A 57,671-nucleotide genomic window follows, 5' to 3' on the forward strand; every position below is an offset into this window, starting at 1 on the left:
ATCTGTCCGGTTTATTATTTTTTACGAATAGTATTGAATACCCAGTTTTTTTTGCGGGCAATACTTTTGTCACTGGCTTCGAAGCCCGGGTTGTGAGATGCCCAAAGATATACAGACGATTCATTTTTAGGAAGCAAAGTGTATATTTTATTTAGGGCTTCTTCTCCAAGCTGGTTATCCTCCAAAAAAACAGTAATTAAATTATTGGAATCGCTGATATTGACTGATGATACCTGTGTTTTCATACAGTAAAGCGAACTCAGACGATTGTTATTATTCAGGTCGAGGGATTTGAGCGGATTTTCATTGCATGACAAACTAATCAATGCTGTGTTTTTACTTATATCTAACATTGAAAGAGAATTTTTGGAAATATAAAGAGTGCTAAGAATGAGATTGTTACTCAAATCAATTGCCGTGAGTTTATTATTGTTACAATTCAAATATCGCAGGTTTGGGCTTTTGCTTACATTTAATGATGTAAGCCTGTTATAGCTTACATCTAAATACTCAATCATCTGATTTTCAGATAAATCCAAAGATGTGATATTATTGCTTGCGAGATATAGGTTTACCAGTTCAGAACAGCCGGAGAAATCAAGGTAATTAATGCCTAACCCACTAGCCTTAAATACTTTTAATTGGGTACATTTTCCTATTTCCAGTTTTTGTAAGCGCATACTGTCTAAATCTATAGCAATAAGATCTGAAGTTCTAACCTTAATTGTATAAGATTTACCGGGATCAGAATAATTATGGCTCACTTTCTCAAAAATGAACATCCCCTTATGATCTTTTTTCATAGGCAATGTATATTCAATCTCTGTCCCATCGCCCCAATCAATCATAACAGAAGGTGCAAGAAGACTAAATGCTACTGTAGACGATGCTTTTTTTTGCATAGATGGAGTGATGGTTAACTCAATATTATGCCCGATATTATTTCCTTTATTGCCACACGATAGAAATAAAAAAAGAGAGATGATAAAGATTATTGATTTCATAGTAATTATTTTATTAAAGATATAAATTCCTTTCCATTCTGTTATCAAAATAAAAATAATTTATCTATACTCTAAAAACACCAATGAAAAAAAAGGAAAATATGAAACAACATTCGACAGGAGCCGATTATGCAGTAATTAAATTATCCCAATCGGTAAAATCATACCCGACGTTCACCCGCAACACAAAAGGCTGGGTAAGCTATGACCGCGACAATTTATTGCCGCAGCGAATCATTGAACTGAACAACGAATCGGCAATCAACAAAGCTGTGATAGAAAATAAAGTGACTTATATTTGCGGAACAGGAGTGAGGGACGGGGAGTATTACGGTCAACCTAATCCTGCCGACGACTGGGATGCATTGATAGAAAAAATAGCTAAAGATTATGTGACTTTCGGCGGATACTGCTTTCAGGTGATATTGAACGAAAACGGTAAGACGGTAAGCCTCTACCATACCGATTTCAGTAAAGTGAGGGTAGGGGAAGTCAACGAGTTCGGAACTTATCTTAGCTTCTTCCTGTCTAACGATTGGCGCAAGACATACGGAAAATTCGCTCCGGTAGAGATAAAGGCATATGGGGCCGAAGAAATGCAGAAAGGTGTTCCGTATCTTTTCTATTACAAGGATTATGAGCCGAGTCTCGATTATTACCCTGTGCCCCAGTATTATTCAGCATTGAATTATATAGAAGCAGATGGCTTGCTGGGCAAATTTTACCGCAACTCTATCAACAATGGTTTTGTACCTTCTACCATTATTACGATGCCGAGTAATCCGGCAGAGGAACAGAAAGAACAATTCCAGAAAGATATCGAAAGCAGTTATGCAGGTACGAACGGGGCAAACAGCATCGTTGTGCTTTGGGGCGAAAGTCAGGAAGTAAAGCCTGTGGTAACATCGTATACAGCGAGTAACAATGCTGATCTGTACAACAATGTGGATGAGATTATTTTCCAGAAAATCATATCAGCCCACCGCCTTACTTCTCCCACACTGGCAGGCTTGTCGGGGTCGGGAAATCTGAGCGGAAATGCCAATGAGATAATCAATTCATATGTGCTTTACAACCATACGGTTATTCATCAGCTTCGCCGCAAAATATTGGATACGCTAAGTATTTTTACCATCAATAACGGATATAAACGGTTGGTGGTGGAAGATCTGGATATTGTAAAAGAACTTGCTGCCGATAGCAATAATTAGTTTTTTGTATTTAATAGAAAAGCACGGGTTATACACTCGTGCTTTTCTTATTATTATACTTTTTGAACTGTTACCTCTTTGGTTCTGCTATTATAAAATACTTGGTTATTGATTCGTCGTAAGTTGGTGAATAATAAGCTATCAGTGCAATGTTTGACTTGGATGTTTCCCAAATTGCCAGTGGATAGTATTCGAAACCATCACCGTATATTATATCCAGTGGGTGTACAAAGCGGTTGTTGTATTCATCTGTTAGCGGCGATTGTGATACATCCGTTCCTTCATAGGTGAATTTGGTCTTCCCGTAAAGATTTGTAATATAATCATAGAATAGTTTACGCGATTTAGGAGCCAACTCTTCATAATTGAAGTTGTCGGGAACAAAATGTAGGATACTATAAGGCTTTTCGCCTGCATTAAATTCCTGAGGCAGATAATAACCTTCTACTTCCGAATTGAAATGTAAATCACCCTTCTTTATGCTTTCTGTGCTATTCCAGTCGATGCCGAGAAAATCCCGTCGGTCGGTCACTTCTATGAAAGCAGTGTCGCTGGCTAGTACTTCTCCGTTTTTGAATGCTGTAGCAGAAAACTTATAATGTCCCGGAAGGTTGAAAGTCTGGCTCATTGAATAGAGAAAGCTCCCGTCCTTGGATACATGCGTATATATTCCCGGCAGATCCCACACTACAGAGTCGTGTGAAACCTTAGATGAATAATCTAAGCTAATTGATATTTCTGTCCATTGATATATGTTAACCATGCTTTTGGAAGCTTTGAGGCTAACTTTTGCATAAGGCTTCTCTTCCGGAATTTCATTTCCTTTGTTATCGTCACCATTGTAATCGTTATCGTCGTTAGAGCACGATATGAAACCTGTGAATATGAGGGCCAGGGTAAATAAGAGCTTTGTAGATGTATTTTTCATGACAAATAATAATCAGTTCTATAATTAAGGTCTTAATGATTGTTTTTTTCGGTTATTTATATACAAATATAGCCTTTTATCATGATATTTGTATAATTCACTAAATTAAAAGCTGTTGCTTTCGCATATATCATTCTCTTACTCAATCCCCACCCACCATTCTTTAAATGTCTGTGTGCTGTCTTTCAGATTCACCACTTCACCTATCATTGGTGTTAGCAGGCGTATATCTTCCCCTTTACTTGCTGCTGTAACCCTTTTCAGAGGATCATCCCACGCATGGTTTGCAAGGGCATATTTGGATGAATGCACAGGGAAGAGGGTCTGTGTATGCAAATCTATCGCAGCCTGCACCACTTCCTCAGGCATCATATGTATATATTTCCATCCTGTGCCATATTGTCCGTTTTCGAGGATGGCCAGATCTATCTTGCCGAAGCGTTCGCCTATTTTGGCAAAATGGGTGTCGTATCCGCTATCGCCACCCAGATATATTTTCATTGTCGGTGTTTGCAGGAGGTATGAAGCCCATAGCGACTGATTGGGCGAAAGTCCGCGACCTGAAAAATGCCGGGCAGGGAGACAATATGTCGTAAATCCGTCACCGATAACGGCGTCCTCGTTCCAGTCCAGTTCTACAACCTTGTCCATATCAAAACCCCATCTTTCGAAATGTTCTGCTACGCCCAGTCCGCAAATTACTTTACCCGTGCGGTCTTTGAGAGCCATTACACTTTTATAATCGAGATGATCCCAGTGATCGTGCGAAATGAAGAGATAGTCTATATCAGGCATGTCTTCAGCCGTGTATCCGTGAGCGCCATCGAACGCCTTGTTGACAAACGAAACAGGCGATGCAGCCTTGCTGAAGACCGGATCGGCCAGTATGCGCTTGCCATCTATCTGTATGAAATAGGATGAGTGTCCGAACCAAACCAGTATATCTTCGTTCCGGTCGAGATGCAATAGATCGGTTTTTACTGAAGGAATTTTATCGGTAGGGGTCACACGTTCATGTTTAGTAAAAAGGAAATCATACATCGTACCTATATATCCTTTGTCTCCCGTTAATTGTGGCGTATGGCTTAGATTCTGGAATTTCCCGTCCCTGTAATTAGGTGAGTTCTTCACCCTTTCTTTGCGCTCTCCGCTCGGTGTACGGCCAAAACTCGCCTGATTGACAAATATTGTAACTGTGATTGCTAGTAGTGCTACGACTGAAAGTATTATAATCATTGTTCTTTTGATTCTCTTTTTAGTTTTCGGCTTCATGAAGTTTCAATTTTTATGTTAAAAACAAAATTTGTGCCACAATTTAAACGAGAATCAAATTCGTACAATACTTACCTTTCCTTATATCCTTTTCCCTGACCAAATGTGATAAGTACATGCTCAAAGCCCATTGCTTGTAAGATGGGGCGTAGCAGATTTACGGCGCTGTCGCGGCTTTTACTGTCCATGTCTAGTTTTGCGGCTTGTTCGCGCAACTGTTTTTCGGCCTGACGGTAGGCTTCGTCGGCTATCTGTGTCGATTCCCACAACCCGAATTGCATATCGTAGATGCGCGAGGCCGAATGGTCTATTGCTACATGGCATACTTCGGGGGCGGGCAGAGTCAGGCGTATAGAATCGCCGGAGGTGTATATGTCTTCCGGTTTGAGGCGGGTGAGGTCTATGCAGCAGATCACCTCACCCGATACTATGAGTGCAGTCTTGGCATTTGGCAGCCACTGGCGCACCTTCTTGTATTCCACCATATCCTGAATGTTGTATTTCAAGACTTCCAGATTGCCGAGACTTTCTATTTTCTCCACAATCATATTGTGCGAAACTTCCACTTTGTCCCCTCCTTTGTCTTTGCCGCCAAAGAGGTACATGATAATGCCACCGATAAGGATACCGATAGCGAGCATATTTATATAACTGCGTTGTTTTATTGTATTTCTGCCGGACATATTCTTATTTATCTGCTATTTGAAGTAAAAGTACGAAAAGCGATCGTTTTTTGAACAAATTGACAGGACAATAGTTCTTCCCAATATTTTAAATGATGTAAAAAATAGTATTTTAATAGAAACAGAAAAAGCCGGAAGATTTCCGGCCTTAGGCGATGAAGTATGAAGCCTTTCAAAAGATTTGCTCAGTTATTGCTGTGTAGTAGTCGATACATTGCCTTATGTCCGGAACGGAATTGTCCCAGTTATTCTCATATTCTATAGATATGTATCCTTTAAAGTTTTGTGCTTTAAGTGTTTTTAGCATTCCTTCTACATCGAGTATACCCTTTCCCCAGATCACATCGTGCTGTTCGGTTTCACCTTCTTTCTTTTCGGCTATATCCTTAAAGTGCAGTGATACGATACGTCCGTCCAGTTTCTTGAGACAGTCTATCTGATTTAAACCCTCGCGACGCCAGTGCCCTACGTCGCAGCATGCTCCTATCTTCGGGTTTCGGTTGGCTATCTGCGCCAGCAACAGATCGGGATTCCAGTAGGTTGACGGTTGCGGATGGTTGTGCACGGCTATTTTTATGCCGTATTTGTTAACGAGGCTTTCTATAAGATCCCAGTTTTTTATGGCCGGTTCGCAGGAGATGAACTCCATGTCCATGTCTTTAGCCAGGATAAATTCTTTTTCCCAGTCGTCCGGATTATCTGTGGTATATACGCCGGTGGAGATTATTTTCACACCTTTGCTTTCGGCAAATTCCTTTATTTCCTTGCGTTCTTCGGTGGTGAGTCCTATGCCGAATACTTTGTCACCCCATTTGTCACCCAGCTTGTGTCCGGGAAATACCTCGATGTATTTCACTCCCAATTCGTTGGTTTTGTCCAGAGCTTCGGCAAAGGTGAATTTGTGGAAGGTATAAGACTGCATAGACAAATACCATCCGTTTTGTTCGGCTTTGATTACTGTTACGGTTTTGGGTCGATTACCAGTTTCCGGCTGTTGCTTGTTCTTTGTATTGCATGATGCATAACTGCATAGTATGCCTGCAATCAATAGGTAGTTACATAGTTTTTTCATACGTTAGATTCGTTAGGGCATATCTTAATTAGCAGTGTCAAAGATAAATAAAAGTTTGGATTAGGGGATATGTTACAGGCAGATTTTAAGGTAACAGGCTAATATTTAACTTTTTTCGCCATACTCTTTTTACTTCGTATCCGCTATATAAACAGCATCTATATCCTCTTAAATTAAAATTATCTATAAAATGTACTTTATTAAAAAACTTACCAGTAAATTTAGCTGTTAAAGAAAAGGTATCAATTTAATAACTACTTAAATTTTTTTATACCTATGAAGATACACGAATATCAGGCAAAAAATCTATTCTCGTCCTATGGCATTCCCGTTGAAAAGTATGTGCTCTGTAATGTAGCCAATGAGGCTGTTACTGCATACGACGGGCTGAATATGGAACGGGTGGTAGTAAAAGCACAGGTGCTTACCGGAGGCCGCGGTAAAGCAGGAGGAGTTAAACTGGCAAAGAACAGGGAGGATGTAATACAATATGCAACGGATATTCTGGGTATGAGCATCAAAGAATTTCCCGTTACAAAAATCATTGTGAGTGAAGCCGTTAATATAGGCTCGGAATATTATGTGAGTTTCGTTATCGACCGCAATACTAAATCCGTTATCCTGATGATGAGTGCCGAAGGCGGTATGGATATAGAGGATGTGGCCGAACATTCACCCGAAAAGATACACAAATTTGCCATTGATCCTTTTATCGGAGTTCCTGATTACCTGGCGCGGAGGTTTGCATTCACTATATTCGAAGAAATAAACCAGGTGAATCAATTGGCGGTAATATTGCAAAAACTATATAAACTATTTGTAGATAAAGATGCGTCACTGGCCGAAATCAATCCGCTGGTACTCACCAAAGAAGGCAACCTGATAGCAATAGATGCCAAGATGACCTTCGACGACAATGCGCTCTACCGTCAGCCGCAGATACATGCCCTCTTTGAACCTACCGAAGAAGAAAAAACAGAGGCGTATGCCAAAGAGAAAGGTTTCAGCTATGTGCACCTCGATGGAGAAATAGGCTGTATGGTAAACGGTGCAGGTCTTGCCATGGCCACTATGGACATGATAAAACTGTATGGCGGTACACCTGCCAACTTTCTCGACATAGGTGGTAGCTCCAATCCCAATAAGGTGATAGATGCCATGACCTTGTTGCTCAAAGACCCGAAAGTAAAAGTAGTGTTGATCAATATATTCGGCGGCATAACCCGTTGCGACGATGTGGCTTCGGGTTTACTTACCGCCTTCGAACAGTTGAATACCGATATTCCCGTTATCGTCCGCCTTACAGGCACCAACGAAAAGCAGGGGCGTGATATGCTTGCAGGAACCCGCTTCAAAGTGGCGGAAACAATGGGAGAGGCAGTGCAGTTAGCAGTTGGCAGTAATCAGTCAACAAATAAGGTATAAGATGACTGATGAATATTTAACTCTAACACTTTTTTCTAATTTATAATAGTATTAATACTGTTAACTGATGACTGTTAACTGTTAACTGAAATAATATGAGTATACTAATAAATGAATCCACACGACTGATAGTACAGGGAATTACCGGACGCGACGGTAGTTTCCATACAAAGAAGATGCTAGAATACCGTACAAATGTTGTAGGCGGTACATCGCCCGGAAAAGGCGGTACAGAGATACTCGGCGTACCCGTATTCAATACCGTATATGAAGCTGTGCAACAGACGCAGGCCAATACATCCATTATATTTGTTCCTGCTAAATTTGCGGCAGATGCTATAATGGAAGCAGCCGATGCAGGAGTCAGACTCATTATCTGCATATCCGAGGGGCTCCCTACGCTGGATGCTGTGAAGGCATTCCGTTATACCCAGCTGAAAGGAGCAATGCTGATAGGGCCTAATTGCCCTGGACTGATGTCGCCCGACAAATGCCTTGTAGGAATACTCCCGGGACAGATTTTCAAGAAAGGCAATATTGGCGTTATCAGCCGGAGCGGTACATTAACATATGAGGTCGTATATCATCTTACGGCAAACGGTATGGGACAATCCACCGCCGTAGGTATGGGCGGAGATCCTGTAGTGGGACTTTACTACCGCGAATTGCTGGAGATGCTGCAAAATGATCCTGATACGGATGCCATAGTTATGATAGGCGAAATAGGTGGTAATGCAGAAGAACAGGCGGCTGAATATATTCGCAAGCATGTGACCAAACCGGTTGTAGGCTTCATCGCAGGGCAGGCGGCTCCCCAGGGTAAACAGATGGGGCATGCCGGTGCTATTATAGCTGGTGGTTCGGGTACTGCCGCCGATAAGATTGCTGCACTGGAAGCTGCGGGTGTACGGGTGGCCAAAGAGCCGTCTCAGATACCGGGCTTGCTGAAAGAACGGCTTGGCAATTAATAAAATATTTTATAGATAAAAATTCCCTGTATCAATACCGCATACAGGGAATTTTCTTTTTATTGTGGAGATGGTATTCGATGTATTTAACCGCTCAGTTTCACATTCTTAACCAAGTTTAACGGCTGTAATAGAACATTATTATACAATCCTGCGTTATATCCATGTAGTTTTGTAAAGTTTGTGTTAAGGTTGAAGAGGTCTGCGATGTGATATCGGGGGCTTTTTCTTTTTTATGATGATATTCTCCAGTTAACGGGAATAAAAGAGGAATTCATTGGATATCTTCTTTCTCCTTTTAGTATTTGGAGTCACTCATTGAGCCTGTCTACAATCCATGCCAGAATATTACTGAAAAGTATCTTTTTGGGCTCATAGCTGCTATTAGCCAGATTGGCCCATGCACCCCCGTCTGTGAGCAGAATGAGTGCACCCTTACTGTTGTTATCCTCTACCAGCAATATACGCGCTGCTCCGTCCGATACCTTAGCTATAGGGATAAAGCGGCTTCGAACAGATGTATCGGTAACTGACGCTGCCAGATCTATCTTCCAGTTGTAATCGACATCCCTGGCAAAAGATAAACCGGATGCATTACCAAAAGGTCCGTTGACAACCTTGTCGTTCGGCGATGTGAGTGTGGTTGAATTTACTATTATTCCGGCTTCGGCATTGGTTGCGGCAGAATAGGTAGCCAATACGGATGATGTGCTTACTCCTAACAGGCCTGCGACTATTGATACTGCACCCGCCACTGGGGTGGTGGTATTATCTACAGCGTAGATAAGTATCTTTCCGCTTTTGATATAGGCCAGTGCTGTCGCAGCCTCTGTCGCGCTCAGTGTCATACTGTAATTGATGATGGTTACATCGGTAGCCTTATTCGTCATATTGGCCACTGTATTAGCCGTGGAACCGGTGGTAGAAGTAATCTTCTCCACTTTATCATATGTTCCGTTTGGTCCGTAGTTGGCTGTACTCCCGGCTATAGTAGTCATAGAAGCGGGATAGCCTGCGTATGAAATGTTGTTTATATACACTGACAAAGCGGGATATACTGCTTTTATGGTGAAAGGGCATGTGGTAGCCGACAATGCACTGTTTGTGGTCAGGGTGAAATTATTCAAACCCTGCGTCAGTGGTTTATCGGTCAAATTTACCGTTGGTATTGTAAATATCTGGTTTCCACTTGTAAGCAAACCTGTTTTCGCAAAAGAATATCCATTGACTTCATCTGTTTTTATCTCATACATTCCTCCTGTCGAAGGAGCCGTGGCTATACCCTGTATTGTCAGATAATTAGCAGACGGATTCAACTCCGTTCCTACCAGATATGTTCCGTTTACAGCCAAAGTGTTACAGTCGATAAGATAATCTAATGGTTTATCAAGAACCTGATTGGATATAGATATTTCAACAGTATTGATCTTCACTTTTATCACATCCGCCACATCGGTAAGATCGCTGGTGGATAAAACGGGTGTACCGCTTCCCGGCACCATAATGCTTTGTACTCCTGTTGTCAGGAATTCGCCTGTTAGAATATAGTCATAACCATTGGTGGTGGTACCAGTGATAATATATTTTCCGGGGACAGATATATCCAGTACTATGTTTAAATAGTTCAACGGGGTAAGTTCCACCCCTTTTATATACGTGCCTCTCACCGTGGCAGAAACTACGGTGAAATCAGCAACTACATCAGGAGGGCAGCCTGCATTGGAGACGGAAATCCACTGAGTGCCATCCCATATATTGAATCCGGTAGAAAGTTCCGGTGTTTCCTGCATATTATACACGACCATACCTGTCGATTGTTTTTTTTCTTCTTCAGTTGCCGAAATAACCAAAGGTACCAAGCTTTGAAGGCTGACCAAGGATACACGCGGTAATAAAAGTCCTTTTGTGGAATTTGCTAAATTGTTTCCGCTTGTGTTTGTCTCCTTGAGATCAAGTAAGGCTCCTGTCCTTGGAGAAAGGTTAGACCCGATCGTTACTTGCGCTGTAAGTATTGAAAAGTTCGACATAGCTATAATTACAATCAAATGTAATATTAAAGTCTTTATTACTAGTTTCATAAGTTAATAGTTTGAACAAATATGTCTTATGTCTTTTGTGTTGTCTTATATTCCAACAAATATCTGTTCAATTAGTTTGATAAGTTTTGTCTTTACTCTGTTATTGTCTTTATTGTCTTTTTCGGGGCACAAATATATAACATGATTTTTGGAAAAATAGTTTTCAATGTCAAAATATTGACTTTTTGTTGTTAAAAATAGTTAGTGTAACTTGTTTTTAAGTTACTTAAACAATAAAAAGGCAGTTTATCGAAACTGCCTTTTTTTGATTTAAAGAGGTTGTATTGAAAACAGGAATTCGAACTAGCGTTTCGGAAAATAAAATCCGCTGTCGAATTCCATCTCTTTTTTACACTTATCCTCGGGTTGCCACAAAGGATAGTTGGTCCGGCATTTGTAAAGGAAATCTACAAGTTGTTGTTTTAACACATCTGCATCATTCTTTACCCATTGCCGCAATTGTGCAAGATCCCTTATATCCACACCTTTGCTGTTTTCGCTTTCGCGGATTGTGATACCCTTGTTTACGATGGTGGCCCAATGAAAAGGCAGAGCCTGATATACAGCACAGAAGGAGAGGACAGGGGCGATTTTCAGTATCAGGTCACTGTTTTCGGGAGTAAGTGTATTAGCCGATACCTGTTCGCATAATTCTTCCATCAGCGGTTCGCCCAGTATGCTTGCAATATGAAGTTCCTGTGCAATACAGATATAAGGTATGAACTCGGTAATGTCGGTGTTGGATGTCACAGGTGAATGCATCTTAAACAGTTTTTCACTTATCAGCGGTAATTGTATTAGTTCTCTCATAGCTTTTTACTGTATAGATAAACTTTTTTTTATTTGATAATGCCTCATTCAAAAAAATATATGAATATGGATGAAAAAAAGAAAAGATTGTTTCACAACAACCTTTTCCCAACTAACCTTATTCTAATACTATGGGAAAACATAAGTATTAAAATAACAAATATCTTTATGGACGATTATCTCATAATTCGGCTGTTTTTATTTTTATGCCTGTGCAAATTCAGGTTCCGGGCAATCTGTGTGGCTTCTATTTTGCGGAACATGTCAGGTTTCATCTTACTTGTGCACATATGCGCCTGTTAAATTACAATTTTTCAAATATAAGAACATTACGAGAATGAAGTAGATTTATGAATAGATAATAACATTATTTAAGTAAAGTTGTCCGCATCCGAATGAAACCGGAAGTTAGATTTCTATACATCAATGTTATTAAATATGAAAATTTACTTAAAATAATAAAAGTAAACACTCTGATATTCAATAGTATAATTAACTGTTTTAATGAGTTGTTTTAACACAATATATTTCATTTTTTACATACTTCAGGTTATATTTGTAATACATACAACGTTCTTTACATAAGAAACTTACTTGGTTAAAAAAAAACGGCTGCCTGTTCCGGATGGTAATACAGTGTGATCACGGTAGCCGTTTTGCGATAGATTTCTCTATGGATGCACTCCTTATGCGGTGTGCTTTTCATTAATTAAACACTTATATAATCGCCTTAACCAAATTTTGAAACTTCACATTCCGAAATTTTAAAACGGAAAAGACTTGCAATAATATAGATGTATTGCAAGTCTTTTTTATTTTTTGAAGTCTTTATTTTTATTTAATCTTACTGAATGGTGTCTTTTTAACACAATATATTGCTGTTTAATAATATTAAATATTATATTTGTAATATAAGTGTCGGATTTCATTTCGCAGAATGAAAAAAGCCCTTTTATCTGCCGGAAGCGAGTTCTCGCATTATATGAGTATTTATTCATCGGGATGAGTTTATTCGAAAGTCCATAATGACCAACCCGGCAGCAGAACTATCTTTTTCATTCTTATAAGCACTTATACATCCCACCTTGACTTACTATATGAAACGCACGATTGGTGTTATCGCGGACGAAGACTTGCAATATTATAACAATATTGCAAGTCTTTACCATGTTTCAGAATGTTGGTAATAGTTGTGTAAGTATATTGTTTCAAAAGCAATAAATATTTAATTCAATGTGTTTATTTAACACAATATATTTTCTTATTCTCTCTTTTTTCTATACATTTGGCTATAGAAAGTGAAGACATAACCAAACCTAGAAAGCATAGCACTATTAAAAAAATCTATTTATCTTTCATTTTTATCAGCCTAATACAAATTTATGAAGCTATGTAACCCGGGGTTAATTGAAAAGCTTACAGTAATAGTTATATTATTGTAAGCTTTTTTTCTGAGGTATGAGGGATTCACACTCCCCTTGTGATTTTCTACCCCCATTCAAAATATTCGTCTACATTTGTAGATAATATTAACAAATAAATACCTCCAATTATGAAAACAGACCTTTACACCAAAATTGTACTGACAGTGATAGCAATAGCTTTAGTCGCTAATTTCTTTAAAAATAACGATGTAATATCATCGGCTTACGCTTCCCAAAACAATCAACTACATGCTCTACCGATACAAAAAGAAGTAATAGATGTAAATATTGTGAGTTTTAGTAAACCTATGGATGTGAATTTGATGCAGTATACAGGGTATAATCTCACTAAGTTTGAAAAAGGATATAGAAGAGAATTATTCATGTCTAATGGGGATTTTTATTCTATACCACTTAAGTTAATAGAATAATTTTATGTTTCTACGTTATTGTAAAGCCTGAGAAAAATTCTCAGGCTTTTTTGTTATCATTTTCCAATAACTTTATCTATACTCTAAAAAGCATTATGAAAAAAACGAAAGAGTTAGTAATTAAAGTAAATGGTACAGAAAATGTAGAAAAACTGGCTGATAATTTGGATAAGGTAGAGATAAAAATGATGGAGAGGTGAAATTAGTAATCACCTTGTGATTTTTAAACCTTTATCTAAAATATTCGCCTACATTTGTAGATAATATTAACAAATAAATACCTCAGATTATGAAAACAGACCTTTACACCAAAATTGTACTGACAGTGATAGCCATATTTTTAGGAGTGCTTATCATCAAAGATGTAGACTTTGTTACCAAAGCTCAGGCTAAGCCCGCAGACTTAGATCTCTCAGCTTTGAAAATAGAAAAGGCTGAAAGTGAAGATGAAAAGGAAATGACATTTTTTATTTATGAGAATAGTAAGATTCAAAAACCTTTCTCTGTTGATAACTATGAAAGATGTGAAATAGGGTATAAAAATGTACCAACTTATATTATAACAAATAAAAAAGCTCCTCGTTTTAGGCAGACTTATATAGGCATAGGTAAAACAGAATAACTCAGATTCTCTTAACACATAAGTAAGCCTGAGAATTTTTCTCAGGCTTTTTTGTTATCATTTTCAAATAACTTTATCTATACTCTAAAAACATTATGAAAAAAACGAAAGAGTTAGTAATTAAGGTAAATGGTACAGAAAATGTGGATAAGTTGAGAGACAGCCTCGACAAAGTAGATATAAAAATAAAAGGCTTAGCAATTTCGGCAGAAGATATAGCAGCTTTGGCAAGAAATAATATAGAAGAGATATTGGAGCAGGCTATTTTGCATGCAGCCAAAATAGGAGCTACTATCACAGAACTTAGTGCCCATACAGAACAGGCTATTGACAAGAATAAAGAAGCAGCGCAGCAACTGGTTCAAAGTATCAGGAAATCAGACGAAAGTATTCTGTCTTCTATAAAGGCTACAGTTAAGGAACTGCCCGTTATTATGGAAAGTTATCTGACAATGATAACAAACTCGTCAGAGATGCAAACTACACTATTGGCAGACCAAACAAACAAGAATAAAGAACTTATTGAAAAGTCTTTGACCGATATAGAAGTGAAGTATATAGAGAAAGGTAAGAGGATTAAAGACGCCAATCTGAAAACATATGAAAATTTCATTGGGGATTTGAAAGGCTATAAATCGGAAATTGAATCCGCCATTTTGCAGACAGGTATTCAATACGATGCTATGAGTGCGCACTACGATAAGGATAGCGAAGAATTTAAGAAAGCTCAGGAAGAAAAGAAAGCTGCTTTGGATAGCCTGCAAAAAAAGGTAGTGGAAATAAACGTAAAAATTGAAGAATCTAATATTTCATTTCTGGATAAATGGAATAAGATGAGCGATGACGCTATCAATCAAGCCGCTGAAAAATCTAAAAAAATAGGAGATTCAGTTAAGGATATGACTAAGCTTACAGAATGGAATGATGATTCTAAATTTAAAGTAATGTATGATGGTATTAATAATTTAACAAAGCCTTTAGATAACATAAATACAAAACAAGAAGCCCTGTATAAACAAGAAACAGAATATATAGACAAAAGTACTACCAGAAAGAAAGCCGAACTGGACAAGCAAATAAAAGAACTGGAACAGGAAGCCAAAGACAAGAAAAAAGAACTGGAAGTGGACAGGCTGACAGCAGAAAAAGGGATCAACGACAGCAATGTAGGCAGATATAAAGGTAAGATATCGGAACTGGAAAAAGATTACGGATTAGAGAAGGATACCGAAAGCGGAGAGTATAAAGAAGTTGCGGGCTGGGATGAAATGTCTCCCGAACAACAAAAAGAAATAGATGATGCCAAAGATAGGCTGGAGCAATTGAATGCCCTACAAGAGCAGGAAGCAAAGGCATCAGCAGATAAGGCAAAAGAGATAAAAGAAGCCAACGATATCATCTTTCAGAGCGAGCAGAAAGTACTGGATGAAAAGCAACGTATAGAAGCCGAAAAAGCAGCATTAGACAGGAAAGCGACAGAAGAAAAAGCAAAAGCAGAAGAAAAATTAGCCAAGAAAAAAGAGCAAATGGCTAAAATACAGAGAATAAAGGATAAAGCCGAACATGTGGTGAAAATAGCACAGGCAATCAGCGATGTAGCCGGAGGGGTAACAAAAACATTGGGAGCATATCCATGGCCTCTAAATGTTGCATTGGCAGCATTGGTTGGATTGCAGGGAGGAATACAAGTAAAAATAATGACTGAGCAACTAAAATACATGGAAAACGGCGGACTCCTAAATGGTAAACGCCACACGCAAGGCGGCATGCGCATCGAAGGTACTAATATAGAAGTAGAGGGTGGCGAATATGTTATCAATCGCGAATCTACGTCTAAAAATTTAGGTTTAGTGCGCTATATAAATTCGCAACGTAAAGAACTTACCGCTATGGATACAGCCGCTTTTTTTGCACAGGCAAAACAACGGAATTTCGAACTGCCATTTCAACGGGAATTTGCTGCGGGAGGGATGATGCCCGCGCCGTTTTTAGCCCCTAATTTCTCTTCCGACAATGATGCTCTGGTACACGCCATTAAGAATATCCGCATAGAGTCGGGTTCTTCCGGCGACAACGAAGCCCTGATAAATGCTATCAAAGGCATCCGTATAGAGCCTAGAGTGGCCGTAACGGATATAATCCGGGCGCAGGAAGATGCAGTACAGGTGGATATGTGGTCGGGAAACTGATTGGTAATTAATAATTAATAATGAAGAATTAAGAATTAAGAATGGCGCAAGCGACTCGTAATACTCAATTGAAAATCAGCGGAGTTTAATCATCTGCTAATTTGCTAATTTCCGAATTGGCTAATTACTTTAAAATCATTAAATATAAAATTATGTTACAAATCGAATTCAACGACCAAAAAATCTCAGTACCGCAATCTTGGGCCGACCTTAGCCTTGCCGATTACGAAAAATGGTTTAAACGTATTCTCGAAGATCAGACGGAATACCTGCACATGGTAGCCGACCTCTGCCGGATGGACAGGGAACTGCTGCTCAACTCTCCCGTCCAACTCTACGATGCCATATCAAAGGCTATCAGCTTCGCTTCCAATGCCGACATGGAGCCGGATACACACGTGAATATCGATGGACGGGACTACTTTATTTCCCCATCGGATGAACTCACACTGGGCGAATGGATAGACATAGAGCAAACGCTGGAAAGTGACAGCCCGACTAAGATAACGGAAATGCTGGCCATCGTGTGCCGCCCTGCCGGAGAAAGATACAATACCGTGACTGCCACGCAGCGCAAAGAGATGTTCCGTAACCTGTCGTGTGACAAAGCCTTGCCGTTGGTAGCTTTTTTTTTGCACAAAAAGAAAAAATCAGAAGCGATTTTGCACCATTATTCAATGGTGGCGGCTCAGGCAAACCGGTTTCTAAAGGATACAAAGACTTTTGTAATAAATGGGGATGGTATAAAACGATTGCCGATCTGGCAGAGGATAAGATATACTTATTTGACCAGATCACTGGAAAAGCAGTTGTCGAAGTTTTCGGATTCCTCCTTTACAGGATAGATAAAGTAAGGGCCGACGAAGAACAGTATAAGTTTGAACGACAGATAAGAAGATGAAACATTAATTATGTGAATCAGTAGTTTAATACAAAGAACATCTCAACTACTAACTTAAAAACAAATACCCTCGAAAGTTCATTATTCTTTCGGGGGTATTTGTTAATTTGTATATGAATGTATGCTTATTTATATGCAGCAGCTATTTTTTGTAAGGCTTCAGGGTTACTTACACCCTTGCTTACATCCATCAGAGAAATTTCGTCATTATCGCCCGTTCCTGTGGCCAGAGGAAGCTGTGCCGGAATCTTGGGAGTTTCACCAAACAGAGTTTGATAGAGGATGATAGAGTTCATAAATACTGCATCATTCAGCATATGGCGTGAATTGTCGGTATGGCGCAACACATCTTTTCCATCCTTTTTGTTTGAATATCCTTCTTTACCCTGATATGCATCTCCAAGAGCTGTAGCAAATCTAAGTATACCCGTATTTGGTAACGATTTGGTTACTTTAATCGCATTGTCTGTTAATATAGTCTGATACTCTTTGTAGTCTGAGGCATCATAATCTTCAGGGAACATCAATTCATATACATAAGTAGCTACATCGGGGCTGTTTGTGGCAGCCATGGTGTGGATGGTTTTGCCATTTTCTACATATTTGTCTTCATCTTGGACAGCTACGGGGGTTGATTCCTGCAATATTATGTAATCGAGGTAATTACCGTCCTTATCTGTTTTAGCGAATAAATCTTTTGCTTTTTTCTTGTTTGCCGACAAATTTTTATCGATACTTACTCCCATTTCTATAAGAGTAACAACTTCGGCTTGCTTCCCATTTTCTTTTACTAGAGCTTCCAGCATAAGCGGAAAACTTGCAAAATATTCGGTATGGCTGTTTCCTACGAATAATACCCTGACAGGACCTTCCGATTTCGGAGGGGTTGGTTTGGCGATAGTTTCCTGTTTTTTTTCTTGAGAATCAGCTCCTTCAGCCGACTGTTTGTTTCCCGATGTACAAGAGATAAGCAAAAATGCTCCTAGTAAGGAGTACAAAATTCTTTTTTTCATAAGTAGTTTTACGGTTTATGTTAATTTTTGTTTTATTGATACGATTGCAAACTTACATTTTTTTTTGAGACGATGCAAAAAAAGATAACCTCCTTCCGTTGAAAGGTTACGATTAAAAAAGAAGTGTTCTGTTACAGACAAATCATTATACATTTCTGACATATCTCTGTTCTTTAACATTTGTATATAAATAAAATAGTTAATCTATTGTTATTCATATTATATTTGCATGCGATTTAACTTAATACCTGATTAACGATAATGAAGAGTCTGTTCTTCCTCTATGCACTATTGTGTCTTACCCTCACTGCATCCGCTTCCGTCCCGCGCATAAAGGGGAAAGTGGTAGAAGCCGGAAAAAGTACACCGATCGATTATGCCGATATAATCCTTATAGAAAAAGGAAAAACAAATCCTGTATTACATACTCTTCCCGAAACAGACGGAGGTTTCATCCTTTCCGATATCAAGGACGGAGAATATTCGTTATTGGTAAGGGCTGTGGGCTTCGATGTATATACACGTTCCGATATAGTGCTCAACTCCACTACTACAGTATTCAATCTGGGTATTATAGAGATGAAACCATTGGAACAGGGCTTGGCCGAAGTAGAAATCGTAGCACAGAAAAGACAGGTAATTTACAAACTGGACAAAAAAGTTATAGATGCATCTAACAATCTGCTGGCGAGCGGAGGATCGGCAGTCGATATATTGGAGAACACACCTTCCATCCGTGTCGATGCCGAAGGTGAAGTAACATTTAGGGGCAGCAGTGGCTTTGCCGTTTATGTAGACGGAAAACCGAGTGTCTTTAGCGGGTCGCAGGCACTGGAACAAATCCCATCGGGACATATAGAGAATATAGAGATAATCACCACTCCGTCGGCCCGGCACGATACGGGAGGCGATGTAGGCATTATCAATATCATCACCAAAAAGCATTCGCAGCAAGGCTTGAGCGGTATGGTCAATCTCACGGGAAGCACCATGCTTTCACGTGGGGTGGATTTTCTTCTCACACAGCAGGAAAAGGCTTCACGCTGGTATGTGGGCGGCGGATGGAATGACAGATTGCGTAAAAGTAAGTTTCGGCAGGAGAAAACAACCATTGTATCCGATGTGACCACCATATCCGATTCGGACGGGCCACGCAAAAGCAATAATTTCGATTATTCGCTGAAGGCAGGATGGATGTACACATTACCGAAAACTACATTCAATGTCGATGTGCAGGGTGGTTACGGCGGACGTACACGCAAGGGTGACCTCGATTATAAAGAAGAGCAGTCTAAAGCCGGTGTGCCTGTAGGTAGCGGTGACTATATCAGCCATGACGACTATGATCTGCACGAAACTTATTATCAGGGGACCATCGGTTTTGCCCACAAATTTAATGATAAGGGGCACGACCTCACGGGGAGTTACTACCTCAAATACGGTGGCGATGCCATGGAATATTTTCAGAGCGACCTGTTCAACTACCAGGGTGAACGCCAACAGGGGCACAGAGCATGGGAAGACGAACATCGATGGACAATGCGGGGAAACCTCGATTATATATTCCCATACCGCGAAACGGGGCGTATCGAAGGCGGTTACCAATATTTCTCCTATCTCGAAGACGGTGATTACAGCATGCAATTCTGGAATCCCGAAAAAAAGGAATTTTACTGGCGCGATGATATTTACAATACATTCTATTTCAAATACGGTATACATTCCATCTATGCCATAGTAGCCGACAGTTACCGCAATTTCGATTTTCAGCTGGGGCTTCGCGGCGAGCATACCCACCGTGTGCTTCGCAGTTCGAAGGAATGGGCAAACCGTACATATGACAAATTCGAATTTTTCCCGTCGGCACACCTCGGTTACAACCTGCCGGGAGGAGATAAGATACTGGCTTCTTATTCGCGGCGCATCACCCGCCCCGAATTGTTTTTCATGGAGCCGTACATTACATATCGCGACTATTATTCTGCCGAAATAGGCAATCCCGATATCCGCAACGAATACATCAATTCATACGAACTGAACTATAAGAAGAATATTGGTGAACACGCGCTTTCGGCATCAGTATTTCATCGCAGCCGCAAGGATAAGATAGAACGCTTGCGTGTACCGTATGAAGCCGGTGTGACACTGGATTCGATGGCAAACGTAGGGCACGATTATTCGACAGGCCTTGAGATCAGCGCGCAGATACAGGCTACACGCAAGTGGAATATCAACCTGAACGGCAGCTACTATCATTACAAGATAGAGAATGAATATAAGACCGAAAGTGGTGACGAAACCAGTAATAATTACGAGATAACACTCAATAACTCATACGATGCCGGAAAAACCACCCGTGTACAACTCGATGGAAACTTTGTAGGCCCGTCTGTAACTACACAGGGTAAGACAGATGCTTTCTGGTATGTGAATCTGGCGGTGCGCCAGCAGTTGCTCAGCAGGAAACTCAATGCCACCCTGTCTTTCCGCGATGTGTTCAACTCGGCACGCTATGTTAGTAATATAAATACAGCAAACCTGAAATCGGTGACGCATATAAGACCCAATTATCCGTTAATTACGTTAAGCCTGAGTTATACATTCAATAACTTCAAGGCTAAGGGTTCCCAAAACAAGGAAAATCACGACTTATTTGAAGGAACAAATCATTAATTTATTATTTGTTAAGTGTATAGTGCCGGCGTGGGATTTCCATAGCGGCACTATTTTTTGTGGGAATATATCAGTGTAATTGTGTCTGGTCGAAAATTTAGGAAAGGAAGGATGTTCAGAGACAGTAAACTCAAAACATTCTTCCTCGTTTATAATGATTAATGTTTAAATTTCAATTTTTCATATTTTTTATTGATCTCTTTATAGTCAATTAATGGAATTGAGGTGCTTTTCTTATTTGTATTCATATATGTATGATCTTTAGGTGGATAGTAAAAAGCAGTACTAAATATAACGGAATTGTCTATCAAATTTACATTTTCATATACCTCAAAAATCGGATAGCGATATCCCTTAGCATACCAGCGATATATTGTCATTACCTTGTCTGAATCAATACTTGGCGATATACCATCACTTATCAATTGGCTGTTCTTGGTTCTTATAACATTATTTACAATCCCATCGGGAAATTTTACCGAACCATAGCCATCAGCCTTCATCTCCATATAACCTTGGTTATATCCCCATACTGTACCTGAGTATAGATGGGATGATTTATAGTTATATTTGTATGAATTATTGTAATAAGTAGGGTATTGAGCTGATATCATCCGGGGATTATAATCTAGTACTACGACTGGGTTTTCGTGTCCGTAAGCCTGTAGTTGATTGTTCTTTACCTGAAAATAATACATTGTATTATGCTCTGTGCATACGATCAGGCTATTTGGCTCTGTGGTTGCTATATCGAAGTAAGTCCTTCCCAAGATATAACTATTGCTTTGTAGTTCAATGGGAGGTAATGAATATGATACAGTATAATTATCATTTATAATGTTTAGTTTGCTAAAGTCCCACACTACGTTTTCTCCGGCGGGACCCGGATTTACATATTCCACTTGCTTTTTAATGAGTTCGTCTCCTGTACGAAAACCATTATCTAGCAGGTTAAATTGATAAGACTCGTTCGTTACAGGTATTTTTTTCGATTGCTTTATCAGTATTTTTATTGAAACACTACCAGCCGAGATGGTAACTTCGGTACTTCTATTCGATTGAGATTCATTGTCTAACGGATAGATTACCAATGGTTCATCGAGAGTCCCTTCCTGTTTGTTTACTATACACCAGCTTGCTCCGGATACTACTTCCCACGATGTATTTGATTCTATATTTATCATTTTAGAGCCATCTTTGCTGTAAAATTCCAGTACAGGACTAGATACTATCAATGCATAGACCATGCCTTCTTGTTTGAGTTTTAATTGCTGGCTTTTACTTCCGGCTTTTACTGTTATAACAGCCTCCTTTACTGTTTCGTCCAAATTGGGATTTGCTGTTATCTTTATAGTTTTATTGTCCGATCCTTCTGTTGCATCCAATGTACACCAAACAGGAATTTCGGATATAGTCCACAATTCATTTGATTGTATATCGAACGTCTTCTCTTCTCCATCTGCCACAAAGCTGATTTCGCCGACGGAGAGAGTTAACGAAACATTTTTAGGATTTTGTTTTAGTGTTATCTCTTTTACTTTATCACCCGCTTTTATAGTTACTACAGCTTTTCTTTCCGATTCGTTTGGATTGGCACTTACTTTGACTGTAATCTTCGCACTGCTTTGACCTTGTTGTGTAGAAAATGTACACCAATCGGGTATATTCGAAATAACCCAAGAATCGTTAGAACTAATGGCGAATGATTTTTCGTCTTCATTTGCCGAAAAAGAGAGGATATCTACAGATAAACCGAGTGTTATTTCCTTTTTTTCATCATCAGACGAGCATCCTAATACAAAGATTAGTATTAGTAACAGTGGGAGAATTTTTCTCATGGCATTTATTCTTTTTTAGGTTAAGATAATTTTACACAAATGTATAATTATTTTAACAGTTATCTGATGGTAATCTTGATATTATTCTCCATCCTCTTCAAAAAATCACCCTTTTTTAATCCCGCTTTTATTTCCGGCGAATACAGCATCCTTATCACGGTCTTTTCCTGTTCCGAAATATAATATGGTACTCCCTGAAAACGCAGCCAGCCGCCGTATGCGCTGTAATGCTGCGGGATGGCCGAACGGCCTATAGTGAGGTAATATTCATAAAGCATCATCGGGTGTTCAAGTCCCAGCATATGTTCAAATTCATGCATCAGGGTTTGTGTCCCCGATTCGCGCCCGTCGTATATATGGGCAAAATTTATTCCCCATGCATGGTCTGTAGCCTCGTTTATGCGGGCTATGCCGTTGACAAATACCGGTTTCTGCCTGGGTTTGTTTGCCGGAGCGGACTTCACATTCTTATATACGATCACATTCCCGTTATCCGGTACACGCTCTATCCTTAATGGAACTACCAGCGGGCGGAGTAGGGTTATAACGGAATCTACTTCGGCTATAACGTTTTTATCCAGTTTTCCGGTGTCTTCTATTTCCACCCGTATATCTGTATTCCATTTGCGGATACGCTCCCCGTCACGGTTGAAGGCAATGTCGCAAAACAAATCGAATTCTTCATCCGTAAAACCAATTTCCCTGAATTTGTCCGCATCAAAATCCTGTATCTTCTGGTCTTCCGACTTTCTGTAGAAATGCGCTGCCGTGCCCCATGCCGTAAGCAAAAGGAGCGAGATGAGAATGATATATCTGACAATCTTCGAGCGCATTTAGTGTGAGTGTAATTTATTGATTTTTTAATCCTTAAATCCAACTTGTTTCTTTTCTTCCTCAGGATAGATGATAATGCGAGGGCGCTTGTTTACATCCGGAATCATCAGTTTACGCTCTGCATCTGTAAATCCCATCTTTTGTGCGAAAGTTTCCACATGAAGTCCCGATCTTATTTCGGACGAATACAGCATTTTTATCACCATCTTTTCTTCTTTCGATATATAGAAAGGTTCCTTCATCATATTTTGTATTTCGTCCTGTGAACGGAAGAATTGCGGGATCACAGATCTGCCTATGGTTACATAGTAAGGATATAATTTGATAGGATGATCCAGTCCCAGCGCATGCTGAAATTCATGCATAAGTGTTTGTGAACTAGCATGGCAGCCATCATAGATCATAGCAAAATTGATACTCCACGAGTAAGACGATTTGCGGTTTACCTTCGACATACCGTTCAGGCAGATAGATTGTGGCAACTTATTTGATACCACTTCGGGCACACGCCTGTATACATGCAGGTTACCGCCATTGTTTACACGTTCCATCTTTACCGGGGCAATCAGTGGTGCAAGGATGGCAATGACAGAATCCACCTCGTCTATCGATTGTTGGCTAAGTTCGCCGATATTCTTTATCTCCACCTTTATATCCCTGTCCCATTTGCGCACCCGGGAGTTTTCGAACATGAATGCCACATCGCAGAACAGGCTGAGTTCGTCTTCATTATATCCGGTTTCTCTAAATTTGTCTGCATTGAATCGGCGGGTTTCCTTTACTGCGGCATTTTCGTATACAAACGATACCAATCCTGTCGTTGTGGATAGGATAATCAAGGAGAATATGGTATATTTAGCATACTTCACCATGTTTTTCGGTATTATGTAGATTCATATAAATGCGCTGTCAAAAACGTCCGACGCACATCCCCCTTTACTACAAATATATTAATTTATATTTGTTTGATGTTATATAGAGTGTTTTTTTGCAGGAATTCCATAAATAAGTAATAAAAAAGAAGCAAAAGAATCACATTTTTATTAATGGGAAGAAAATGAGTGTGATATGGTGGTATAAAATATGAAGTGTATAAGGATGGATTAGATCTTACATGAATGAGTAGGTGAAATATATAAAAACATAAATAGCTGTCACTGCAGCAAAGAACTGAGTGGGGTATAATCTCATACTTTATCATTTTTATCTTTTGCAATTCTTTCCGCTGCTACTAAATAAGAGCTTCCCTGTCCCGGAAAATAAGGACAAAAATAAAAATGTCAATAAGTATTAATAACGACTGTAAAAAAATTAATGATTTTTATTTATCATTTCAGCTTTTTATGCCGGTTTTGTTGGGTTTGTGAGTCATTCTATATCTACAATATCGATTAGCTTTACGTCGAGTGCCTGACAAATTTTGTATAATGTTCCAAGTGTTGGGTTAGTACGTCCTTTTTCTATTCTAATCAGGTTATTGTATTCTATATCAAGCTTATCCGATAAGTCCATCATGCTCAAATCTCTACTTTCTCTTATTTCTCTAATCTTTAATCCTACTTTTTTTACTAAAGTTTCTTTATCCATGAATTTCTATCATTAATGATTGTTCATTAAAGAAAATTGATTATGTTTGTATCATAACAATCATATATGATAGTTTATGTTAAACCTTATTTTGCTGAAAATCAGATTTAACACATTATACCTTAATGTTTAACAGATTTATAAAAAGGAGGAAAGTATGAAAACATGAAACCATGGATTACACCCTACGTATGCAAGGATAATGCCCAAATCCACATTGCATGCTCACTCACTATTTAACGATTTAATGCTTTATTATTAACAAATCTTATTGGAAATTAATGAAAACACGTCGACAAATTAATGCCCCGAATTCAGGATTATTATGTAGGTCGTTTTCTTCTTTAGCAGTTGCCACTATAGGATTATTCCTGTTTTATGCACCGGATGTGCAGGCTATTGACGAAAATACTGAGAAAAAGACTGTCTCTCATGAAATCGCCCCTTTGCAGAAGGGACAGACTATCACTATTACCGTAACTGACGCAGAAGGCCCTCTCGTTGGAGCTAATGTAGTGGTAAAAGGTACTACCAACGGAAATATTGCAGATGCAGAAGGTAAAGTTATACTGCACAATGTTCCCGAAAATGCCGTATTGGTAATCTCTTTCGTAGGTTTTATACCAAAAGAAGTTCCCGTAGGTAATCAGAATGCTATAACTGTAAATTTACAGGAAGATGCAAAGGCACTCGAAGAAGTTGTTGTGATTGGATACGGTACACTGGAGAAAAAACAAGTAACCAGTGCTGTCACCTCCATTTCGGGAAAAGACCTGATGGTAGGAGTAGGCGGGTCTGATATCTCCGCTTCATTGCAAGGTAGAATCAGTGGGTTGATTATGAATAATATAGGGAGCGCTAATGCCGGTACAACATTCCAGTTGCGCGGACTTACATCTATCAATGCAGGTAAATCGCCACTGATCGTAATCGACGGATTCCCGGGCGGGGATATACGTTCTCTTACACAAGACGACATCAAGTCGATAGATGTACTTAAAGATGCCTCTGCCGGAGCTATCTATGGTACACGCGCCACTTCGGGGGTAATATTGATCACAACTAAAAGCGGGTCGAATACCAACGGCAAAGTAAAACTGACCTATAGCAACGAACTTACTAAGAAACAGGCTTACGGGGCTCCTCAGATGCTTACCGGACGCGAGTACGCCGAACATGGTATAGGTACGGATTACGGTTCGGATACAAACTGGTGGAATGAAATGATAAACGATGATAACTTCTCCCACAAGCATCATGTAGCTATAGATATGGGAACAGAAAAGGCTCAGGTATATACATCGTTCTTCTATGAGAAAAATCAGGGGATATCTTTGAGCGACGAACGCGAAGACTATGGAGGACGTTTTAATGCCAATTTCAAACTGTTTGACGACTGGCTCGAAATACGTCCGAATGTAGATTACCGTCAGGCATGGAGAAACAATAATATTCCGGCTTTCCAGCAAGCTATGCGAAACAATCCTACACGTTCGCCATACGATCCCGAAAGTGAAACCGGATACAACGTATGGCTCAACGAGTCGCTGGACTACAACGTAGTAGCCGATGCCAGACTGAGTACTTACGAAGGGTTGGACAAATGGTTCAAACCGGAAGTCACCTTCAAACTGAACATAAAGCCTGTTCCGGGCTTGTCTTATTCGCAGACAATAGGTTACGAAAACCGCCAGTGGGAATATCACTTCTACAGGTCGCGTTACCATCGCTCCGAACTGGAAGAATCGCGCAGGGGGGCTGCATATCTCAATTTCAGTAAAACTGAAAACCTGACATCCGAAGGATATGCAAATTATATCAAAGAATTTAATGGCGGACATGTGTTAAATGCTACTGCCGGTTATTCATACTTTGAAAAAAACGGAGAAGGATTCAGCATGGAAAACTTCGACTTCGATGTGGACGGCCTCAAGTTCTGGAATATCGGAGTGGGTTCTTATCGCAGCGACGGGAAAGCAAATCTGGCCTCAAGTAAAAATATCACAGAACGTCTGTTCTCGGTGTTCGGACGTGCCAATTATTCTTTTCAGGACAAATACTTGTTGCAGGCATCTCTTCGTCACGAAGGTTCTTCAAAGTTTGCCGCCGACAATCGCTGGGCAGATTTCTGGTCGGTATCGGCAGGATGGCGTATTTCCGCTGAAAGTTTTATGAAAAACCTTACATGGCTCAAAGACCTCAAAGTGCGTTTCGGTTATGGAGTAACGGGTAACAACGATTTCAGCTCTTCATATATGGCCGATATGTTAAGTTCAGATGCTTATTGGATGCTACCTGATGGAACATGGGCATATTCATTCGGTAAGTCACAGAACGTAAATTCCAAACTGGGATGGGAAGAGAACAAAGAATGGAATCTTGGTGTCGATTATTCATTATTCGGCGACCGTTTTTATGGTAAGTTCGATTATTACCGCCGTAAGATAGACAATCTGATTTACAACGTGAAAGTACCTCAGCCACCTTATACTCAGGGTTCTCAATGGCAGAACATAGGTAGTATGGAAAGTAAAGGCTGGGAATTCGAATTCGGCGGAGATATTATTCGCACTAAAGACTTCACCTGGACTACCAATATGAATCTCAGCCACAACTCGGGTAAGATACTCAGCTTGTGGGGTAACAATACCTACTACAACGGTAATGGATTCGTTGCTCCGGGTACACCGGGCGATGCAGCACGTATAGAGGAAGGTTCGAAGATAGGTTCGTTCTATATCTGGAAATTTGCAGGGTTCGACGACGATGGAAACTTCCTTCTTTACAATAAAAACGGAGAAGTGATACCCGCTGCCCAAAAGACCGAAAATGATAAACAGTATATGGGTAATTACCTGCCCACACTGATCGTTGGCTGGCGTAATACGCTCACATATAAAAACCTGGATCTGGGTATCAGCCTGCGCAGCTGGATAGACTTCGATGTGTATAACACCCTAAATATGTATTTCGGCATTCAGGGACGGGGAAATACCAACGTGCTCAAAGATGCCTATGGGAAGTTTGCCCACATCAAGGGAGAAAAACAGATTTGTGACTACTATCTCGAAGACGGTACATTCCTGAAAATAGACGCCATTACATTAGGATATACCCTGCCAATGAAAAAATATACCAAATTCGTTGACCGCATACGTGTTTACGGAACTGTGGGTAATGTTGCCACCATCACAGGGTATAGCGGTATGAACCCCGAAGTTAACATCACCAATTGGGATGGAGGTACGGAGAAGTTCTGGGATGGCAGTTTCTATCCGATGACACGTACATATACTTTTGGCCTTCAAGTGAATTTCTAAGACCGCAGACCCATTTAAGGTTCTGTTATAATCAAATATAACAGGCTGTTAGTCTGAAATAATATATCATTAAAAACTTTCTTCTTAAATACATAGGCAAGAATGAAAAAAAATAAGATAACTAAATTTATATTGTCGGGAGCCCTTTGTCTGCTCACAGCTACATCTTGCGATGTAGATCCGACTTTCTATACACAAGTAGTACCCGAAACGTTCTATACCTCGCAGGAGGCAGTATGGGAACGTTTCAACCGCCCTTTCACTCACTGGCGCTGGTATGTAGGACAGGATTCTCCCCGCTGGCTGTTGCAGGAACTTGGTACGGACGAATTTTGTCAGCCTACCAGAGGTAGCGACTGGTTCGACGGTGCCAATTATCAGAAATTCCATCACCATGAATATACCGAAGATATGATTTTCGTCGAAACAGGATGGACAAATTTTGCCATGGGAGTAGCGCTTGCATGGGATGCACTGGAAGATCTTGAAAAAGTAGACTTCGATGCACTGGGTTTTCCACAGGGAACGCGCGAATCGATGCTGAATCAGCAAAAAGCACTGGTAGCATCTTTGTACCTTGACGGGCTCGACTTTTTCGGAGGAGTAGCTCTATATACTACAACCCAGAGTGAGGTGAAGGGGCGTTCGACCGATAAGGAAACTTTCGATTTTATCGAAAACCTGCTCAAAGAAGCCATCCCTAACCTTCCATTAAAAGAAGAACTGGGAGGACTGGAAAATGGCAGTATCAACAGGGCTGCAGGAGCCGCTCTTCTGGCACGCCTCTACTTCAATGCCAAATCGTATATCGGTACGGAAATGTATGCAGAGGCCGGACAGATATGTCAGGATATTATCAATGGTGTATACGGCAAATATGAACTGGATGCGGATTGGACAAATATTTTCGGCTTCGATAATGAAACAAGTACCGAAATAATATGGTCGGTACCTAGCCAGAATGCCAAGCTGGAAACGGATGGTATGTACTGGGACCGTATGGTTCCTTACAACTACAGGAACTATCTGGGAGGATTGGAAGGTTCGGGTTCCAACAATGGTATCGGGCTGATTCCGAGCCTCGACCCTCTGGGCAATAAATATCCCTACAAACTGGGTGGAGCTTATTCCAAGTTCCACGATAACGATATACGCAAACAACCATATGTATATGAGAACAATGGCAAGTATCGTGGAATGTTTATCGTAGGAAAACTGATCAACCCTACTAATCCCGACTGGGTTTGTACAGGTAGCCGTGAGTATAACGGACAGATAATCACAATAGTTGATCAGGTAGCTTACTTTGCAAAAGTAGGTTCGGCCGAATATCCTACGGTGGCATCTCTAAAGTCTACAATCGCTACGGCCGAGGAATCGTCGTGCGTGCGTGTAACCAAGCGTAGCCCTCGTCCAAACCAGAGCGAAAAGAACCGTAAGTTCGATCCCGATATTCCTATCATTCGTTTAGCTGAAATTTACTACACACTGGCCGAATGCAAAATGCGCGCAGGAGAAAAAGGCGAAGCGGCTCAATTGATTAACACCGTGCGCAAACGTTATTTCGCAAACGGAAACGACCCTGATCCTGTTACGGCTTCGAACCTGGACAAATACCGTATGCTGGACGAATGGTTACGGGAATTTTTAGCCGAAGGCCGCCGCCGCACCGATCTGGTACGTTGGGATGCTTATGTGACAGAAGACTGGTGGGATCACAAAGCGACCAATAATCCAAATCTGAACCGCTTCCCTATACATTACAGTCTGATAGGGGCTAATAACTTACTGGAACAAAATCCGGGATATTAAGAATGAGCAGATTGTTTGGTATATAAATGCCCGTTTACTGTTTAGGTATAGGCTTTAAACAGTAGAATTTGAAAGACTCCGAAGTAGATGCTTCGGAGTCTTTTTGCATTATTACTGTTCTCCTTTCTTTGCCACAAACCGGGCTATCCGCTTATAATTCGTTATAAGTAATAGTCCTATGATGAAGTCTATCAGGTCGGTATAGTTTATATTATAAGTATTGAAAGAGAGAATATCATCCTTATTATTAGATACAAGAGCCATTAATATATGAAGTAGAGCAATCAATACAAGCGAAAAATTATACACAACCAATATTCCGCCCACAATGATAACGGCCAGCGACACCAGCTTCTGCATATTGATATCCGAAATATCTATCCTGTCGTCATCAAATCCTTTTTCCAGTCTTAAGAAACGGATCACTACATCTGCATAGGCTATGAGCAGTACAGCAAAACCAAGATATGCTGCGATCATCAATGCCGAAGCTCCAATAGTAAGCAGATCTGCGCCATAGGAGAGTGTTACAATCACAGTAGAGAAAGTATAAGGCGCGAGGGTAATCAGATACAAACCGAACAGTTTGATAACTAAACGAAAAAAATCTTTTTTTGTCATGGTGATAGTTGTTTATTAGGCATAATAATACTCTGTATGTAAAGATATTGATAATATGTTTATTAATGATGTATCAATAATGTTTTTTTCCAAATCTGCATTTTTTTCAAACTCGATTATCTATACTCTAAAAAGCAGATAATCTATGAATTTACCTATCTACAACTGCATTATCGACGATAACGAAGACGACGCAACAGGCATTTGTGCCATATCCTTTGTCGATTGTCCGGCCAATGAGGTCGATTTCGTGGCATTGAGAAAAAACAGCGAACACATTCTTCTCAATCGCGATACAAAAAAACGCATACTCACAGGTGTAGTACTGAAACCCGAACAGCTCATCTACCGTCGCAGCGAAGAACTGGGCGACTATTACATCAGGTTTTCGGCCGAACAAATAGAAAAAATAGCACAGAAAATGATGCGTACCGGTGTGGCGCTTCACAATACCACACATCAGCATCAGACTCCGCTCTCGGGCAACTACCTTACCGAACTGTGGATAGTCGCAGACCCGCGGACAGACAAATCGAAAGCATTAGGATTTGAAGACCTTCCCAAAGGGACCTTGATGTGCAGCTACAAGGTCGAGAATGAAAAATATTGGAACACAGAGGTGATGACCGGCCATGTCAAAGGCTTCTCTTTGGAAGGATTCTTCAATCAACAACCGGATATTTCCAAAATCAAAAATCAAATGAATGTAAACATGAACAAAAAGAAACCGAAACAAACATTGCTCGGCCGCATTGCCCGCATGTTGCTCGACATCGAAGCCGTAGAAAAGGCCGATGTGACGGCTAGCGGTACGCCTTATGTAGTCTTTGTGCTGGCCGACGGCAAGGAAGCCTATGTGGACGAAGACGGATTTGCTACGCTCGACGGAGAACAGATGCCGGCGGGAGAACATCAGCTTGCAAATGGAAATTTGCTGGTAATAGACGAGCAGGGACAATTCACAGAAACGCGCGAAGCCTCGGAAGACAAAACCAAACCTGAAGAAACGAAAGCTCCGCAAACATTGAAAAGCAGTAAGGCACGGCACAAACTAGCCGATTTCGATCCTAAAACAGCCGAAGCCCTGAAAGCTAAGATTGCCGAAATGCAACAAACTATCGACCAGTTGACTAAAACATTGGAAGACGCACAGTCGATGCTCGAATCTACAAAAGGACAGGTAGAAGAAATGCGCAAAAAAACTCCATCGGCACATCCTGCCGTTCAACTGTCGCACACCACTAAAAATGCCGGGGATATGACTACGGCCGAACGCATGGCAGCAGCTTTGAATCAGACAATAAACAGAAAGAAGTAATTAATTAGCAAATTCGAAAATTAGCAGATACGGAAATGGCGAAAACACATTTCCTAATATGCTAATATTCACATTAACAAATTGAAAATATGGCAAACATGTATGACATCTCATCACTGAATTATCAGCCGTCAACCAATATGGACTGGTTTACAAAAGCAATCTTTGGTGGGAAACTTATCGAAAAAGGTAAAATAACTCCCGTTGTAGGAGTAAAAGAATCGACCCTGATCAACCTGATTGACATCAACGGCAGCATCCTGCAGGCAGATGCCCGCGACTGTTCGTGGAATCCGCAGCAGATGTCGAAACTGAGCGACAAGGAGTTGAAAGTAAAAACATATAAAATCAATCTGGAGCAATGTCTCGACGACCTTGAACGCAAACGCACCGTATGGATGCTCAGCCCCGGAGCAAAGAACAGGGAATTGCCGGATACGCTCGAAGACGCAACAATGGCTATCCTTGCTTCCGAATTGAGCAGCGAGATAGAAACTAAAATTTTCAAAGGAGACAGTTCTGCAGATGCTAACGATTTCGATGGAGTAGTTAAAGTCTTAACAGGCAGTTCGGACGCCGTTAAAATAACAGGTATAGCTCTAACCAAAGCCAATGTGCTGGAAGAAATAGAAAAAGTATTCACAAACATTCCGGACGATGTTGTAGCAGGCGGATTACAGGAAGGTACATTGAATATTTATGTTTCTTATCCTACGTTCCTGAAAGTGAAAATGGCTCTTGGAGGCATCTACGGAAACAATGTAGTAGTCAGCCCCAACTTTACGGTAGAGGGCGATGTGGTGCGCTATATGGGAGTGGAGCTTGTTCCCGTAAAAGGACTCGGCGACAACGATATGGTAGCGGCTGATGCCCGCAACTTCCTTATAGGGACAGACCTGGTGCGCGACCTGGAAGAAATCCGTCTTGGACAAAAGGCTGCTCCACACGATAATATCATCTTCATAGATGGCCGCCTGCGCCTTGGATTCGCTATTCCGTTCGAAGACGAAGTGGTATTTTATAGCCCCAATAACTAATTAACAAATTAGCAGATTCGGGAATTAGCAAATAATTTATTTTCAATGTTCTATGCTTTTACATTTTCGAATTTGCTAATATTCTAATTTTCAAATTAATATCAACTCATTAAAAAAGAATATATTATGTCAGGATGTAAATTAACTGCAAACATAACAAAAGACAATTGTCACTATTCTGTAGCCGGTATAAAAGCAGTATATCTATTCAATTACGATGCAGAGAACGATTACACTTTCGGTGCCGATGGCGGAATCGATACTATTACCCTTGCCGATAGTGCCAAAGCGTTTAAAATCGACTTTGCTGATAACACGGCTTCATTCTCCGACGAACTTGCAGTGAATGGCAATGGTGGCAAGTACCGTACCCATACTGTAAACTTCACCATCAGCAATTATGATTACGAATTGTTGAATCAGGAGAAAGCATTGAGCCTTGGTAAGTTTACGGCGGTGATTGTAGACCGGTCGAATCGGGCGATAATGCTCGGCCGCTACAACGGATTGAGTGCCACTGCCTTTAATTACGCTTCGGGTGCGGCGGATGCCGATGCTTATGGCTGGACTGTGACTATGGCCGGAACGGAAATAGAAATGGGACGCTTGCTGAAAGACGAAAGTGTGATCTCTGCCATTGTGGACAAGACTGTGGTAACACCGTAAAGCCTGACAATGTGCCAATCACCTGATGTGCCGATGTGCCAATTGACTTAATGAAACAGGCTGATGGTTCACCTATGAATAGCCCATTGGCAAAGCCTTGGGCTATTTTATTTATTGGCACATTGGCATATTAAACAATTAATTCATTAAAATAATGACTTGCAGATTATTACAGAATATAAAACATACCTGCGATTACAATCCCGGGGGCATTACCAATCTCTATCTGCTCGACATCCGCGATTTTGGGACATATCAGTTCGCCGATCAAGGGTTGTTCGATAAGTGCTATGTAAACCGGATAATATCCGATACCTCTTTTCTGGAAATAGGAGCAGTAAATGAAAGCACTTTTACCGAAACGCAGGAAAATGGTATATACAAACAAGAACTGGCAACATTCGTACATACGCTGAAAGGAGAAAAATTATCGAATCTGCTGTTAGCGGCTGTCAACAAATACCTGGTGGCTTTCCGCACATCGCAGGGCCTGATGTACAGCTTTGGCAGCGACGGAGGGGCATCTCTTTCATTCTCCCAGATAACAGGACAGACAGGCGAAGCATCGGGCTATCAGATATCGATACGCAAGAATTCGGTTTACCCGTTGTTCGAAATCGATGCGTCCCGTTTCAATACAATTCCTGTGCTGGGTACCGAAGACCGCCATATAGTGATGACAGAAGATAAAAAGAATGCAATACTGACCGGGAAAATCAAATAGAAGTATAACCAATTAAACAAAATAAAATGGCTAATGAAACAAGAAAATTAGACCCTGTAGGACTCTCAGAATTGGACATAATAACAGAACCTAGAGGGTTTTATATATTCGGATCGATAGAAGAAAACGGAGAGATGAAATCGGGCAGATGCCTCTTCGATAAGCTGGAAAAGCTACAACTCGAACGACGTATTTCCCTGACTATGGAGACTAAAGAGGTAGAGATGTTTATAGGCGAAGAAATGACGATTTACAAGGTGGAAACCGACAATGTAGCTTCGCTGACCATTGGTGATGAAACATTTACTAATCTGAATAATATACAACTGGACAAGAAGATAGAGAAACGCTCGAAGGTGAAATTTACTATTGAACCTTTGACATCAGATCCCACAGCTTACTTATTTATTTACGCTAAAGCAGAATTACTATGATATATGAAGTGAAAAAAGATGAAGTGACATTGGAGATAGACGACAATGTGTTTTTTGATAAGCAGCCAAAGGAATTCAGGAAGTTATATGAGAATGGGCGGATAACGGATATTAAGGATGAAGATGGTAACGTAATCAGTACAATACCGTCCGATAATGTAGAGTTCGATAACTGCTATGTAGAAGTATATGACAATGGCAGCATAATAATCACTTTAAAACATGATGAAGATGTTACAGTATAATTTTAAGGATAAATACTATAATCAAAATGGAGAAGATATTGAGAGATATTATAATACTACTTTTTATTCTCCTACTATTACAGGTGGAAAAGGAACCAGGTTGTCTCCATATAGAAGTAATGCATCATTAGTCGGTTTAACTGCATCCGGAAACCAGGCTCTTATATTAAGCTCTGGAAATCATGGTGTTTCCAGTTCCTCGATGACACATACTTTTACAAAGTGTATTAATGGACATGGTATCGGAAAAACCATATGGAGTCCTGCCATATATATACCAAGCGGCACAACCCGTACTGATGTTTTATTCTTTAGGGATATTACATTTGGGAGCAGTTTGATATCTGCAACAGCACCTAACAATGCCTATAGGGTGAACACATATTTATACCAATGTGAGATAAGTACCGACTTTAGATTTGTACAAAGTGGATATGCAGGGTTTCCTGTTTCTATAAATAGGTGTAAGAATAGAGCCATTCCTACGGCCACATTGGGTACAAACAGTACAAGTGTTAATTATAGTAATAATAATGCATTTATAGGTATCAATTCTACAATCGGTTCAATAGCCGGTAGCCTGCATACCTTCGAAAAATGTAATTTGATTGTCAACCAGGCATCACTGGATACATACAAGTCTAATTATTATGCTTTCGACAATTGTAATTTCCGAATTGGCACTGAAACGGACTATACCCCTCTTACAGGCACATCAGCCGAAGAACTTCGAGATGATTTTGTTGCTCGTTCTACTGCAGCCGGACTAACGATGCCTCCCGATATTACGGATTATGACATGACATTGACTTTGGGACGTTGGATATTTACAAAAAATCAAATATTTGAGGGGCTTACATGGAAGGGCTCGGAAATTAACCTCTTCGAAATTCCACGCTTTAAGTTGTTCGGTTATTCGACATCACGTGGCGATAAAATTGCCATTACCACAGAGAAAAATGTGCCGGCCAGTTTCGCACCCAATAACTCCGATAGCCTAGGTTTGGATTTTGCATCTGATTCTCTTTCTATTAACTCAGGTATAGATATAACCCAAAAGTATAATTTATATACCGATTCTAAAATAATCTGGCTTGGTGGTAATATGAAACTGACAAGTATTGATATTCCTAACGATCTGCCTTATCAGTACGGGGTATTGATAGACAGTATACCGGGCTTGTTATGTGATGCGGGACAGGAAGTGGCTGTGATAGAGCCAAATGAATTCTATTATGTCCGTTCAAAAAATGTAAACGAAGCATCGGTCAAATATAACAATGTCATCTATTCATCTGCTTTATCAACGCGGAATAATATTCTTAAAGGGGTGGCAAACTTTACGTCATTCTCTGCAAATACAGGTGAACCTGTTGTATATAAGATAAACGATGTGCTGAATTATAACTCTATCCAGTTGCGCATTGTAAACAAAATACCCGAAGCGGAGATTACCAGTGGCAGCCTTCAGGCAGATTACTGGTACTATGTAGATTATAAAAATTCAAATAATGTGAGTGGAGCCATTGTTTACAATGGAGTTAGCTATGGAGCTACCGATTCTTTTTTGGCTAAAAGCGGAATTTCTACCTACACAGCGCATTCTAACTTGAAGCTGCGCCGTTGCTGGCATAAAGATTTCGAATTTAAGACAGGAATTGCAGATGAAGTTTTTTGGCAGAACGAGCAAAAGCCCCTATGGATCGATGTATTGCCGGAAGATACCCGCTGCCTGATGCTCAATAATTCGGAAAAGACACAGGAAATGCAATCGTCATCAGGCGTTTATATAGCATCTGGGCATCCTGATTTTTATAACAGTATATTAGGATCATCCAGTATACCTGTTCCGGCTTTCCCGATAAAAGGAGCATTTATGCAGATCAGAATTCCCATAACTACTATAAATCCAGTATAACATGGCAGACTTTGACAACGGACTCCCTTCGCAAGGGACAGATGTAACAGACAAGAGTATCAACGGCATATTTGTAAGTAAAACGAACGTGCCGAAAAGTGAAATATCTAAAATCTCGGCTGTTATGGTTGGTAGATCAGAAATTGAACCTTCAGATATAAACAAAATCAGAGCCATCCTCATATCCACCGAACCCGCCGGCAAAAACACAGCAATGTTCCTCTAACACTCTCTCGCAGCTGTCAGCCATACACAAACGGCTGACAGCCTGTTTCCAATTCTTAATTCTTAATTATTCATTCTTAATTATCCCATGCTATTAATCATAGAATCACTATTGGCAGGAGACTTTGTCACCCTGCGGCTCAAACTGGCTATCGTATCCATTATGTGGCTGCTGGTAACTATCGCCATCAGCCTCGACCTCGTCAGCGGATGGCGCAAGGCAAAGGAACGTGGCGAACAACGTACCTCATACGGACTAAGGCGTACGGTTACCAAAGCCGTTTTGTATTATGCCCTGATGCTCTTTGCATTTATGTTCGATTGCATAGGTATGTTCTTCTATCCCGAACCTTATATAACCCTCATTGCAGCAGCATTCCTCATATTCATAGAAGCCAAATCGATACTGGAAAAGGCGCACGAAAAGGACAAAAAGAAATTTGGGAAGAGCCTGGAGGAACTTACCACGATTTTCGAAAATAAAGACGACCTGATAAAAGGCATAACCGAAATTGTAAAAAAACAACTAAAAGACCCAAAAGAAGAAAATGAGAAAGATAGATAAAATTATACTCCACTGCTCCGCTACAAAAGAAGGGCAGCATTTCACCGCAGAAGATATAGACCGATGGCACAGGGCGCGGGGTTTTGCCAAGATAGGTTACCATCATGTGGTATATCTCGATGGCTCTGTACACAAAGGGAGGGACGAATCGCTGATAGGAGCGCATTGCCTCGGGCACAACGCCACGTCTATTGGTGTGTGCTATATTGGCGGGCTGGACGAAAAAAACAATCCCAAAGATACACGCACCCAAGCGCAGAAGGAGGCTTTAACCGGATTGCTAGATAACCTTAAGGTACGTTATCCCAATGCAAAAGTGTATGGACATAACGAGTTTGCGGCAAAAGCCTGCCCGTGTTTTGATGTAAAAAAAGAATTCAGATGAGAAGCCGGTTCGAAATAAATACAATACTCCTGTTTATACTGCTTTTTGCTCTCACGGGATGCAAGACACGTACAGTATTTATCCCCGTAGAATCGGTACGTACAGAGTACAAAGACCGCCTGTTGCGTGATTCGGTTCATCACTACGACTCCGTTCTGGTGAAAATGAAAGGAGATACCATTTGGCTCGAAAAGTACAAATATCTGTACAGGGACAAGCTGTTGCGCGATTCCGTCTTTGTGAACGATACCATCCGCGTACCTTATCCTGTAGAAGTGGAAACGGAGGTAAACCGTATGAGTTCGTTCCAATCGTTTCAGGTATGGTGCGGACGAATATTACTCCTGCTGATCATTGGTTGGGTAGGAGTGAGGTGGTGGAAAAAGCGGGTGTAAAATAAATATCCTCTCCTTGTTAGGGCAGAGGATATTATTGAACCTTTATGGTGGTGCGGCAGATATAAACTTCTGATATATGCCGATCGGTAGTTAGAGTAATTATTGTAGTATAAAATTGTTGGATTCTTTATGCTACGCGCAATCAAAGATTGCTTGTGTTTCTTTTGACTACGCTTTGCTCGGAGACCGCAAAACAAACCAATCATGAAATATCAGATAATCCTCTGCCTGTGGTTCGATGGCAAAGCCGAAGAAGCCGCGCCTTTTTATGTATCCGTATTCAGTAATTCGAATAAGAGCAGGACGGGTAATGGATGCATTTATGCAAATGAGAAAATTCGATATCGAGAAGCTCTTAAACGCCTGATCGGTATGGAGTTTATATATAAATAAAGTGCAGATAACGGTGGTTGTCGGCACTTTTATTTTTTAACACTTCAGATGTTACAGGATTCCTTAAATAAGGAGAAAATGCATAAAACAGGAGATTACTTTAGTAAATATGCCTTATATTTGGATTTGTAACTATAACCGACACTTATGACAGAAAAAGAAAAAGCAGCCGCAGGCCTTCTTTACGATGCCAACAACGATAAAGATCTTTTACAGGCAAGGGAAAAAGCGAAAGAAATACTTTACGACTACAACCTCTTGCGTCCGGGCATGCAAACCGAAAAAAAGCAAATGCTGAAAAGCCTTCTGGGCAAAACAGACGAGAACTTCATATTCGAACCTCCTTTCTTTTGCGATTACGGATACAATATCGAGATAGGTGAAAACTTCTTTGCCAATATGAACTTCGTAGTCCTCGACGGGGCAAAGGTCACCATCGGCAGCAATGTATTCATAGCTCCCGGGGTAGGTATCTATACGGCCGGACATCCCTTCGATGTGGAGCAGCGCATCAGCGGGCTTGAATACGCATATCCTGTCACCATAGGCGATAATGTATGGATAGGTGCGGGCGTGCATATCCTGCCCGGAGTTACTATCGGCGACAACACCGTGATAGGCGCAGGAAGCATAGTATCGAAAGACATTCCGTCCAATGTACTCGCCGTAGGCAATCCGTGCAGGGTGATACGGGAGATTTAGAAGCTGCCTGAGAATGCTGGCTGCTACATCACCAGCTCTGTAAACAACTTTTCGAACGTCTTGTCCAAATCATCCGAAAAGCCCCTGTTGGAGCGCGATGTCTGTATAGATGTACTCCGCACGGCCGTCAGCCAGCGGTAGCGCTCTGTTATATCCAGCGAAGCCACATAGCCTCCGTCACCGGCGGCAGCGCATATTTTGTCAAATGCCTTCAGGTTCTCATGTATCGAGTCCGTGTCCAGTTCCGATGTGAACAGGCGGAGTTTGTTTTCATCCACATAATAGCGGGCTTTCAGGAATTTTTCCCGCTTGCTGTACATAATAATGCCCACATTTATAAATTCTTCGCGCTCCACCCTCGGTACAACACGGATGACGGCGTATTCATATAAGTGCTTCCCTTGCATGCTGTGCTTCTTTTATAAATATTGCTGAATTCTTTATTCTTTCGTTCAGGAAGTCGTTATACACCTGCCGTATATCCTGCGGCGATTCGTCACTTCCTCCCCAGTGCAACCAGTCGTCGGGCAATAGACTTACTATTTTGGCCACCTTCTCCGGTGTGAGTATCTTCTTAAACGCTGCGTCTGCTTCGTCAAGACTGCTGGCATAGGGTAACAATACATGGTCTTTGGCCTGAGGGAAAGGGCTTAATGCATATTTTTTCCATCCCGTCCACGAATGATGAAAGTAGAGCGACGCACCGTGGTCTATCAGCCACAGCTCCTTGTGCCACATCAGCATATTGGTATTGCGGGCGGTGCGGTCTACATTGGTAAGCAAGGCATCCATCCATAGTATCTGCGATGCGGTAGTGTCGTCTATGCGTGTTACTACCGGGTCGAATGTCAATGCTCCGGAAAGGAAGTGCAGTCCCATATTCAGCCCCTGACTGCCCTTCAGCAGGTCTTGTATTTCTTCATCGCCTTCGCTGCGGCCAAAAGCCTCGTCGAGATAGATAAATACCATCTCAGGCACACGAAACCCGAGAGCCTGTGCAACCAGCCCGCCTATGAGTTCACTCACAAGCATCTTTGTGCCATGGCCCGAGCCACGAAATTTGACTACATACTTGAATCCGTCGTCGGCCTCGGCCAAAGCGGGCAATGAACCACCTTCACGCAAGGGGGTGATATATCGTGTGACGTTTACTGTCCGGAGTTCCATCTTTTATTCAGCAATTAATAGCCTGTGCGTATCGATTAATAATATCAAAACTGAAGGCTTGTTTATTTTTTGTTGTAAAGATAGAAAAGAATAGGTTATATCATACAACCAACGCCCGTTTAGTAACGTGCGGCCTCTTTCTGTAAGGAGGAAAGGATTTGGTTTCGGTTAAAGTTATCAAAATAAAAAGTACAGGGAAAAGGAAGATTTAATGGCTACGCAGGCCATCTCCTCTATCCTATCGCATCACCCAGAATGAAGAATTATCTGAAATAAAACTTTCAATCATTCACGTATCATAAATACCTACATATCAAATAATTGCACAAAACATGTTAAAAAACATATTCAAAAAACCTCATTATTGCAATGTGTGGATTGCAATATTTGCTATCTTTGTATAGCAATATGAGGAAATATTGTTTATTTCAGCTATAAAAACTAAATTAACAACACTAAAAAATACGACCATGAACCGCCACGAAGAACTGATTAATGAAATCCATATGGCAAGAAAGCGATTTGAAGATTCGTACCGAAATATATCCCGTGAAGATATGGATATATTGCTGGAAGAACTGGAGATAATGTCCAGTGAGTTGCAGGCATTGCACAGAGAGCACAGAAACCTTACAGCTTGATTATATATAAGTATAAAAAGCCTGGCTAAGTATTTTAGCCAGGCTTTTTCATTACTTTTTCTCTGCTTAATGTCCGAAACCAAAACCACCGTGCATCCCGTGCATCCGGCTTTCGAAAGCTTTTTTCTTTTCGTCGACAAATGCCTGCTTTTCTTCGGTCGACATGCCCATCCATTTTTCGCAGCGGGCATCTATTGCCTCCACCGAAAAGTGGTCTTCATGCCTGTCGAGGCACTCCATACGCTTGTTCATAAACTCTAGTTTTTCACTATCGGTCATTTTAGACCATTCTTCTTTGAATTTTTTTCGTGCTTCGTTGTCGAAAGGGTTTCTTCCGAAGAATCCCATTCCAAAACCTCTTGTCATCATAATTTTATTTGTTTATTATTTTTAATCTATTTGTTAATTAAGAGCTCTCTATTAATGAAGACGACTGAGGGAACATAATATTTTAGGAAGAAATAAAAAAATATTTTTTTTTGATGATTTACTCCTCTTTCCGGGTGTTCCTGTTTGTTAAAAAGGGAGGAAGTAGTCAATCCCCGATGTGGGTTACAGATTGGGATTGACCTGCCTAAGCCATTTTTCGAAACTTTTTAAAGAATATATCCTAAGCAATGCAGAAGGCTCTAATATTAAGTTTATTAATGCGAATATTTAACAATTTAAAGATTTCGGTTTTCAAAGTTAAGTCATTAATTATTTAAATTTTAACCTGTTATACTCAATAACTATAGTGGATATAAACAGACTAAGAGCAAAAATATCTTAATGAGTTACATTGAATATGAAAAATAATTGTTAATTTTGAACGGTTCTATTTAAGAACACGACAACTTTTAGAAAAAGACAATAGTATATACAGCATGTGGTTTAGACTGCTTTTCATGAATTTCTTTACAAGAAAGAGCTTCATTTTTTCTGTTGAAAATTTGGAGGTTAGCTCTATTTTGTGAGAGAGAGAGAGAGAGAGAGAGAGAGAGAGAGAGAGAGAGAGAGAGAGAGAGAGAGAGAGAGTTATATAACTACACTTAACACTTTACCTTTATTTATTTATTTTATCATATACTTTACATTCCTTTTATCGAGGAGTGCAAAATATACATGTACTTATATCAACCACACCATTATAATTGCGGGCACATGTGCGCGCGATATTATATTATTTTCAAGACATAAATACAAGTTTAGACCTCACACCTTCGCCGATGCAGATATTTTCATGTACTACGGGGCCATTTTGAGGGCTATAACATACACTCATCTTATGCAAAAGATTCAATGCCTCACAAATAGGGAGATTATTATCGTCTTTAGAAAAAATCTTCTCTCCCTAGCTCCTGATCGCGGCTTGGGAAAGTATCGGGCAGGGATATGGGGTATTGAAACTTTTGCGCAAAGATGATTATAAAAAAGATGATACAATGACAAAATATAACAGACAAAGACAAGTAATTTATTTTTTTGAACTAAATCGTAAAACTACATGATTCAAACAAACTTTAGACAAAAACATCGAAATGGAGCAACATTTAAAATACTATTATTGCTGGTAGCAATATTTAGTATAAGTTTGGCTCTGCCTGCACAGGTAACTATAGGCGCAAATGAAGAGCCGCTCTCAGGAGCCTTATTGCAGCTAAAAGACAAGGACAATGTAACTGACAGTACCCTGAATGCCCGCAAAGGGCTGGCTCTGCCCCGTGTAACTCTTTCGGAGAAAAAGGAACTTTACCCGATGTTCCTCGCCAATCCTGACAACCCTGCCTCGGGTCCCAGTACCGACTATACAGCTAATAAGCAGACGATAGATAAGGCGCATACAGGGCTTATCGTGTACAACCTGGTAGAAGATGACGACAAGGAGCTATGCGTGGGGCTCAACCAATGGGACGGAGATCAGTGGAACTGCTTCCAGTCCAAGATGGGTAATGCTATTGCAACTCTTGGCAATTGCGATTCACTGAAATTCCTGGGGATATATAAAAACGACGTATCCTTAAATGCAGGGAATTATATGACAATACCTCTGCATGTGACTAAGGCCGGTGCATATACTATAACGGCAATGCCCGATCCTGACAACGGTTATTACTTTACGGCATCGGGTGTTTTCTTAACTCCCGGTTATTACTTTCTGTCCATACCCGGCGCCGGGACACCGCTGAACTATACACCAACCGGAGGAAACGGTGATCAGATAAAAGTGACATTCAACAACAAGGCTATGGATGCCTGCGACCCGCTATACATAAAGGTGGAAGACTCTTCCGTAAAGCCTGTCTACTATATGTCTTGTAGCGCAACCAAAGTAAAGGGTGTGTACCAGTTAAATAAGGAGCTGGACCCGGATGCAAATTATATAGAAGTGACATTGAATGTAACAGCGCCATATGGGGCGACCTATGTAATAGAGACAAACACCGTGGACGGTATTTATTTCAAAGGGTCAGGAATGCTGAACACAGCCAGCCAGACTGTAAAACTGCAAGGCTACGGCACACCCACCAGCGTGGAGAATAAGGTGATGACGATCACATCCAATAGTTCATCGGATGTTTCTACCTGTAAAGCTACTGTGGTAGTCAGCTACCCTACAAAATCGGTGTTTGCGTTCGGGTATTATGAAAATTCGGCGGGATATCTGGGACAGCCGGGATCGGGGCTGAGAAAGATGATGGACGCTTCTGTTAATTTTGGAAATACGGAAAGCAGTATTGTTAAAATAGTTCCTTATTCATCGTCCCAGACATTCTATCCTTACAATATTATAAACGGGTCTGCCGCCTATAATACTGCTACAGTTAAGAGCTATCTGGATACTAAACCTGATATAGTCATTACAGGGTTTGACCTTGATGTTACAGATAAAGCCGGAATGGCAGCCAATCTGGTCGACTATCTGAAAAAAGGCGGGGTACTTATCTTTGTATGCGAGCGCCAACTAATGGTAAAAGCCTTCTTTGAAGCTCTGTATCCGGGATATACAATTACCGGAGACTGGACTACAACAGACCCGATGACCATAAACTATGTGAATGATGAAATAGTAAATGGTCCGTTTGGAGATATTCGCGGACTCTTGTGGGGAAATGATACACAAGGCGCATCCGGAGCGCAGGGTCTGCCAGATGATGATGATATCGTTATTATTTCCAAAAATAATAATGGAACCCCAATGATTTTGAAACATAAAAGCTATAACCTTCTCTTCATCAGCGAAGGTGGTTTTAATGCCAATCTCAACGGAGCAACCGGTTCTAACGGTTCAAGTTCATCAATATATTATCCATTTGCTATCGACTCCAATTTTAAACCTATCACACGTACAGGATGGAGAGGAAGCTACACAGTAGAAAATTCCCGTCTTATGGCAAATGCGTTGGCATGGGCTATCAAACAGGCTCAATATAATGGCATAAATACACGTTAAAATGACATAGGCATATCCGGTTATATTATAAGTTATGCAGGGGCGAATGAGTGTGTTCGCCCCTGCTGTTTTATATATCATCCTTTTCATCATATACAAATTTCACTTTGCTTTTATTCACTTTATAGGTACGGGCACATTCGTTGCGGACATTTTCGATATCGCCTGTTTTTATATTTACTTTCAGGCGGGTAATGCCTGTTATTCTGATTTCACGGATTATAAACATAATATTTTAATTAGTATATTAGCAAATTCGCAGATTAGCAAATTACTGAATAGATATATTCATTTAATTTTCGAATTTGCTAATCTGCTAATTAAAAATGAATCACCTTACCTCCCTGTACCTGCCCACCAATACTTTATTGCTGCGTATATCGGTCAGAATCCTGGATACGATGCGTTGTATCTTATGCGCCTGCACATGCGTGATAGTGGCCAGCGTATGGTAATTGATCGCCGGCTTGAGGGTGATATACATCTTGAAAAGCTCAAACTCCCGCAGGTCGTAGCGGCGAAAAACATAATCGAAAATATCGTCTTCCAGCTGCGTCTGCATACGCTCGTGCTCGTAAGGATTGGAGTGATGCGCTTCGAGACTATGTTGGACAGGCATTGCCACATAGCGGCTTTCTTTTTCGCAGTCTTGTATATAGTTGGTAAAATAAGAGCGGTGGAAATACGCCTTATAGTCTTTTATAACCATCCCCGAATAGAGAATCTTTTCGCTGATACGCATATAAGTGGTGTAAAATATATCTTCATGGTAAGCATATTTGCCTATCAGGAAGTTGGACAGGGACTGATGATTGTCTGTGAACCATTTGTTAAACTCGTCGGCTTTCCTGCGATGTGCGGGCTGTGGCTCGTCCCGGTCGTCGCGTCCGCGGATAAAGTATTTCTTGCCTGTGTTGTTGCCGTTGCTGTTTCCTAGTTTCATGTTTATATTAATTTTTTAATTTTAATTAGCCAATTCGGATATTAGCAAATTAGCAAATGACTAGTTGCTTGCGCCTTATTTGCTAATATCCGAATTAACTAATTGATCCATTATTTTCTCAGGCTTTCCCCTTCAAACAATACCCGCGTGGTGGTCGATTTTATTCTGTCCAGCACACGGTCGCCGTATCGTTTGCGGATGTCGTCTACCGGGAGATTGGTGGATATGATGAGTAGTTTGCCGTGCTTCTCGGCTGCATCCATCACTTCGGCAAAAGCCATCCGCCTGTTGCCGAATACATTGCTCACTTCTTCGGTGCCCACATCGTCGAGGCTGATGATATGCTTCGACAATACGAGGTCGATATTGCTATTCATCTGCTGTGTATCGAATACCGATACCACCCGCCGGCAGTATCCGAGCAGGATGGCGGGCAGCACATAACGGCACAGCAGGCTTTTGCCGCGTCCGCAGTTGCCATACAGGAACAAGCCTTTCCCTTGGTTTGCGGCGAGCCATGCGGCTACTTTGGCGTATTCGGGCAGCCACTGCATCCGGCGTCCTTCAGCCATAAGGAAATGCAATAGCGCTTCCTGCAAAACCTTTTCGGCATCGGGTACCTGTATCTGTACCTTCTGGCTGGGCAGTGGCATTTGCTGGCGTTTCATCAGGTCGGTTATGTCTCTAAAATTCTTCATATCGTCTGGTATTGTCGTGCGATGCCGCATTGTGTTTATTTTCAGAGGATTTCTTCTCCCAATTTCTGACGGCTGCCTGCCAGTCTTTCATTTTGTTGCGTCCTATCATCCATCCTTTCGATTCGTAGAAGTCGAAAAATTCCTGTGCGTCTACCGTGTTCTCCCGCTTGCGGCAATAGCCAACGATTTCCTCCGGTGATGGTTTTCGGAACACAACAGGCTTCGCCGTCTCTATTTCTTTTGTCTTGTCTTGTATAGTCTTGTCTTTAGTATAGGTATAGGGAAGCGTATGGTCGAGCGTATAGGATAGTGTATCGGTAAGTGTAATACTATGTGTATCACACAGCGTATCTTTTGCGATACAGGTGATGGTGTATTCGGCGGGTTTCATTTTAGCAGTGCCGTCCTTGAACATGATCAGTCCCACCTGCTTTAGCCTGTTTCTGCGATTGGTCAGCGCATTCCGGTTGATACCCAGAACTGCACATATAATCTCCGTGGATTGATTAAAAGGATTCTTCCAGTTGAGCCTGTTGCATCTATGCAGCAGATAGTTGTACAAATCGTGCTCGTGTACTGAAATAATACCCTGTTCTCTCAATTCCCAGGCATTGTTTATAAGTTCGATATAAGATGTCATCTATACTAATTAAAAATTAATAGTTAATAATTGATTGATAACAAATAGATTATAATGAAGCGAGATTATTAATCTCTTATTTTCAGGATTAAAAAGGATCGACTTCATTGTTCATTATTAATTATTCATTATTCATTAAAATATCCTGTCATTGATTACATGATGCGCCTGTGCAAAGGCTTCGCGATGGTTCCGGTTATATTCTTCCAGCACAGGCCGCAGGCGTGAGGTAAGTACGGCCGAATCTTCGTCGAGCAGATCCCAGTCGCGGTCGAGTACTTCCGATGTTTTGAGCTGAACGGTATCCATATAGGTTTCGAACTCCACACATATACGCACATCGCCTATCAGTGTATCGAAGTCGGCTATATCCGTCCTGTCCGAGTCGTTCAGATGACGGGTAACGAGTCTTACGATTTTTTCCATTTGTTGTTCGTTGCAGTAGCAGTTGATTTTTAATGCGCCCATGTCAATTGGTTATAGGTTATGAATTATAAGTTATGAGTTATTAATCGCTTACGCGTTTTTATTCTTCATTCTTAATTGTTTCTCATTATATAGATAATTGAATTCTATTTTTATTTAAACTTTATATTTAATATGTAGTTCAATTATTAATCGATGGTTCAAATTTAATCTATTTTCGGTTAATGTCAAAATATTAAACCAATATAATTCATTTTTGAACTATATTTAGAATGGGTATAAATAAATAATTTATGGATATGAATATGGGTGGGGTATGTGGAAGATAAGAGGTTTATATATGTTTTAATTTATTAGCGAGAAAGAGGAGATATTATTCATAGAATACTGTATATAATGCGGATCAGTGGTTGAAGTGATTATTGTAGTATGGAAATGTTCTATTATTTCTAACGCGCTTGCCGTCTTGTATTTGGCTAACGCCGATTTGGCTCCGCCGATTTTCAATTCCACTTCGCTCCAATTCATTTTGCCTTGATGCAAAACGAACCAAAAAATCAAGGCTGCATCCCCCGGCGAGCCAAAGCCGCAGCTTCGGTGGGGCAAAATAATACGGAGTCATCTTTAGCCGGATTATCAGCCTGTATAACAACTGCCCTATTTTGCCCTACACCTCCGCTTTACGGATTGGGTACCCCGCCTGCGGGACGAGGCCGGAATCGCGATGCGACGACAAGACAGTGTATCTGATTCAGACGGCAAAACGGTTTTGGGTCGCCGAGGAATGGAGCGCCAGCCTTTTGGTTCGTTTTGGGCAATGCCAAAATGAACACTAAGAGAAAATAATAGAACTTTTCAATTAAATTATATGCTGCACCCTTGCGTAACAATTTATTTCTCGTTCAATTCCACATAATATTTAAACCTGTCGAGGATGGCCTGCCATCCGGCACGTTGCATATCTGCCGGATTCAGGGTTTCGGTATCGAATGTCTCTGTGATCAGGGTATTATTATCCACATTGGTGAATAATATCTTTACCCTGCGTCCGTCGGCCATTGTATATATTATCTTTTCGTTTGGCACAATCTCATCGTACCGTCCTTCAAAGTCGAAACCTGCGCTGCGGTCTTTGGCTTCCATACGCCACCTGAACCACCCGCCCTGCTGAAGATCGTTGACGGCGGTAGGTGTATGCCAGTCGTCAGACGCACAGTTCCAGTTGACTATGTGTTCGGGGGCTGTCCAGTATTCCCACACGATATGGGGCGACAGGTTGACCTGAACTTTTACGGTGATTTCTTTCTTTTCGTGTTCCATCCTATCGTTTTTTTTTTGTTTACTTCTCAGAGTGCAGCCCGAAGATATTCCCTTCGGTATCTACAGCAAGCGTAATAAAGCCATATTCCCCTATCGAAAATTTTGGTTGGTGTATCTGTCCTCCTGCAGCTACTACCCGGCTCTCTTCCACAGAGCAGTCATCGCACCCAAAATACACTACCGTGCTGTTGCCTCCGGCTTTCACGTTCTTCATCCACACCAGCGCTCCGGAAGCATTGGGGGCATCCATATCGTCTGCCATGGGAAACATTGCCATGTTGTAGTCCGTCTCGCCTTCCATCGGCATATCGCTCAGTTCCTTGGCCAGTACTGTTTCATAAAATTTGCGGGCACGGGCCATATCGTTTACATAAATTTCAAACCATACTACGGGATTTGTCTTTGTTGCCATACTGATTTTGTTTTTTATTGGTAATTAAATTATTTTGATAGAAAATTCCTAAGGGATGTTCCTAATATTTCCTCCCAGCCAGCCACATAGTTTTCGCGGGAGAAGTCAGCTCCGGCATCGGCAAAGTTTTCCACACCTGTGTGCGTGAGGGTGACTTTAGTGCCATTGTCCACAGCCTGTAAATCCCATGTGACTACCGATTCGCCATTGCTCTGTGAGGGATGCGTCCATGTGTGGCTGAATCTTTTTTGCGGAACAATTTCTTTTATCACGCAACGGTGGTGATAGATAGCATCTTCGAAGGATACAGTAAAATTAAACTCGGCACCTTCTCTGAGATCAAAGTCTTCGATGGTGAAATACCATTCTTTCATCTGGTTTTTATCGGTGATCGCCTTCCATACATTAGGTAAAGGCATCGGATAAATCTCTTCTATAATAATGGGGATATTATGCATGAAACGGTGTTTTAAATTGATATTGATATATTTATTTAAACAGAAAAGGGAATATCCGTGTTCATTCGAAAGAGTTAATATGTAGTTAGTTATTGTTGGTAAAATATAAAAACACGGCTGGGAGCTTGTTTTTCATTTTGCTTTGATGTAAAACGAAACAAAAAATCAAGGCTGCATCCCTTCGGCGACCCAAAGCCGCAGCTTCGGTGGAGCAAAATAATACGGAATCCTCTATAGCCGGATTATCAGCCGTGTATAGCAGCTATCCTATTTTGCCCTACACCTCCGCTTTACGGATTGGGTACCCCGCCTGCGGAATGAGGCCGTTACCGCGATGTGGCGACAAGACAGTGTATTTTTATGCTTTAGCCCCACGTGCGTCAGCCCTTGCGCATTAGTGACGCAGGCGGGGTACCCAATCCGTTGCAGGCGGCGTAGAATCAAACGGGGCGATAGCCCGTTTGTTTGATTCAGCCGTCAAGACGGTTTTGGGTCGCCGAGGAGCGAAGCGCTAGCCTTTTGGTTCGTTTTGGGCAATGCCAAAATGAACGTTTAAGCGGAACGAAGTGTAGCATAAAAAATCCAACAATTTTATACTACAATAATTATTTTAACTACTGATTGGTATTCTTACTTAATTGTTACAGGCTATCTGACTGATTATTTAGTATTTAACTTTATTCTATCACAAATACCACTGTACCTTCCACAGGGAAAGTATCATAGATAAATTTGGCATGCGAAGTAGCATTGCGCACACACATATGCGACCGTGGAGTAGTACCCAGCGAAGCGCTGTATTCTATAAAATCTTTGCGGGGAGCATTCACCGGCACGCCGTGCAGGTATCCGCCATTGGTAAACCGGCTGGCGTAAGGAGCAAAGCCGCCTGTTTCGGTAGTACCGTCGACAAGGAAAAACATCTTATACTTCTTTTCCTGTATGACGAACATCCCCAGTGGAGTCTCCTGCTGATGGGGAGGTTTATGCAATCCGGTAGTGACAGGGTTCATGCTTCTTATCATCCACTTGTCGCCCACCTTTTGCAGTGTAACCACATTCTCATTGATGCGGTCTACAAATATGGCACTGCGGAAGGCTATACTATCTGCTATCTCTTTCACATACTTACGGGGAACCAGCCATTCACCGGGGAAGTATACGGTCTCTATTTTTTCAAACTTTGTGCTGTCTGTTCCTTTTATCAGTTTCACCAGCGATCCGTCCCTGCCGTAACGTTCGGGAACGATGGTGTCCTGAAGGGAATATAAGGGTACCGACTGGTAACGTTCTACATCGTAATTGTCGGATATGCGTTTATATACATTGCGGTGATATTCTTTTACCAGCGGGGCTTCCCCGTTGTTGTTCCTGTAGTTTTGCAGAATGCCCCACGACGAATGCTCTATCTGCATGGAATCTATGGTTTTCAGCCCTGCTTTGATCTTCTCCCACTGAAACCGCCTTGTGGTATCTTTGTAGGGGTAAGTATCTTCGAGCGTGTACTTATCGTAGAGAAGTTCCTTTTCTACGGTGACTGTATCTATTTTCTTTGTCTCATCTTCATCCTTTACAGCCACCGTATCTTGCGAGGGGGGATCTGTGGGTTGGGGATCAACATTTTTCTGCCTGCACGAATTTAATATAAGAATAGTGATAACTAGGAGAGTCGTAGTTATTTTAGCCATAAACTTTTGTTTTTGTATTTATTGTGAATATCCGTTTATCCCTAAGGATATTAATGATTTCCTTCTTGTTGCTATTTTTATAATTATTTCTTCTTTATAAAAATATTAACTTTTTATTATAAAAACAAAGAAGATGCTTTATTGTTTCCCATATTTACAAAATAAGCCCGTTCTGCGGGCTTATTTAAAAAGGTTGAGATTGTATAAGTTCTTTTTTTATAGAAATGGTGGTGATATCAATAGGTGATTAATATTTAGCATTGCTTTAAAGTATTCTATATTTTAAATGTGCAGGTAAACAGATATTTACCTGTGTTGCCAAAAGTGAAAGAAGGATAGCCGTTATGTATGAAATAATTGAAGAATTTCGTATATTTACAGAAGTATTCTACTCCTTATTTCTATAAATATCAGCATTATGAATAAACAAAGCATTACATTTCTGTTCTTGATGTTGTTTGCTTTACAAATGACATATTCGCAAGTATCGGCAGTGAGGGGACAGATAACTTGGGCAAAAGATAGAAGGGTACTACCGGCTGTTATGGTAACCAATACATCGCGACAAATAAAAAGTTTCTCGGATGGCAAAGGTAATTATACAATACGTGCGGCGATGGGCGATACGCTCCGTTACTCGCTGATAGGATTTAAGATCAAGCAGATAGTTGTAGACAGCCCTGTGTGTGATATTGCCCTCGATGCAGACAAACACACTATGGATAAGACGAATCCCGAATCTATTTATTCCCTTATAGAGAAACGGGATGACAATATTTATCTGGTCGACGACAATGTGATCTCAAAAGATTCGTTGATTAGGATAGATCCTTCCACAATAGAATCTATCAGTATACTCAAAGACGGGGATATGCACCCTATCGATAAGCCTTTAACCATAAGCATCAAATTGAAACCCGTCTACGAAGCCATCGTTATGGAATCCGGCTATGAAACATTCCTGGTTACTCAACGGCCGAAAAACTTCTATACGGAGTCGTCACTGAAGACTAAAAACGTATTCCTTGTCAATGAATGGAATTACCGATGCGACAATCCCATGCTATACAGCCCGCTGATCTATGAAGCAAAAATAGATTACAATCCTCAGAACGAATACGGGCTGGATGTGGAATACCGCCTGTATATGTTTTTCAGGTATATGGATAAAAAATACAGGCTGGGACTCGAATATAGATGAATTTTGTGAAAATTTCCGCTAAAATTGGGTCACAAATCAAATTATTCCTGTCTTTTTGATTGGGGTTAATGCCTTTATACTATTTTTGCGCTTAATCCGTTTCCTTAATAAAATAAAGAGAGCAAGTATATAAAATGCCGGCATTAATCAAAAAACGAAACCGCTTATCGAGAGGCAGGTATATCACTATATTGATATTTTGGGTACTTGTGTCCCAATACGGATTTTCACAGACCGACAGTACCTATATAGGTTTCTTTGAACAACCTCTTTCGGTGCGTACCTACTTCATGGATAAATTTACCGTGCTTTCGCATCAGCAAGGCGACCACGACGATGAAACCTCTTACCGCTCCAATGCTCCTTTTGGCATCGGCTTTGGCTTTTCGTACAAAAATGTCTCGCTGAGCGGTGCCTACGGTTTCGATTTCATGCGTGACAAGAAGCGGGGAAAGACCCGCTCATTCGACTTCCAGTACCATCATTACGGGCGTAAGTTTGTCTACGATATATTCTTCCAGAACTATAAAGGCTTATATACCGAACCCGAAAACGATAAATATGAATTGTACCCCGACATAAAGCTGAAACAATACGGAGTATATGGGCAGTACGTCTTCAACGGCAATAAGTTTTCCTATCCGGCGGCCTTCAATCAGAGCGAAAAGCAATTGAAATCGGCGGGGAGTTTCCTACTTGGAGGTGCAGTGTATTTCAACGAAGCCCGCGCCGATAGTTCACTGGTGTTTGATGGCGGCCATAAACTAAAAAATTATCAGGTGGGTGTAAACGGAGGTTATGCCTATACGTGGGTTGCCAACAAGCGGATATATGTTTCGCTGTCTCTTTCGGTGGCGGCGAATGTAGGTTTTGAAAATATAGACGGAAGAAAAAACAGGGTGAAAGTATATCCATCCGTTTTTCCCCGCTTCTCGATGGGATACAACCACGACACGTGGTCGGTAGGAGCATCGGTGGTCAACAACCGGGTGTATATTCTCTATACTGCCCCTTCAAAAATGGCATTCGATGCGGGAGCAATCCAGTTCTCGGTTATCAAGCGATTTGGAAAAGCGCCTAAGTTCCTCGAAAACCAGAAGATAATAGATAAATATAACGAATACAGGTTTTGGTAAGGGTAAATAATTAAAAGCGAAAGCAGATGATAAATATTTATTTTTTAACCGGCGTCTTTTACTTCTTCAAAGTGGCCTTCGTATGCAAAGATATTTCCATTGTCATCTCTTCTTTCAACTATGGTAGACTCCACATTATTAGATAGATAATCTTTATACGTCTCTTTGAGCTTTTGTTGGATCGGATTTAGATCTGACTTGGAGATACTAGAAATGAAATTCATCCTGTCTTCTAATATTTGCAATATTTCTTCAATCATACTTTTCAAAATTTATACTCCTGAGTTTGCCTAAAGCCAGAGTCGTATTCAAATTTAATTTCTTTTTTTCAGTAGTTTCCACTAACCTTGCCATAAATATAGATAAAATATCTAATTGAGAACAACAAAAATCTTCCCATAATTTGTTAAAAGTACTTCTTTCTTTACAGGAAGGGAATGCATTTGGTTTCTCATGCTCAAAGCAAAGGAACCCTAAAATAAATGATTTTTGCTCCTCTACGCGATAAATTATAGGGTAAACGATTGATGAACTATAATATTTTGTTGATTCCGGATGAGAGTGTTTTACTTTATTATCATTATACATATTATTAAAATCAGGTATATAAGAAAATAATAACTTATTGCTTATTATCTGCTCCAAATTTTCATTATCAACTACTTTTTCATATACATTATCATACTTTGCACCAATCTCCGTTAGCCTACGCCGGTATTTTGATGTGTTTGGACGAGTCGATCTTACTAGGGTTTTAAATTCAAGGTCATTGAGTGGTACTTGAGAAAAAATGTGTTTTTTATTTAAAAGTTTTATACAACTAGAATATCCGGCCTCGGTTATTGTATCAGTTTTATAATCAAAAAGGTTTATTTTGCGGGTTATAACACATAATTTATCCAAATACTCCATCAGTATAGATAATATTTTATCCTGATCCATATTTTTTAAAGATTTATTATATGTATAATAATCCAGGTCTCTTAATTTTTCGTTAAGGAAGTGTATGTCATGAGATATTATCGTTTGAATATTGAAATTTGTGAGTTGCAGAAAGTCAATAGCTTTGTTTAGGTTTTCTACTTTTATTTGTTCTACCTTATTGTCTGCTTCAAGTATTAATACATAATTTTTTAGCAACTCTTCGTAATAATAGGAATAATTCTTTTTGTCATTCCACACCAATATGAGTGTTATGCAAAAAAATAAAATTAGTGCAAGATTAACTAATACAACACAGAATACTAACGTATCTTTTTCAAATTTGATTAGTGTAGGCGAAAAGAATGCGACAATAGTGATAATTGTAGTGGCTATGGCAAATATTGCAGAGATAGTCTGTAGTAAGCCCGCTTTTTCATTCTTTAGCTTTTTATTGTAATCAAAAATGTCATTTAATTTTTCCTTGTAGAATTTTTTATACGCATTGTCTTTCATCAAGATAGGGACATCAGGATGCTCCGTAAATGGATAACCATTCTTTAATGCTCTATGTAACCTGCTAAGGAGAAAAAATTGATTTGTCTTTTGGGGTTCATCTTCTTTAGGTTTGCGTCTGAATATAGAATAAAATAAATTACTCATCTCGTGTTAATTTAAGATTAAATGATATCAAATTAACGAAATATTATTAATATTAACAAATGTAATTCTTATTTCCAGTAAAATAAGTCCAGCTTCCGGTATAGTTGCAATACAATAAGAGTTTTTGGCGTAAGTTTCGTTCAGCCAAGTATGTAATATAAATAAGACTTGCTGATTTGAAAATTTAATAATCGGAAGAGGTTGTTTTTTAATTGTTAAATCTTACATATTTTGCTAAATTTGTATCGCTTATATATGCCCATTTTACCTAAAAAACAATATTGATATGAAACAAGCAAAACTACTGAGTTTATTTTTATTTGTCTTTATGTCTCTGACTATTATCGCTTCCTGTAGCGATAGTGACGACAAAAGAGAGATAAGGGAGTTTCAACTTACCGTTGCGTCTGTAAAGCCACTGATGTTTATCTCAGATCATTACAGCCCTTATTTTGTAAAGTATGAAGGGGAAAACGAATGGAAAACTTTTCCTTATATCACTAATTTTACTCTTACGGAAGGATATGAGTATGTGATAAAAGTAAGGAGCGAAAGGGTTGTCTTTGAAGATATGGAAGGAGGCTCGCCCTACGAAATCACACTGTTGGAAGAAATATCGAAAACACAGAAAGTTTCTGAAAATATACCTCCGCAAAGGGGCTATTTTGTAATTGGATCGAAAAAGACGGGCGATGAAAACAATCCATACTACACACGGGAATTAGGAAAGGGCTATTGGGTTAAATTTCCCGGCATTCTCGAAGGCTTCGATTATGAAGAGGGCTATGAATATATAGTAGAGCTCGACTGTCAGTTTAACGGCTCTACGGATATTAATAAATATTTATTCAGCTTTGTGAAAATACAACACAAGGATAAGACCGATTCTGTAAACTTACCGTCGTAGAAATAAATAAGAAATAAAAAAGGCAGGGATAATGATTATTCCTGCCTTTTTCGTATCTGTAAATTATCAATTCCTAAATTCTATCAGTTTCTTCTCCGGCGATTCTCCTGCATTTTCTTCTGATGCTCATCAAATTTCTTTTGCTGGTCTTCGGTCAGTACAGCCTTAATAGCGGCTGTGCGTTCTTCCAGATTCTTCTGGAATTGAGTCCTTAGCTTTTCCCTGTCGGTTTCTTTGCTCTGGTCGGCCAGCGGCTGGGCAAATTTCAGATTTATTTCATATACTTTCTTTTGCTGGTCTTCGGTCAGACTGAGTTCCTTTACCAGTGTTTCAGTTTGTCTTTTGGCCCTTTCTTCAGGTGTGGAACGTTGTCTCTGTTGGGCGAATACTCCACTTGTAGCGAACAATGCAATTGTAAGAAACAATACTAACTTCTTCATAAGATTATAAAAATTAAGTTATACATACCGTCTACTATGACTATAGAAATCTGAAAAAGTAAATCCGGGAAGTTGTCTTTTTTAGTTAAATAATCATAAAACAAAAAAGTATATACCCAATATAGCACCTACAATAAGAATGGATGCGATAACAGAGGCATACATAGTATCGGTAGAAATCTTAAATTAATCACTGATTTTTAGATTCGTTTATCAAACTTTCGGATTATGCAAATACTAAAGGATGGGAAAATTATTATTTTTGTATTCATTAATATAATATTCATCGTATGTCTAAAACATTTAATATTTATTGTGATGAAAGTACACATCTAAAGAATGATGGACATCCATTTATGGTCTTGGGATATGTAAGCATTGCTTATCCTCAAATACAAATGGCAAAAGAGCAAATAAAAGCTATTAAAGAAAAGCATAAATATATTGGCGAATTAAAGTGGACAAATATACATGAATCTACATTTTCTCTTTATAATGAACTGATCGATTATTTTTTCATGACCGATATGAAATTTAGAGCTGTAATAGTAGACAAAACACAAATTGATGAAGATCGGGAGGATTATTCTTTCAATGATTTTTATTTCAGAATGTATTATCAATTATTACATCATCAGACAGACCTGGAAAATGAATATAATGTATTTTTTGACATCAAGGATACTTGTAGTCACAATAAATTACACAAACTCAAAGATATATTGAAATGGAACTCATCAATAAGACATTTTCAATTTCTTCGATCCCATGAGAGTTGCTTTATCCAACTAGCAGATATACTGATGGGAGCTATTAATTATAATTTAAGAATAGAAAAAGGAGAACTCGCG

General features: G+C 40.2%; 60 protein-coding genes (2 of these 60 only partly in view). 30 read left to right on the forward strand and 30 right to left on the reverse strand.

The genetic code is table 11. The features are described 5' to 3' along the window. On the reverse strand, nt 1-2 hold a 2-nt sliver of the coding sequence (locus tag QZL88_RS20100; protein ID WP_296944536.1) for a YbaK/EbsC family protein. Its footprint begins 466 nt before the window's first position; only 2 of the gene's 468 nt are visible here; only part of the start codon is in view: it crosses the left edge, with 2 bases visible at nt 1-2; its stop codon lies off the left edge, out of view. A 12-nt stretch (nt 3-14) separates the two neighbouring features. Beyond that, nucleotides 15-1,004 (reverse strand): leucine-rich repeat domain-containing protein, encoded by a 990-nt coding sequence (locus tag QZL88_RS20105; RefSeq protein WP_296944537.1) that lies wholly within the window; start codon nt 1,002-1,004, stop codon nt 15-17. Nucleotides 1,005-1,087: 83 nt separating this feature from the next. Here QZL88_RS20105 and QZL88_RS20110 point away from each other — a divergent pair, with 83 nt between their 5' ends. After that, the gene (locus QZL88_RS20110) at nt 1,088-2,215 is read left to right on the forward strand and encodes a phage portal protein (protein ID WP_296944539.1); all 1,128 of its coding nucleotides are present in this window, start codon (nt 1,088-1,090) and stop codon (nt 2,213-2,215) included. 70 nt (nt 2,216-2,285) lie between these two features. Here QZL88_RS20110 and QZL88_RS20115 read toward each other — a convergent pair whose 3' ends face one another. The 4 genes from QZL88_RS20115 to QZL88_RS20130 form a co-directional block, all read right to left on the reverse strand. Next, nucleotides 2,286-3,143, reverse strand: a complete 858-nt coding sequence (locus QZL88_RS20115) for a hypothetical protein (RefSeq protein WP_296944541.1) — start codon at nt 3,141-3,143, stop codon at nt 2,286-2,288. A 138-nt stretch (nt 3,144-3,281) separates the two neighbouring features. Further along, complete coding sequence (locus tag QZL88_RS20120; RefSeq protein WP_296944543.1) at nt 3,282-4,415, reverse strand: MBL fold metallo-hydrolase; 1,134 nt, start codon at nt 4,413-4,415, stop codon at nt 3,282-3,284. Between the two features lie 71 nt (nt 4,416-4,486). Further along, the gene (locus tag QZL88_RS20125) at nt 4,487-5,098 is read right to left on the reverse strand and encodes a DUF4230 domain-containing protein (RefSeq protein ID WP_296944547.1); all 612 of its coding nucleotides are present in this window, start codon (nt 5,096-5,098) and stop codon (nt 4,487-4,489) included. Between the two features lie 172 nt (nt 5,099-5,270). Continuing rightward, complete coding sequence (locus tag QZL88_RS20130; RefSeq protein ID WP_296944549.1) at nt 5,271-6,170, reverse strand: sugar phosphate isomerase/epimerase; 900 nt, start codon at nt 6,168-6,170, stop codon at nt 5,271-5,273. A gap of 276 nt (nt 6,171-6,446) precedes the next feature. Between QZL88_RS20130 and sucC the strand changes: the two genes are divergently transcribed. Both sucC and sucD read left to right on the forward strand, forming a co-directional pair. Continuing rightward, nucleotides 6,447-7,595: an ADP-forming succinate--CoA ligase subunit beta gene (gene sucC / locus QZL88_RS20135; protein ID WP_296944552.1), complete on the forward strand. Its 1,149-nt coding sequence runs from the start codon at nt 6,447-6,449 to the stop codon at nt 7,593-7,595. A gap of 95 nt (nt 7,596-7,690) precedes the next feature. Next, entirely contained in the window at nt 7,691-8,563 is an 873-nt protein-coding gene (sucD, locus tag QZL88_RS20140; protein WP_296944555.1) for a succinate--CoA ligase subunit alpha, read from the forward strand. Between the two features lie 311 nt (nt 8,564-8,874). Here the strand turns inward: sucD and QZL88_RS20145 are convergent, their stop codons facing one another. Together QZL88_RS20145 and QZL88_RS20150 are read right to left on the reverse strand one after the other, a co-directional pair. Beyond that, nucleotides 8,875-10,641 carry a hypothetical protein gene (locus tag QZL88_RS20145; protein ID WP_296944558.1) on the reverse strand — a complete coding sequence of 589 codons (1,767 nt, stop codon included), beginning with the start codon at nt 10,639-10,641 and terminating at the stop codon, nt 8,875-8,877. Nucleotides 10,642-10,944: 303 nt separating this feature from the next. Further along, the gene (locus tag QZL88_RS20150) at nt 10,945-11,451 is read right to left on the reverse strand and encodes a DUF6712 family protein (protein ID WP_296944560.1); all 507 of its coding nucleotides are present in this window, start codon (nt 11,449-11,451) and stop codon (nt 10,945-10,947) included. 1,552 nt (nt 11,452-13,003) lie between these two features. On the opposite strand from QZL88_RS20150, the gene QZL88_RS20155 reads away from it, so the two are divergent. The 4 genes from QZL88_RS20155 to QZL88_RS20170 all read left to right on the forward strand — a co-directional run bounded on the left by QZL88_RS20155 (nt 13,004) and on the right by QZL88_RS20170 (nt 16,962). After that, entirely contained in the window at nt 13,004-13,306 is a 303-nt protein-coding gene (locus tag QZL88_RS20155) for a hypothetical protein (protein ID WP_296944562.1), read from the forward strand. Nucleotides 13,307-13,595: 289 nt separating this feature from the next. Then, nucleotides 13,596-13,928, forward strand: a complete 333-nt coding sequence (locus QZL88_RS20160; RefSeq protein ID WP_296944565.1) for a hypothetical protein — start codon at nt 13,596-13,598, stop codon at nt 13,926-13,928. 95 nt (nt 13,929-14,023) lie between these two features. Next, a complete protein-coding gene (locus tag QZL88_RS20165; RefSeq protein WP_296944568.1) occupies nt 14,024-16,117 on the forward strand; it encodes a hypothetical protein in 2,094 nt (697 codons plus the stop codon). Nucleotides 16,118-16,269: 152 nt separating this feature from the next. Continuing rightward, a complete protein-coding gene (locus QZL88_RS20170) occupies nt 16,270-16,962 on the forward strand; it encodes a hypothetical protein (RefSeq protein WP_296944569.1) in 693 nt (230 codons plus the stop codon). 181 nt (nt 16,963-17,143) lie between these two features. Here the strand turns inward: QZL88_RS20170 and QZL88_RS20175 are convergent, their stop codons facing one another. Further along, the gene (locus tag QZL88_RS20175; protein ID WP_296944571.1) at nt 17,144-18,031 is read right to left on the reverse strand and encodes a hypothetical protein; all 888 of its coding nucleotides are present in this window, start codon (nt 18,029-18,031) and stop codon (nt 17,144-17,146) included. Between the two features lie 261 nt (nt 18,032-18,292). Here QZL88_RS20175 and QZL88_RS20180 point away from each other — a divergent pair, with 261 nt between their 5' ends. Further along, a complete protein-coding gene (locus QZL88_RS20180) occupies nt 18,293-20,704 on the forward strand; it encodes an outer membrane beta-barrel family protein (RefSeq protein WP_296944573.1) in 2,412 nt (803 codons plus the stop codon). A 158-nt stretch (nt 20,705-20,862) separates the two neighbouring features. Here QZL88_RS20180 and QZL88_RS20185 read toward each other — a convergent pair whose 3' ends face one another. From QZL88_RS20185 to QZL88_RS20200, 4 genes are all read right to left on the reverse strand, one after another. Next, nucleotides 20,863-22,542 carry a BACON domain-containing protein gene (locus QZL88_RS20185; RefSeq protein WP_296944575.1) on the reverse strand — a complete coding sequence of 560 codons (1,680 nt, stop codon included), beginning with the start codon at nt 22,540-22,542 and terminating at the stop codon, nt 20,863-20,865. 59 nt (nt 22,543-22,601) lie between these two features. After that, nucleotides 22,602-23,375, reverse strand: a complete 774-nt coding sequence (locus tag QZL88_RS20190; protein ID WP_296944577.1) for a hypothetical protein — start codon at nt 23,373-23,375, stop codon at nt 22,602-22,604. Nucleotides 23,376-23,402: 27 nt separating this feature from the next. Next, a complete protein-coding gene (locus QZL88_RS20195) occupies nt 23,403-24,248 on the reverse strand; it encodes a hypothetical protein (protein ID WP_296944580.1) in 846 nt (281 codons plus the stop codon). Nucleotides 24,249-24,744: 496 nt separating this feature from the next. Beyond that, nucleotides 24,745-24,963 (reverse strand): helix-turn-helix transcriptional regulator, encoded by a 219-nt coding sequence (locus QZL88_RS20200; protein ID WP_296944582.1) that lies wholly within the window; start codon nt 24,961-24,963, stop codon nt 24,745-24,747. Nucleotides 24,964-25,244: 281 nt separating this feature from the next. Here QZL88_RS20200 and QZL88_RS20205 point away from each other — a divergent pair, with 281 nt between their 5' ends. Together QZL88_RS20205 and QZL88_RS20210 are read left to right on the forward strand one after the other, a co-directional pair. Continuing rightward, nucleotides 25,245-28,283: a SusC/RagA family TonB-linked outer membrane protein gene (locus QZL88_RS20205; RefSeq protein ID WP_296944584.1), complete on the forward strand. Its 3,039-nt coding sequence runs from the start codon at nt 25,245-25,247 to the stop codon at nt 28,281-28,283. A gap of 102 nt (nt 28,284-28,385) precedes the next feature. Beyond that, nucleotides 28,386-30,095, forward strand: a complete 1,710-nt coding sequence (locus QZL88_RS20210) for a RagB/SusD family nutrient uptake outer membrane protein (RefSeq protein WP_296944586.1) — start codon at nt 28,386-28,388, stop codon at nt 30,093-30,095. Nucleotides 30,096-30,206: 111 nt separating this feature from the next. Here QZL88_RS20210 and QZL88_RS20215 read toward each other — a convergent pair whose 3' ends face one another. After that, a complete protein-coding gene (locus QZL88_RS20215) occupies nt 30,207-30,716 on the reverse strand; it encodes a hypothetical protein (protein ID WP_296944588.1) in 510 nt (169 codons plus the stop codon). 145 nt (nt 30,717-30,861) lie between these two features. Here QZL88_RS20215 and QZL88_RS20220 point away from each other — a divergent pair, with 145 nt between their 5' ends. The 13 genes from QZL88_RS20220 to QZL88_RS20280 all read left to right on the forward strand — a co-directional run bounded on the left by QZL88_RS20220 (nt 30,862) and on the right by QZL88_RS20280 (nt 39,726). Then, nucleotides 30,862-32,034: an XkdF-like putative serine protease domain-containing protein gene (locus QZL88_RS20220; protein WP_296944590.1), complete on the forward strand. Its 1,173-nt coding sequence runs from the start codon at nt 30,862-30,864 to the stop codon at nt 32,032-32,034. A gap of 89 nt (nt 32,035-32,123) precedes the next feature. Next, nucleotides 32,124-33,071 carry a hypothetical protein gene (locus QZL88_RS20225; RefSeq protein ID WP_296944592.1) on the forward strand — a complete coding sequence of 316 codons (948 nt, stop codon included), beginning with the start codon at nt 32,124-32,126 and terminating at the stop codon, nt 33,069-33,071. A 126-nt stretch (nt 33,072-33,197) separates the two neighbouring features. Continuing rightward, on the forward strand, nt 33,198-33,737 hold the full coding sequence (locus QZL88_RS20230) for a hypothetical protein (RefSeq protein ID WP_296944593.1): 540 nt from the start codon (nt 33,198-33,200) through the stop codon (nt 33,735-33,737). Between the two features lie 154 nt (nt 33,738-33,891). Beyond that, nucleotides 33,892-34,461: a hypothetical protein gene (locus QZL88_RS20235; RefSeq protein ID WP_296944595.1), complete on the forward strand. Its 570-nt coding sequence runs from the start codon at nt 33,892-33,894 to the stop codon at nt 34,459-34,461. A 26-nt stretch (nt 34,462-34,487) separates the two neighbouring features. After that, the gene (locus QZL88_RS20240; protein ID WP_296944598.1) at nt 34,488-34,895 is read left to right on the forward strand and encodes a hypothetical protein; all 408 of its coding nucleotides are present in this window, start codon (nt 34,488-34,490) and stop codon (nt 34,893-34,895) included. After that, on the forward strand, nt 34,892-35,140 hold the full coding sequence (locus tag QZL88_RS20245) for a hypothetical protein (RefSeq protein ID WP_296944601.1): 249 nt from the start codon (nt 34,892-34,894) through the stop codon (nt 35,138-35,140). Before QZL88_RS20240 ends, QZL88_RS20245 begins: the two co-directional genes overlap by 4 nt. Then, a complete protein-coding gene (locus QZL88_RS20250; RefSeq protein WP_296944605.1) occupies nt 35,118-37,058 on the forward strand; it encodes a hypothetical protein in 1,941 nt (646 codons plus the stop codon). The genes QZL88_RS20245 and QZL88_RS20250 overlap by 23 nt, the downstream gene beginning before the upstream one ends. 1 nt (nt 37,059) lies before the next feature. Continuing rightward, on the forward strand, nt 37,060-37,284 hold the full coding sequence (locus QZL88_RS20255) for a hypothetical protein (protein ID WP_296944608.1): 225 nt from the start codon (nt 37,060-37,062) through the stop codon (nt 37,282-37,284). A gap of 87 nt (nt 37,285-37,371) precedes the next feature. Continuing rightward, entirely contained in the window at nt 37,372-37,848 is a 477-nt protein-coding gene (locus tag QZL88_RS20260; protein ID WP_296944610.1) for a phage holin family protein, read from the forward strand. Further along, nucleotides 37,832-38,233 carry an N-acetylmuramoyl-L-alanine amidase gene (locus QZL88_RS20265; protein ID WP_296944613.1) on the forward strand — a complete coding sequence of 134 codons (402 nt, stop codon included), beginning with the start codon at nt 37,832-37,834 and terminating at the stop codon, nt 38,231-38,233. Before QZL88_RS20260 ends, QZL88_RS20265 begins: the two co-directional genes overlap by 17 nt. Next, nucleotides 38,230-38,628 (forward strand): hypothetical protein, encoded by a 399-nt coding sequence (locus QZL88_RS20270; protein WP_296944615.1) that lies wholly within the window; start codon nt 38,230-38,232, stop codon nt 38,626-38,628. Before QZL88_RS20265 ends, QZL88_RS20270 begins: the two co-directional genes overlap by 4 nt. 207 nt (nt 38,629-38,835) lie before the next feature. Continuing rightward, on the forward strand, nt 38,836-39,024 hold the full coding sequence (locus QZL88_RS20275) for a VOC family protein (protein ID WP_296944617.1): 189 nt from the start codon (nt 38,836-38,838) through the stop codon (nt 39,022-39,024). Between the two features lie 147 nt (nt 39,025-39,171). After that, nucleotides 39,172-39,726 (forward strand): sugar O-acetyltransferase, encoded by a 555-nt coding sequence (locus tag QZL88_RS20280; protein WP_296944620.1) that lies wholly within the window; start codon nt 39,172-39,174, stop codon nt 39,724-39,726. A gap of 23 nt (nt 39,727-39,749) precedes the next feature. Here QZL88_RS20280 and QZL88_RS20285 read toward each other — a convergent pair whose 3' ends face one another. Both QZL88_RS20285 and QZL88_RS20290 read right to left on the reverse strand, forming a co-directional pair. Next, a complete protein-coding gene (locus QZL88_RS20285; protein ID WP_296944622.1) occupies nt 39,750-40,133 on the reverse strand; it encodes a DUF3037 domain-containing protein in 384 nt (127 codons plus the stop codon). Beyond that, complete coding sequence (locus QZL88_RS20290) at nt 40,111-40,893, reverse strand: HipA family kinase (RefSeq protein ID WP_296944624.1); 783 nt, start codon at nt 40,891-40,893, stop codon at nt 40,111-40,113. Before QZL88_RS20290 ends, QZL88_RS20285 begins: the two co-directional genes overlap by 23 nt. Before the next feature lie 470 nt (nt 40,894-41,363). Between QZL88_RS20290 and QZL88_RS20295 the strand changes: the two genes are divergently transcribed. After that, nucleotides 41,364-41,534, forward strand: coding sequence for a hypothetical protein (locus tag QZL88_RS20295; protein ID WP_296944627.1), 171 nt, complete (start codon nt 41,364-41,366; stop codon nt 41,532-41,534). Between the two features lie 66 nt (nt 41,535-41,600). Here QZL88_RS20295 and QZL88_RS20300 read toward each other — a convergent pair whose 3' ends face one another. Then, nucleotides 41,601-41,903, reverse strand: a complete 303-nt coding sequence (locus tag QZL88_RS20300; RefSeq protein WP_296944629.1) for a hypothetical protein — start codon at nt 41,901-41,903, stop codon at nt 41,601-41,603. A gap of 1,117 nt (nt 41,904-43,020) precedes the next feature. Between QZL88_RS20300 and QZL88_RS20305 the strand changes: the two genes are divergently transcribed. After that, a complete protein-coding gene (locus QZL88_RS20305) occupies nt 43,021-44,967 on the forward strand; it encodes a hypothetical protein (protein ID WP_296944632.1) in 1,947 nt (648 codons plus the stop codon). 70 nt (nt 44,968-45,037) lie between these two features. Here the strand turns inward: QZL88_RS20305 and QZL88_RS20310 are convergent, their stop codons facing one another. The 6 genes from QZL88_RS20310 to QZL88_RS20335 form a co-directional block, all read right to left on the reverse strand. Continuing rightward, nucleotides 45,038-45,196: a hypothetical protein gene (locus tag QZL88_RS20310; RefSeq protein WP_296944635.1), complete on the reverse strand. Its 159-nt coding sequence runs from the start codon at nt 45,194-45,196 to the stop codon at nt 45,038-45,040. Between the two features lie 102 nt (nt 45,197-45,298). Continuing rightward, nucleotides 45,299-45,910 (reverse strand): hypothetical protein, encoded by a 612-nt coding sequence (locus tag QZL88_RS20315; RefSeq protein WP_296944637.1) that lies wholly within the window; start codon nt 45,908-45,910, stop codon nt 45,299-45,301. Between the two features lie 110 nt (nt 45,911-46,020). Next, on the reverse strand, nt 46,021-46,638 hold the full coding sequence (locus QZL88_RS20320; protein ID WP_296944639.1) for a hypothetical protein: 618 nt from the start codon (nt 46,636-46,638) through the stop codon (nt 46,021-46,023). Beyond that, a complete protein-coding gene (locus QZL88_RS20325; protein WP_296944641.1) occupies nt 46,595-47,248 on the reverse strand; it encodes a hypothetical protein in 654 nt (217 codons plus the stop codon). The genes QZL88_RS20320 and QZL88_RS20325 overlap by 44 nt, the downstream gene beginning before the upstream one ends. 135 nt (nt 47,249-47,383) lie before the next feature. Further along, complete coding sequence (locus tag QZL88_RS20330; protein WP_296944642.1) at nt 47,384-47,716, reverse strand: hypothetical protein; 333 nt, start codon at nt 47,714-47,716, stop codon at nt 47,384-47,386. 303 nt (nt 47,717-48,019) lie between these two features. Beyond that, a complete protein-coding gene (locus tag QZL88_RS20335; RefSeq protein ID WP_296944643.1) occupies nt 48,020-48,202 on the reverse strand; it encodes a hypothetical protein in 183 nt (60 codons plus the stop codon). A 9-nt stretch (nt 48,203-48,211) separates the two neighbouring features. Here QZL88_RS20335 and QZL88_RS20340 point away from each other — a divergent pair, with 9 nt between their 5' ends. Next, a complete protein-coding gene (locus QZL88_RS20340; RefSeq protein WP_296944644.1) occupies nt 48,212-48,424 on the forward strand; it encodes a hypothetical protein in 213 nt (70 codons plus the stop codon). 141 nt (nt 48,425-48,565) lie between these two features. Here the strand turns inward: QZL88_RS20340 and QZL88_RS20345 are convergent, their stop codons facing one another. The 4 genes from QZL88_RS20345 to QZL88_RS20360 form a co-directional block, all read right to left on the reverse strand. Next, nucleotides 48,566-48,994, reverse strand: coding sequence for an SRPBCC domain-containing protein (locus QZL88_RS20345; protein WP_296944646.1), 429 nt, complete (start codon nt 48,992-48,994; stop codon nt 48,566-48,568). A gap of 19 nt (nt 48,995-49,013) precedes the next feature. Then, entirely contained in the window at nt 49,014-49,406 is a 393-nt protein-coding gene (locus QZL88_RS20350) for a VOC family protein (RefSeq protein WP_296944650.1), read from the reverse strand. Nucleotides 49,407-49,435: 29 nt separating this feature from the next. Next, nucleotides 49,436-49,864 (reverse strand): SRPBCC domain-containing protein, encoded by a 429-nt coding sequence (locus tag QZL88_RS20355; RefSeq protein ID WP_296944653.1) that lies wholly within the window; start codon nt 49,862-49,864, stop codon nt 49,436-49,438. A gap of 677 nt (nt 49,865-50,541) precedes the next feature. Next, a complete protein-coding gene (locus tag QZL88_RS20360; RefSeq protein ID WP_296944656.1) occupies nt 50,542-51,552 on the reverse strand; it encodes a L,D-transpeptidase in 1,011 nt (336 codons plus the stop codon). 418 nt (nt 51,553-51,970) lie between these two features. Between QZL88_RS20360 and QZL88_RS20365 the strand changes: the two genes are divergently transcribed. Both QZL88_RS20365 and QZL88_RS20370 read left to right on the forward strand, forming a co-directional pair. Further along, entirely contained in the window at nt 51,971-52,753 is a 783-nt protein-coding gene (locus QZL88_RS20365; protein WP_296944659.1) for a DUF6146 family protein, read from the forward strand. Between the two features lie 134 nt (nt 52,754-52,887). Further along, on the forward strand, nt 52,888-53,889 hold the full coding sequence (locus QZL88_RS20370) for a DUF4421 family protein (RefSeq protein ID WP_296944661.1): 1,002 nt from the start codon (nt 52,888-52,890) through the stop codon (nt 53,887-53,889). 44 nt (nt 53,890-53,933) lie between these two features. Here the strand turns inward: QZL88_RS20370 and QZL88_RS20375 are convergent, their stop codons facing one another. After that, the gene (locus QZL88_RS20375) at nt 53,934-54,113 is read right to left on the reverse strand and encodes a hypothetical protein (protein ID WP_296944664.1); all 180 of its coding nucleotides are present in this window, start codon (nt 54,111-54,113) and stop codon (nt 53,934-53,936) included. 28 nt (nt 54,114-54,141) lie between these two features. Beyond that, nucleotides 54,142-55,473 carry a hypothetical protein gene (locus tag QZL88_RS20380; protein WP_296944665.1) on the reverse strand — a complete coding sequence of 444 codons (1,332 nt, stop codon included), beginning with the start codon at nt 55,471-55,473 and terminating at the stop codon, nt 54,142-54,144. 286 nt (nt 55,474-55,759) lie between these two features. Here QZL88_RS20380 and QZL88_RS20385 point away from each other — a divergent pair, with 286 nt between their 5' ends. Next, nucleotides 55,760-56,380, forward strand: a complete 621-nt coding sequence (locus QZL88_RS20385; protein ID WP_296944667.1) for a DUF4377 domain-containing protein — start codon at nt 55,760-55,762, stop codon at nt 56,378-56,380. 83 nt (nt 56,381-56,463) lie between these two features. Here the strand turns inward: QZL88_RS20385 and QZL88_RS20390 are convergent, their stop codons facing one another. Continuing rightward, nucleotides 56,464-56,820: a DUF4890 domain-containing protein gene (locus tag QZL88_RS20390; RefSeq protein ID WP_296944669.1), complete on the reverse strand. Its 357-nt coding sequence runs from the start codon at nt 56,818-56,820 to the stop codon at nt 56,464-56,466. 290 nt (nt 56,821-57,110) lie between these two features. Here QZL88_RS20390 and QZL88_RS20395 point away from each other — a divergent pair, with 290 nt between their 5' ends. Next, nucleotides 57,111-57,671: the 5' portion of a DUF3800 domain-containing protein gene (locus QZL88_RS20395; protein ID WP_296944671.1), read on the forward strand. Its footprint extends 123 nt past the window's final position; only the first 561 of its 684 coding nucleotides appear in the window; the start codon lies at nt 57,111-57,113; its stop codon lies beyond the right edge, outside the window.

It is taken from the genome of uncultured Dysgonomonas sp., from assembly GCF_900079725.1.
Lineage (GTDB): Bacteria > Bacteroidota > Bacteroidia > Bacteroidales > Dysgonomonadaceae > Dysgonomonas.

Excerpts from the sequence above, each read along its gene's own strand:
- QZL88_RS20105 (WP_296944537.1), bottom strand. The coding sequence starts at position 1,004 with ATGAAATCAATAATCTTTATCATCTCTCTTTTTTTATTTCTATCGTGT.
- QZL88_RS20110 (WP_296944539.1), top strand. The coding sequence starts at position 1,088 with ATGAAAAAAAAGGAAAATATGAAACAACATTCGACAGGAGCCGATTAT.
- QZL88_RS20115 (WP_296944541.1), bottom strand. The coding sequence starts at position 3,143 with ATGAAAAATACATCTACAAAGCTCTTATTTACCCTGGCCCTCATATTC.
- QZL88_RS20120 (WP_296944543.1), bottom strand. The coding sequence starts at position 4,415 with ATGAAGCCGAAAACTAAAAAGAGAATCAAAAGAACAATGATTATAATA.
- QZL88_RS20125 (WP_296944547.1), bottom strand. The coding sequence starts at position 5,098 with ATGTCCGGCAGAAATACAATAAAACAACGCAGTTATATAAATATGCTC.
- QZL88_RS20130 (WP_296944549.1), bottom strand. The coding sequence starts at position 6,170 with ATGAAAAAACTATGTAACTACCTATTGATTGCAGGCATACTATGCAGT.
- sucC (WP_296944552.1), top strand. The coding sequence starts at position 6,447 with ATGAAGATACACGAATATCAGGCAAAAAATCTATTCTCGTCCTATGGC.
- sucD (WP_296944555.1), top strand. The coding sequence starts at position 7,691 with ATGAGTATACTAATAAATGAATCCACACGACTGATAGTACAGGGAATT.
- QZL88_RS20145 (WP_296944558.1), bottom strand. The coding sequence starts at position 10,641 with ATGAAACTAGTAATAAAGACTTTAATATTACATTTGATTGTAATTATA.
- QZL88_RS20150 (WP_296944560.1), bottom strand. The coding sequence starts at position 11,451 with ATGAGAGAACTAATACAATTACCGCTGATAAGTGAAAAACTGTTTAAG.
- QZL88_RS20155 (WP_296944562.1), top strand. The coding sequence starts at position 13,004 with ATGAAAACAGACCTTTACACCAAAATTGTACTGACAGTGATAGCAATA.
- QZL88_RS20160 (WP_296944565.1), top strand. The coding sequence starts at position 13,596 with ATGAAAACAGACCTTTACACCAAAATTGTACTGACAGTGATAGCCATA.
- QZL88_RS20165 (WP_296944568.1), top strand. The coding sequence starts at position 14,024 with ATGAAAAAAACGAAAGAGTTAGTAATTAAGGTAAATGGTACAGAAAAT.
- QZL88_RS20170 (WP_296944569.1), top strand. The coding sequence starts at position 16,270 with ATGTTACAAATCGAATTCAACGACCAAAAAATCTCAGTACCGCAATCT.
- QZL88_RS20175 (WP_296944571.1), bottom strand. The coding sequence starts at position 18,031 with ATGAAAAAAAGAATTTTGTACTCCTTACTAGGAGCATTTTTGCTTATC.
- QZL88_RS20180 (WP_296944573.1), top strand. The coding sequence starts at position 18,293 with ATGAAGAGTCTGTTCTTCCTCTATGCACTATTGTGTCTTACCCTCACT.
- QZL88_RS20185 (WP_296944575.1), bottom strand. The coding sequence starts at position 22,542 with ATGAGAAAAATTCTCCCACTGTTACTAATACTAATCTTTGTATTAGGA.
- QZL88_RS20190 (WP_296944577.1), bottom strand. The coding sequence starts at position 23,375 with ATGCGCTCGAAGATTGTCAGATATATCATTCTCATCTCGCTCCTTTTG.
- QZL88_RS20195 (WP_296944580.1), bottom strand. The coding sequence starts at position 24,248 with ATGGTGAAGTATGCTAAATATACCATATTCTCCTTGATTATCCTATCC.
- QZL88_RS20200 (WP_296944582.1), bottom strand. The coding sequence starts at position 24,963 with ATGGATAAAGAAACTTTAGTAAAAAAAGTAGGATTAAAGATTAGAGAA.
- QZL88_RS20205 (WP_296944584.1), top strand. The coding sequence starts at position 25,245 with ATGAAAACACGTCGACAAATTAATGCCCCGAATTCAGGATTATTATGT.
- QZL88_RS20210 (WP_296944586.1), top strand. The coding sequence starts at position 28,386 with ATGAAAAAAAATAAGATAACTAAATTTATATTGTCGGGAGCCCTTTGT.
- QZL88_RS20215 (WP_296944588.1), bottom strand. The coding sequence starts at position 30,716 with ATGACAAAAAAAGATTTTTTTCGTTTAGTTATCAAACTGTTCGGTTTG.
- QZL88_RS20220 (WP_296944590.1), top strand. The coding sequence starts at position 30,862 with ATGAATTTACCTATCTACAACTGCATTATCGACGATAACGAAGACGAC.
- QZL88_RS20225 (WP_296944592.1), top strand. The coding sequence starts at position 32,124 with ATGGCAAACATGTATGACATCTCATCACTGAATTATCAGCCGTCAACC.
- QZL88_RS20230 (WP_296944593.1), top strand. The coding sequence starts at position 33,198 with ATGTCAGGATGTAAATTAACTGCAAACATAACAAAAGACAATTGTCAC.
- QZL88_RS20235 (WP_296944595.1), top strand. The coding sequence starts at position 33,892 with ATGACTTGCAGATTATTACAGAATATAAAACATACCTGCGATTACAAT.
- QZL88_RS20240 (WP_296944598.1), top strand. The coding sequence starts at position 34,488 with ATGGCTAATGAAACAAGAAAATTAGACCCTGTAGGACTCTCAGAATTG.
- QZL88_RS20245 (WP_296944601.1), top strand. The coding sequence starts at position 34,892 with ATGATATATGAAGTGAAAAAAGATGAAGTGACATTGGAGATAGACGAC.
- QZL88_RS20250 (WP_296944605.1), top strand. The coding sequence starts at position 35,118 with ATGATGAAGATGTTACAGTATAATTTTAAGGATAAATACTATAATCAA.
- QZL88_RS20255 (WP_296944608.1), top strand. The coding sequence starts at position 37,060 with ATGGCAGACTTTGACAACGGACTCCCTTCGCAAGGGACAGATGTAACA.
- QZL88_RS20260 (WP_296944610.1), top strand. The coding sequence starts at position 37,372 with ATGCTATTAATCATAGAATCACTATTGGCAGGAGACTTTGTCACCCTG.
- QZL88_RS20265 (WP_296944613.1), top strand. The coding sequence starts at position 37,832 with ATGAGAAAGATAGATAAAATTATACTCCACTGCTCCGCTACAAAAGAA.
- QZL88_RS20270 (WP_296944615.1), top strand. The coding sequence starts at position 38,230 with ATGAGAAGCCGGTTCGAAATAAATACAATACTCCTGTTTATACTGCTT.
- QZL88_RS20275 (WP_296944617.1), top strand. The coding sequence starts at position 38,836 with ATGAAATATCAGATAATCCTCTGCCTGTGGTTCGATGGCAAAGCCGAA.
- QZL88_RS20280 (WP_296944620.1), top strand. The coding sequence starts at position 39,172 with ATGACAGAAAAAGAAAAAGCAGCCGCAGGCCTTCTTTACGATGCCAAC.
- QZL88_RS20285 (WP_296944622.1), bottom strand. The coding sequence starts at position 40,133 with ATGCAAGGGAAGCACTTATATGAATACGCCGTCATCCGTGTTGTACCG.
- QZL88_RS20290 (WP_296944624.1), bottom strand. The coding sequence starts at position 40,893 with ATGGAACTCCGGACAGTAAACGTCACACGATATATCACCCCCTTGCGT.
- QZL88_RS20295 (WP_296944627.1), top strand. The coding sequence starts at position 41,364 with ATGAACCGCCACGAAGAACTGATTAATGAAATCCATATGGCAAGAAAG.
- QZL88_RS20300 (WP_296944629.1), bottom strand. The coding sequence starts at position 41,903 with ATGATGACAAGAGGTTTTGGAATGGGATTCTTCGGAAGAAACCCTTTC.
- QZL88_RS20305 (WP_296944632.1), top strand. The coding sequence starts at position 43,021 with ATGATTCAAACAAACTTTAGACAAAAACATCGAAATGGAGCAACATTT.
- QZL88_RS20310 (WP_296944635.1), bottom strand. The coding sequence starts at position 45,196 with ATGTTTATAATCCGTGAAATCAGAATAACAGGCATTACCCGCCTGAAA.
- QZL88_RS20315 (WP_296944637.1), bottom strand. The coding sequence starts at position 45,910 with ATGAAACTAGGAAACAGCAACGGCAACAACACAGGCAAGAAATACTTT.
- QZL88_RS20320 (WP_296944639.1), bottom strand. The coding sequence starts at position 46,638 with ATGCGGCATCGCACGACAATACCAGACGATATGAAGAATTTTAGAGAC.
- QZL88_RS20325 (WP_296944641.1), bottom strand. The coding sequence starts at position 47,248 with ATGACATCTTATATCGAACTTATAAACAATGCCTGGGAATTGAGAGAA.
- QZL88_RS20330 (WP_296944642.1), bottom strand. The coding sequence starts at position 47,716 with ATGGGCGCATTAAAAATCAACTGCTACTGCAACGAACAACAAATGGAA.
- QZL88_RS20335 (WP_296944643.1), bottom strand. The coding sequence starts at position 48,202 with ATGAATTGGAGCGAAGTGGAATTGAAAATCGGCGGAGCCAAATCGGCG.
- QZL88_RS20340 (WP_296944644.1), top strand. The coding sequence starts at position 48,212 with ATGCAAAACGAACCAAAAAATCAAGGCTGCATCCCCCGGCGAGCCAAA.
- QZL88_RS20345 (WP_296944646.1), bottom strand. The coding sequence starts at position 48,994 with ATGGAACACGAAAAGAAAGAAATCACCGTAAAAGTTCAGGTCAACCTG.
- QZL88_RS20350 (WP_296944650.1), bottom strand. The coding sequence starts at position 49,406 with ATGGCAACAAAGACAAATCCCGTAGTATGGTTTGAAATTTATGTAAAC.
- QZL88_RS20355 (WP_296944653.1), bottom strand. The coding sequence starts at position 49,864 with ATGCATAATATCCCCATTATTATAGAAGAGATTTATCCGATGCCTTTA.
- QZL88_RS20360 (WP_296944656.1), bottom strand. The coding sequence starts at position 51,552 with ATGGCTAAAATAACTACGACTCTCCTAGTTATCACTATTCTTATATTA.
- QZL88_RS20365 (WP_296944659.1), top strand. The coding sequence starts at position 51,971 with ATGAATAAACAAAGCATTACATTTCTGTTCTTGATGTTGTTTGCTTTA.
- QZL88_RS20370 (WP_296944661.1), top strand. The coding sequence starts at position 52,888 with ATGCCGGCATTAATCAAAAAACGAAACCGCTTATCGAGAGGCAGGTAT.
- QZL88_RS20375 (WP_296944664.1), bottom strand. The coding sequence starts at position 54,113 with ATGAATTTCATTTCTAGTATCTCCAAGTCAGATCTAAATCCGATCCAA.
- QZL88_RS20380 (WP_296944665.1), bottom strand. The coding sequence starts at position 55,473 with ATGAGTAATTTATTTTATTCTATATTCAGACGCAAACCTAAAGAAGAT.
- QZL88_RS20385 (WP_296944667.1), top strand. The coding sequence starts at position 55,760 with ATGAAACAAGCAAAACTACTGAGTTTATTTTTATTTGTCTTTATGTCT.
- QZL88_RS20390 (WP_296944669.1), bottom strand. The coding sequence starts at position 56,820 with ATGAAGAAGTTAGTATTGTTTCTTACAATTGCATTGTTCGCTACAAGT.